This window comes from Streptococcus sp. 11273D007BT, from assembly GCF_053547195.1.
Window position 1 is genome coordinate 1,211,102 of the sequence record NZ_JBPWPE010000001.1, and the last position, 57,671, is coordinate 1,268,772.

The 57,671-nt window shown below is 37.3% G+C and carries 52 protein-coding genes, 3 tRNA genes and 1 other RNA gene (2 of these 56 running past the window's edge); 6 read left to right on the forward strand and 50 right to left on the reverse strand.

Features of this window, described 5'->3' with window-relative positions; all coding sequences use genetic code 11:
* The 6 genes in view from ACEE75_RS06190 to ACEE75_RS06215 are tightly spaced (at most 21 nt apart) and all read right to left on the reverse strand, a layout consistent with a single transcriptional unit that may run on beyond the window.
* Nucleotides 1-125, reverse strand: the beginning of a protein-coding gene (locus tag ACEE75_RS06190; RefSeq protein WP_449164759.1) for a hypothetical protein. 319 nt of this gene lie to the left of the window's left edge; the window shows 125 of its 444 coding nt (coding positions 1-125); its start codon is at nucleotides 123-125; the stop codon falls past the left edge of the window.
* Between the two features lie 21 nt (nucleotides 126-146).
* Entirely contained in the window at nucleotides 147-911 is a 765-nt protein-coding gene (locus ACEE75_RS06195) for an amino acid ABC transporter ATP-binding protein (RefSeq protein WP_354368519.1), read from the reverse strand.
* 12 nt (nucleotides 912-923) lie between these two features.
* A complete protein-coding gene (locus tag ACEE75_RS06200) occupies nucleotides 924-1,604 on the reverse strand; it encodes an amino acid ABC transporter permease (protein ID WP_447574544.1) in 681 nt (226 codons plus the stop codon).
* Between the two features lie 3 nt (nucleotides 1,605-1,607).
* Nucleotides 1,608-2,300 carry an amino acid ABC transporter permease gene (locus tag ACEE75_RS06205; RefSeq protein WP_447574545.1) on the reverse strand — a complete coding sequence of 231 codons (693 nt, stop codon included), beginning with the start codon at nucleotides 2,298-2,300 and terminating at the stop codon, nucleotides 1,608-1,610.
* A gap of 9 nt (nucleotides 2,301-2,309) precedes the next feature.
* Nucleotides 2,310-3,191: a transporter substrate-binding domain-containing protein gene (locus ACEE75_RS06210; protein WP_447574546.1), complete on the reverse strand. Its 882-nt coding sequence runs from the start codon at nucleotides 3,189-3,191 to the stop codon at nucleotides 2,310-2,312.
* 12 nt (nucleotides 3,192-3,203) lie between these two features.
* The gene (locus tag ACEE75_RS06215) at nucleotides 3,204-4,205 is read right to left on the reverse strand and encodes a uroporphyrinogen decarboxylase family protein (RefSeq protein ID WP_447574547.1); all 1,002 of its coding nucleotides are present in this window, start codon (nucleotides 4,203-4,205) and stop codon (nucleotides 3,204-3,206) included.
* Between the two features lie 189 nt (nucleotides 4,206-4,394).
* Between ACEE75_RS06215 and ACEE75_RS06220 the strand changes: the two genes are divergently transcribed.
* Entirely contained in the window at nucleotides 4,395-5,303 is a 909-nt protein-coding gene (locus ACEE75_RS06220) for a LysR family transcriptional regulator (RefSeq protein ID WP_427894600.1), read from the forward strand.
* An 83-nt stretch (nucleotides 5,304-5,386) separates the two neighbouring features.
* On the opposite strand, the gene ACEE75_RS06225 is transcribed toward ACEE75_RS06220, so the two are convergent.
* From ACEE75_RS06225 to ACEE75_RS06250, 6 genes are all read right to left on the reverse strand, one after another.
* Complete coding sequence (locus ACEE75_RS06225) at nucleotides 5,387-7,138, reverse strand: ABC transporter ATP-binding protein (RefSeq protein ID WP_447574548.1); 1,752 nt, start codon at nucleotides 7,136-7,138, stop codon at nucleotides 5,387-5,389.
* Nucleotides 7,131-8,894, reverse strand: a complete 1,764-nt coding sequence (locus tag ACEE75_RS06230; protein ID WP_447574549.1) for an ABC transporter ATP-binding protein — start codon at nucleotides 8,892-8,894, stop codon at nucleotides 7,131-7,133. The genes ACEE75_RS06225 and ACEE75_RS06230 overlap by 8 nt, the downstream gene beginning before the upstream one ends.
* A 2-nt stretch (nucleotides 8,895-8,896) precedes the next feature.
* Nucleotides 8,897-9,328, reverse strand: coding sequence for a MarR family winged helix-turn-helix transcriptional regulator (locus ACEE75_RS06235; RefSeq protein WP_447574550.1), 432 nt, complete (start codon nucleotides 9,326-9,328; stop codon nucleotides 8,897-8,899).
* Between the two features lie 128 nt (nucleotides 9,329-9,456).
* On the reverse strand, nucleotides 9,457-9,867 hold the full coding sequence (locus tag ACEE75_RS06240) for a peptide deformylase (protein ID WP_447574551.1): 411 nt from the start codon (nucleotides 9,865-9,867) through the stop codon (nucleotides 9,457-9,459).
* A gap of 109 nt (nucleotides 9,868-9,976) precedes the next feature.
* Entirely contained in the window at nucleotides 9,977-11,326 is a 1,350-nt protein-coding gene (gene gdhA, locus ACEE75_RS06245) for an NADP-specific glutamate dehydrogenase (RefSeq protein WP_447574552.1), read from the reverse strand.
* Nucleotides 11,327-11,506: 180 nt separating this feature from the next.
* Nucleotides 11,507-12,427, reverse strand: a complete 921-nt coding sequence (locus ACEE75_RS06250) for an AEC family transporter (RefSeq protein WP_447574553.1) — start codon at nucleotides 12,425-12,427, stop codon at nucleotides 11,507-11,509.
* Between the two features lie 121 nt (nucleotides 12,428-12,548).
* Here ACEE75_RS06250 and ACEE75_RS06255 point away from each other — a divergent pair, with 121 nt between their 5' ends.
* Nucleotides 12,549-13,052 carry an HdeD family acid-resistance protein gene (locus ACEE75_RS06255; RefSeq protein WP_447574554.1) on the forward strand — a complete coding sequence of 168 codons (504 nt, stop codon included), beginning with the start codon at nucleotides 12,549-12,551 and terminating at the stop codon, nucleotides 13,050-13,052.
* Between the two features lie 56 nt (nucleotides 13,053-13,108).
* Here the strand turns inward: ACEE75_RS06255 and ssrA are convergent.
* Nucleotides 13,109-13,459: a transfer-messenger RNA gene (ssrA, locus tag ACEE75_RS06260) on the reverse strand.
* Between the two features lie 78 nt (nucleotides 13,460-13,537).
* Between ssrA and ACEE75_RS06265 the strand changes: the two genes are divergently transcribed.
* A complete protein-coding gene (locus tag ACEE75_RS06265) occupies nucleotides 13,538-14,149 on the forward strand; it encodes a TVP38/TMEM64 family protein (RefSeq protein ID WP_354368492.1) in 612 nt (203 codons plus the stop codon).
* Nucleotides 14,150-14,716: 567 nt separating this feature from the next.
* Here the strand turns inward: ACEE75_RS06265 and ACEE75_RS06270 are convergent.
* The 3 genes from ACEE75_RS06270 to ACEE75_RS06280 are packed head-to-tail and all read right to left on the reverse strand — an operon-like array spanning nucleotide 14,717 to nucleotide 16,031.
* A complete protein-coding gene (locus ACEE75_RS06270; protein ID WP_447574555.1) occupies nucleotides 14,717-14,944 on the reverse strand; it encodes a hypothetical protein in 228 nt (75 codons plus the stop codon).
* On the reverse strand, nucleotides 14,944-15,663 hold the full coding sequence (locus tag ACEE75_RS06275) for an ABC transporter ATP-binding protein (protein WP_447574556.1): 720 nt from the start codon (nucleotides 15,661-15,663) through the stop codon (nucleotides 14,944-14,946). The genes ACEE75_RS06270 and ACEE75_RS06275 overlap by 1 nt, the downstream gene beginning before the upstream one ends.
* Entirely contained in the window at nucleotides 15,660-16,031 is a 372-nt protein-coding gene (locus ACEE75_RS06280) for a GntR family transcriptional regulator (protein WP_447574557.1), read from the reverse strand. Before ACEE75_RS06280 ends, ACEE75_RS06275 begins: the two co-directional genes overlap by 4 nt.
* Nucleotides 16,032-16,193: 162 nt before the next feature.
* Between ACEE75_RS06280 and ACEE75_RS06285 the strand changes: the two genes are divergently transcribed.
* Nucleotides 16,194-16,811, forward strand: coding sequence for a DUF3862 domain-containing protein (locus ACEE75_RS06285; RefSeq protein ID WP_447574558.1), 618 nt, complete (start codon nucleotides 16,194-16,196; stop codon nucleotides 16,809-16,811).
* Nucleotides 16,812-16,992: 181 nt separating this feature from the next.
* On the opposite strand, the gene ACEE75_RS06290 is transcribed toward ACEE75_RS06285, so the two are convergent.
* The 10 genes from ACEE75_RS06290 to parE form a co-directional block, all read right to left on the reverse strand.
* A tRNA-Arg gene (locus ACEE75_RS06290) sits at nucleotides 16,993-17,064 on the reverse strand.
* 34 nt (nucleotides 17,065-17,098) lie between these two features.
* A complete protein-coding gene (gene rpsA / locus ACEE75_RS06295) occupies nucleotides 17,099-18,298 on the reverse strand; it encodes a 30S ribosomal protein S1 (protein ID WP_354368482.1) in 1,200 nt (399 codons plus the stop codon).
* A 124-nt stretch (nucleotides 18,299-18,422) separates the two neighbouring features.
* Nucleotides 18,423-18,494, reverse strand: a tRNA-Gln gene (locus ACEE75_RS06300).
* A 6-nt stretch (nucleotides 18,495-18,500) separates the two neighbouring features.
* Nucleotides 18,501-18,581 (reverse strand) — tRNA-Tyr (locus tag ACEE75_RS06305).
* A 49-nt stretch (nucleotides 18,582-18,630) separates the two neighbouring features.
* Complete coding sequence (locus ACEE75_RS06310; RefSeq protein WP_447574559.1) at nucleotides 18,631-18,861, reverse strand: DUF2969 domain-containing protein; 231 nt, start codon at nucleotides 18,859-18,861, stop codon at nucleotides 18,631-18,633.
* Between the two features lie 68 nt (nucleotides 18,862-18,929).
* Nucleotides 18,930-19,973 carry a branched-chain amino acid aminotransferase gene (locus tag ACEE75_RS06315; protein WP_447574561.1) on the reverse strand — a complete coding sequence of 348 codons (1,044 nt, stop codon included), beginning with the start codon at nucleotides 19,971-19,973 and terminating at the stop codon, nucleotides 18,930-18,932.
* A gap of 132 nt (nucleotides 19,974-20,105) precedes the next feature.
* On the reverse strand, nucleotides 20,106-22,553 hold the full coding sequence (gene parC, locus ACEE75_RS06320; protein WP_447574563.1) for a DNA topoisomerase IV subunit A: 2,448 nt from the start codon (nucleotides 22,551-22,553) through the stop codon (nucleotides 20,106-20,108).
* A 245-nt stretch (nucleotides 22,554-22,798) separates the two neighbouring features.
* A complete protein-coding gene (locus tag ACEE75_RS06325) occupies nucleotides 22,799-23,743 on the reverse strand; it encodes a hypothetical protein (RefSeq protein ID WP_447574565.1) in 945 nt (314 codons plus the stop codon).
* 115 nt (nucleotides 23,744-23,858) lie between these two features.
* Complete coding sequence (locus tag ACEE75_RS06330; RefSeq protein WP_447574566.1) at nucleotides 23,859-25,022, reverse strand: AbiH family protein; 1,164 nt, start codon at nucleotides 25,020-25,022, stop codon at nucleotides 23,859-23,861.
* A gap of 15 nt (nucleotides 25,023-25,037) precedes the next feature.
* On the reverse strand, nucleotides 25,038-26,981 hold the full coding sequence (gene parE, locus ACEE75_RS06335; protein WP_447574568.1) for a DNA topoisomerase IV subunit B: 1,944 nt from the start codon (nucleotides 26,979-26,981) through the stop codon (nucleotides 25,038-25,040).
* Nucleotides 26,982-27,099: 118 nt separating this feature from the next.
* Between parE and plsY the strand changes: the two genes are divergently transcribed.
* The gene (plsY, locus tag ACEE75_RS06340) at nucleotides 27,100-27,744 is read left to right on the forward strand and encodes a glycerol-3-phosphate 1-O-acyltransferase PlsY (protein WP_447574570.1); all 645 of its coding nucleotides are present in this window, start codon (nucleotides 27,100-27,102) and stop codon (nucleotides 27,742-27,744) included.
* Nucleotides 27,745-27,754: 10 nt separating this feature from the next.
* Here the strand turns inward: plsY and ACEE75_RS06345 are convergent, their stop codons facing one another.
* From ACEE75_RS06345 to ACEE75_RS06395, 11 genes are all read right to left on the reverse strand, one after another.
* The gene (locus tag ACEE75_RS06345) at nucleotides 27,755-28,252 is read right to left on the reverse strand and encodes a YkgJ family cysteine cluster protein (protein WP_447574571.1); all 498 of its coding nucleotides are present in this window, start codon (nucleotides 28,250-28,252) and stop codon (nucleotides 27,755-27,757) included.
* An 80-nt stretch (nucleotides 28,253-28,332) separates the two neighbouring features.
* Nucleotides 28,333-30,633 carry a cell surface ecto-5'-nucleotidase Nt5e gene (gene nt5e, locus ACEE75_RS06350; protein ID WP_447574573.1) on the reverse strand — a complete coding sequence of 767 codons (2,301 nt, stop codon included), beginning with the start codon at nucleotides 30,631-30,633 and terminating at the stop codon, nucleotides 28,333-28,335.
* A gap of 11 nt (nucleotides 30,634-30,644) precedes the next feature.
* Entirely contained in the window at nucleotides 30,645-31,913 is a 1,269-nt protein-coding gene (locus ACEE75_RS06355) for a dihydroorotase (RefSeq protein WP_447574575.1), read from the reverse strand.
* Between the two features lie 39 nt (nucleotides 31,914-31,952).
* Nucleotides 31,953-32,606, reverse strand: a complete 654-nt coding sequence (locus tag ACEE75_RS06360) for a uracil-DNA glycosylase (protein ID WP_447574576.1) — start codon at nucleotides 32,604-32,606, stop codon at nucleotides 31,953-31,955.
* Nucleotides 32,607-32,731: 125 nt separating this feature from the next.
* The gene (locus tag ACEE75_RS06365) at nucleotides 32,732-33,391 is read right to left on the reverse strand and encodes an amino acid ABC transporter permease (protein ID WP_447574578.1); all 660 of its coding nucleotides are present in this window, start codon (nucleotides 33,389-33,391) and stop codon (nucleotides 32,732-32,734) included.
* Nucleotides 33,392-33,404: 13 nt separating this feature from the next.
* Nucleotides 33,405-34,259 (reverse strand): transporter substrate-binding domain-containing protein, encoded by an 855-nt coding sequence (locus tag ACEE75_RS06370; protein ID WP_447574580.1) that lies wholly within the window; start codon nucleotides 34,257-34,259, stop codon nucleotides 33,405-33,407.
* Between the two features lie 99 nt (nucleotides 34,260-34,358).
* A complete protein-coding gene (locus tag ACEE75_RS06375) occupies nucleotides 34,359-35,819 on the reverse strand; it encodes an amidase (protein WP_447574582.1) in 1,461 nt (486 codons plus the stop codon).
* A gap of 110 nt (nucleotides 35,820-35,929) precedes the next feature.
* Complete coding sequence (gene pyrE / locus ACEE75_RS06380) at nucleotides 35,930-36,559, reverse strand: orotate phosphoribosyltransferase (RefSeq protein WP_447574583.1); 630 nt, start codon at nucleotides 36,557-36,559, stop codon at nucleotides 35,930-35,932.
* Nucleotides 36,560-36,589: 30 nt separating this feature from the next.
* A complete protein-coding gene (gene pyrF / locus ACEE75_RS06385; RefSeq protein ID WP_447574585.1) occupies nucleotides 36,590-37,285 on the reverse strand; it encodes an orotidine-5'-phosphate decarboxylase in 696 nt (231 codons plus the stop codon).
* The gene (locus tag ACEE75_RS06390; RefSeq protein WP_447574587.1) at nucleotides 37,272-38,207 is read right to left on the reverse strand and encodes a dihydroorotate dehydrogenase; all 936 of its coding nucleotides are present in this window, start codon (nucleotides 38,205-38,207) and stop codon (nucleotides 37,272-37,274) included. Before ACEE75_RS06390 ends, pyrF begins: the two co-directional genes overlap by 14 nt.
* Nucleotides 38,208-38,215: 8 nt before the next feature.
* On the reverse strand, nucleotides 38,216-38,992 hold the full coding sequence (locus ACEE75_RS06395; RefSeq protein ID WP_447574589.1) for a dihydroorotate dehydrogenase electron transfer subunit: 777 nt from the start codon (nucleotides 38,990-38,992) through the stop codon (nucleotides 38,216-38,218).
* A 319-nt stretch (nucleotides 38,993-39,311) separates the two neighbouring features.
* On the opposite strand from ACEE75_RS06395, the gene ACEE75_RS06400 reads away from it, so the two are divergent.
* Nucleotides 39,312-39,842 carry a dihydrofolate reductase family protein gene (locus tag ACEE75_RS06400; protein WP_447574591.1) on the forward strand — a complete coding sequence of 177 codons (531 nt, stop codon included), beginning with the start codon at nucleotides 39,312-39,314 and terminating at the stop codon, nucleotides 39,840-39,842.
* 410 nt (nucleotides 39,843-40,252) lie between these two features.
* On the opposite strand, the gene ACEE75_RS06405 is transcribed toward ACEE75_RS06400, so the two are convergent.
* From ACEE75_RS06405 to ACEE75_RS06465, 13 genes are all read right to left on the reverse strand, one after another.
* Nucleotides 40,253-42,112, reverse strand: a complete 1,860-nt coding sequence (locus ACEE75_RS06405; protein ID WP_447574593.1) for a bifunctional homocysteine S-methyltransferase/methylenetetrahydrofolate reductase — start codon at nucleotides 42,110-42,112, stop codon at nucleotides 40,253-40,255.
* Between the two features lie 15 nt (nucleotides 42,113-42,127).
* Nucleotides 42,128-44,365, reverse strand: coding sequence for a 5-methyltetrahydropteroyltriglutamate--homocysteine S-methyltransferase (gene metE, locus ACEE75_RS06410; protein ID WP_447574595.1), 2,238 nt, complete (start codon nucleotides 44,363-44,365; stop codon nucleotides 42,128-42,130).
* Between the two features lie 231 nt (nucleotides 44,366-44,596).
* On the reverse strand, nucleotides 44,597-46,552 hold the full coding sequence (locus tag ACEE75_RS06415) for a PTS fructose transporter subunit IIABC (RefSeq protein WP_449164760.1): 1,956 nt from the start codon (nucleotides 46,550-46,552) through the stop codon (nucleotides 44,597-44,599).
* A complete protein-coding gene (pfkB, locus tag ACEE75_RS06420; RefSeq protein WP_447574597.1) occupies nucleotides 46,549-47,460 on the reverse strand; it encodes a 1-phosphofructokinase in 912 nt (303 codons plus the stop codon). Before pfkB ends, ACEE75_RS06415 begins: the two co-directional genes overlap by 4 nt.
* Complete coding sequence (locus tag ACEE75_RS06425; RefSeq protein WP_447574599.1) at nucleotides 47,457-48,203, reverse strand: DeoR/GlpR family DNA-binding transcription regulator; 747 nt, start codon at nucleotides 48,201-48,203, stop codon at nucleotides 47,457-47,459. Before ACEE75_RS06425 ends, pfkB begins: the two co-directional genes overlap by 4 nt.
* Nucleotides 48,204-48,436: 233 nt before the next feature.
* Nucleotides 48,437-48,601, reverse strand: coding sequence for a hypothetical protein (locus ACEE75_RS06430; protein WP_354368048.1), 165 nt, complete (start codon nucleotides 48,599-48,601; stop codon nucleotides 48,437-48,439).
* 65 nt (nucleotides 48,602-48,666) lie between these two features.
* Nucleotides 48,667-51,033, reverse strand: coding sequence for an accessory Sec system translocase SecA2 (gene secA2, locus ACEE75_RS06435; protein ID WP_447574600.1), 2,367 nt, complete (start codon nucleotides 51,031-51,033; stop codon nucleotides 48,667-48,669).
* A 14-nt stretch (nucleotides 51,034-51,047) separates the two neighbouring features.
* Nucleotides 51,048-51,587 carry an accessory Sec system protein Asp3 gene (gene asp3 / locus ACEE75_RS06440; protein WP_447574602.1) on the reverse strand — a complete coding sequence of 180 codons (540 nt, stop codon included), beginning with the start codon at nucleotides 51,585-51,587 and terminating at the stop codon, nucleotides 51,048-51,050.
* Entirely contained in the window at nucleotides 51,587-53,158 is a 1,572-nt protein-coding gene (gene asp2, locus ACEE75_RS06445) for an accessory Sec system protein Asp2 (protein WP_447574604.1), read from the reverse strand. The genes asp3 and asp2 overlap by 1 nt, the downstream gene beginning before the upstream one ends.
* A 3-nt stretch (nucleotides 53,159-53,161) precedes the next feature.
* Nucleotides 53,162-54,721: an accessory Sec system protein Asp1 gene (gene asp1 / locus ACEE75_RS06450; RefSeq protein WP_447574606.1), complete on the reverse strand. Its 1,560-nt coding sequence runs from the start codon at nucleotides 54,719-54,721 to the stop codon at nucleotides 53,162-53,164.
* Nucleotides 54,722-54,729: 8 nt separating this feature from the next.
* Nucleotides 54,730-55,947 (reverse strand): accessory Sec system protein translocase subunit SecY2, encoded by a 1,218-nt coding sequence (secY2, locus tag ACEE75_RS06455; protein ID WP_449173586.1) that lies wholly within the window; start codon nucleotides 55,945-55,947, stop codon nucleotides 54,730-54,732.
* A gap of 245 nt (nucleotides 55,948-56,192) precedes the next feature.
* Nucleotides 56,193-57,074 carry a glycosyltransferase family 2 protein gene (locus ACEE75_RS06460; protein ID WP_447574607.1) on the reverse strand — a complete coding sequence of 294 codons (882 nt, stop codon included), beginning with the start codon at nucleotides 57,072-57,074 and terminating at the stop codon, nucleotides 56,193-56,195.
* A protein-coding gene (locus ACEE75_RS06465; protein ID WP_447574609.1) for an SP_1767 family glycosyltransferase crosses the window boundary here: on the reverse strand, nucleotides 57,071-57,671 show its 3' end. 1,142 nt of this gene lie beyond the right edge of the window; 601 of the gene's 1,743 nt are visible here — the last part of the coding sequence; its start codon lies beyond the right edge, outside the window; its stop codon occupies nucleotides 57,071-57,073. The genes ACEE75_RS06460 and ACEE75_RS06465 overlap by 4 nt, the downstream gene beginning before the upstream one ends.

Below are 57,671 nucleotides of genomic sequence, written 5' to 3' on the forward strand. Positions count from 1 at the left end.
CTATAAGTACCTTGAAATCGTAACCGTTGATGGAGCATTTTTTCAAAATAAGCTGACATGGTATCACTTCCTTTTCTTGAAATCGCTTCCAGTTTTATCATATCCCAAGTAAACTCTTTTTTCAAGCAAATATAACCATCAGAATATCAAATTTGGTATTCCACACTATAATGTGGATCTTTTAAGATGCGAGATAAGAATTTTTTGGTCCGCTCTTGTTTTGGATAACCAAAAAACTCTTTTGGTGTTCCTTCTTCAATAATGTGACCGCCATCCATAAAAACAATATGATTGGCCACATCACGCGCAAAGCTCATTTCATGCGTAACAACTACCATGGTCACCCCTTCTTCTGCTAGCTGTTTCATAACCGCTAAAACATCATCAATAAGCTCTGGATCAAGTGCAGATGTCGGTTCATCAAATAAAATCACATCTGGTCTAACCGCTATTGCTCGGGCAATTCCAATGCGTTGTTGTTGCCCTCCTGATAGCTGTTTTGGATAATGGTTTTTATAGTCTAAGAGTCCCACTTTTTTTAGAGCCTCTTCTGCTATTGTTAAAGCCTCTTGTTTGGGAATTTTACGTGCTACCACTAATCCTTCTAAAATATTTTCTAATGCTGTTTTATTAGCAAAAAGGTTATAATTTTGAAAAACAAAAGCTGTTTTTTGTCGAATAGACAAGATGTCTTTATGGTGTAAATTAGGCAAATGATACTCCTTATTCTCCAATACAAGATACCCCTCATCAGCTTTTTCTAAATGATTGATAGTTCTTAAAAATGTCGTTTTCCCAGAACCAGACGGGCCTAAAATGACCACAACATCTCCTTGATTAACCTTGAGACTCACACCGTCTAGAACCGTCTTATTGCCAAATCTCTTTTTAACATGCTTTATTTCTAACATCAAAATCTCCTCTCACACTCTCTTCAAATAACGGTCAAACCCAGAAAAGCCAAACTGAACTCCTCCACATAAAAGCAGATAGATCACAAAAATTACAAAATAAGCCTCAAAATAATGGTAACCATAAGCTGCCTCTACTTTTGCAATGGCTGTAATATCCTTTATGGTCATCACAAAGACAAGGGAGGTTCCTTTTATTATAGTTATCACTAAGTTACATAAATTAGGTAAAGCCACTTTTAAAGCTTGTGGAAATACAATTCGTCTGTAAGCTTGTATTGGCGTTAAACCAATGGATAAAGCCGCCTCTATTTGTCCCTTATCTACTGTTAAAATCGCCGAACGGATGATCTCTGATAAACTAGCTGTTGTCATTAAACTAAAAATAATATAGGCATAATAAATTGGGTTTAAGTCAAAAATATTGATATGACTCATTTTCAGCGTGGCATTTAATAGACTCGGCAATAGGCTATAAAAAAAGAGAATCAATAAAATAGATGGTGTTGAGCGAATGACAGCTAAATAAATAAGAGAAAAACGTGTCACTCCTTTCTTTCCCTTAATTCGAGCTAGAGCGATATAAAGAGCTGGAGGAAAACTGAGTAGTAAAGAAACCAGTAAGATAGATAAGGTGACAGGAATCCCTCTTAGGCTGAGAAAAAAAGTTTTTATAATAAAGTCCCAGTTCATCACTTATCCCCCTTTTACTACTAAGTTTTTTTCTATTATGTGGCTGAGAAATGTCACAAGTAAGGCTAATCCCCAATAAATAATGGCAACCGCAGTATAAGCCTCCAGTGAGTAATTGCCCATATTTCTAGAAATCAGTAGGTTGGTTTGTCCCATGATATCGACCAGGCCAATCGTATAAGCCAAAGCCATATCTTTCATCAGATTTAAAATAGCTGTTGTCAGATTAGGAAGGGCAACTCGAAAAGCTTGTGGAAAAATAATTCTAAAAAAGGTTTGCCAAGAATTAAGTCCGATACTCAAACCAGCCTCTGTTTGCCCGTAGGGAATGGCAAGGTAAGCTGATTTAAAAATCTCAGCTGCTGTTGCTGCAAACAGTAAAACCATACTAATCAACGTGAAGCTCGCTCTAGACCAAGACTCAACGTTTATTCCTAACCACCATTTTAAAAATTCAGGTAAACCATAAAATACCAGAAACAGTAAAACAACAGGTGGTGTGCAACGAATAACAAAAATATAAGAATTTGCTAGTTTTTTGATCGTATCATCTAGACTAAGTTGTCCACGGGTGATAATCCCCCCTAATAAACTACCAAATAGAATGGATAAAACTAATATTAATAATGTTAAGGGAAGAGCTGTCAAAATCTCTGGAAGAAATCTAAAAATATACGATGGTTGGTAAGAAACCATAATCCCTCCTTAGTCTGTGACATATGAGAAAACATCCTCACCGAAGTATTTTTCTGATAGTTTTTTAATCGTTCCATCTGCCTGCAATTCTTTGATTGCCTGATCATAAGCCTTGGCAAATTTTTCATTTGTGGCATTACGGTTCAACAAGGGATAGGTCTTGATGCCTTTATAAGGGAAATAGCTTAGTTGATCAGCATATTGATGGTAAGCTCCATCAGTTGCTTGAACAGCTTTCTCATAGGATAATTTTATATCAAAATAAGCATCATATCGTCCCTCAAGAACCCAAGCATAAGCATCAGCTACAGAAAAACTTTCAGCTGCCGTTAGGGTAATAGGATTTTCTTTATGAGCGTCATTGTATTCTTCAATCACATTCCATTGTGCATTTTGTGGAGAAATAGGAACTAATTTTCCTTTTGATTTTGCAAAGTCGTCAATAGTTTTAATGGTATCTGCTTGATCTTTTCGGATGGTAAATCCAATCACACTTGCTCCAATCGCTTGCTCTGGAATAATAAATTTCTCCGCACGTTCATCTGTGTACCAAGCACCTTTTATCCCGACATCATATTTCCCAGATTCCAACCCAATAAGGAGATCCTCATCACTTGTGCCTGTATAATCAAATTCATAGTCTGTTAGTTTTTCATCAACAGCTTTTAAGACTTGAACCTCAAAACCATCACTTTCTCCTTTATCATTCACAAAATCATAAGGAACGTAATTCTGTGTATGGGCTACTTTTAATCGTGTCACCTTTTGACTGCTTGAACCGGTGCTCTGCGCCGATGTTGATTGACTTTGATTTAAATAGCGACTAGCAAAGGTCACACCTGCAACCGCCAATAAAACTCCACCTGTTATGATCCACTTTTTCTTTGTCATCTCTTTTCTCCTTTATTTTACTAAAACTTCTCTTACCCACTGTAAGTGCTCAAGATTAATATCACCTGGAATGGTACAATCTGCACCGATAATCACCTTATCTCCCGCTGTTTCATCCAAAATCTCTCTCACCCTAGATTGAATAGCATCCTGACTTCCTTGATAGAGAAGACCTGCTTTTGTATTATCAAAACCCCCTAAAACAACCTTATCTTCAAAATAGGATTTTCCATCAGCTAATGAGAGTTTTTCAATACCTGTTGCCCAATTTACCACTTGACTTGGATAATCAACAAACAAACTAAGATCATTTGTGGCACCTTCATAACCACAAATGTGTAGGATATTCAACCCTCCCAATCTATTAGCTACCTCTAATAGATTAACCTCACTTGGTCTAACCACTTCAAGATAGTCTAATTTAGTCACGCGCTGATCTTGTATGGTTTGAACACTGAGATAAATCCCATCGACATCAGCTTCCTTAATCAAACGCTCAACTAAAATAGCGATATCTTGACCAATAACATCTAAAACGTGTTGTGTCAACTTAGGATTACTCTTGATAAAATCTGCTAAAATGTCGTCTCCGCTGGAGACTTGACCAGCCAACTTCCATTTAAGATAGGTAGCAGGAGCAAAAATATTATAAACCGTAAAAATATCCTCTGGGAAGTTTTCTTTAATGGATTGAACAAGTGATACTTGCTGATCAAACCAAGGATGATTTCCCCCTATGGATTGGATGGCGGCTAAGTCCTCAATTGACTTTATTTCCGAATGAATGATGGGATTAGGATAATCAAAAAAGCCATCACTCATCAATTTTACAAAGTCTGGATGAACGGTCTCCACAAAATGTTTATGACCTTGAATATTTTTAACTGCAATGCTAGGATCGTTTAACCCTTCCGTCCAGTCCTCTTCTGATGTAAAATGATACCAAAAACCAATTGGTACCTGATTAACTTTTTTACCTTGGAAAACTTCTTTAATCCATTGACGCTTACTCATATACCTATCTCCTTTTCAAAAACATGTTATTATCTTACCACTGACCGATTGATCTGTATAATCTATATTTTTTATTCCCAGCCATAAATTTTATTTATACCGAACATTTTTTATCATTTTCTAGAATTTTATTGCTTTTTTTGAAACACTTAAGTACAATAAGAACACTAACTGAGATGGAGGTAGGCGATGAATATTCAACAGTGTCGTTATGTTGAAGCGATTGCAGAAACAGGATCCTTTAGCGAAGCTGCTAAAAAACTTTATGTTACCCAACCCAATCTTTCAAGCTCTATTAAAGAGCTTGAAAACGAATTAGGGGTACAGCTGTTCTTTCGATCAAATACAGGGGCTCGTTTAACAGATGATGGCAATGACTTTCTGAAATATGCTAAACGTATTCTTGGTGAAATCGACTTACTAGAACAAAGGTATCAACAAAATTATCGAAAAAGTTTTACGATTACTTCGCATCATTATGACTTTCTCTCCATTCCTCTGTTGGAAATTGCTGAACAGTTCAAAGATCATTACCAACATTTTCATATGTTTGAAACCACTACTAAAAAAATACTGGAGAGTGTCTTAAACTTTGAGAGTGATTTGGGGATTATCTATCTTAATGATGATAATAAGCATATCCTTGAACGTTATATGAGACAACATAACCTTTCTTTTACTCCCTTAGGCGAATTTCCAACCCGTATCTTTTTACGCAAAGGACACCCACTAGCTAATCAAACACTTATCTCTGAGGAGGATTTAAAGCCCTACACTCAAGTTCGATTTCGTCAAGAAAGTACGGGTTTAAATTTTGATGAAGATACCTTAACAGTCTCTGAACATCAAAATATTCTCTACAGCAATGATAGAGGAACGGTCATGAATCTACTGTGTGGATCAGATGCCTATGCCTCTGGTTTAGGTATTGTCAATAGTTTTATTAAAGATCAGATTGTTCTCATTCCTTTAAAAAATAGCCAAATTCATACTTTAGGATTTGTCACCAATGACCATAAAACTCAATCTGACATCACAACCTCTTTTATCAAGTCTATCAGACAAAGCTTAGCAGACTATACCAACAATACTCGCTAACGATTAGTCACACTAAATTTTTTATGCAATCACCACAAAAAAGGACTTGGTCTATACTTAGACCGAGTCCTTTTTTAGATGTTTTAAGATGCTTGCTCAAACTGAGAGTTGTAAAGATCTGCATAAAAACCTTGTTCCATCATCAAGGTCTCATGATTTCCTTGCTCAATAATATTCCCATCTTTCATGACCAAAATCAAATCTGCATTACGAATGGTAGATAGTCGGTGAGCAATAACAAATGAGGTCCGTCCTTCCATCAATCTATCCATCGCTTTTTGAATCAATTCTTCTGTTCTGGTATCTACTGATGAGGTTGCCTCATCTAGAATTAACAATGGCGCATCTTTAAGCAAAGCACGCGCAATGGTTAAGAGTTGCTTTTGTCCAACTGATAAAGTGACTGAATCATCTAATACCGTATCATATCCCTTGGGCAAGGTCATGATAAAATGATGAATACCAACAGCTTTAGCGGCGTCAATCACTTCATCATCCGTGATATTTGATTGATTATAAATCAAGTTATCCTTAATAGTCCCTTCAAATAACCAAGTATCTTGTAAAACCATTGAAAATGCTTCATGCACCGCCTCACGTGTCACTGATTGTGTATCAGTCCCATCAATACTGATGTGTCCTTTATCAATATCATAAAAACGCATGAGCAGATTAACAATGGTTGTTTTACCTGCACCAGTAGGGCCGACAATGGCCACTTTTTGACCAGGTTTTGCCTCAGCAGTAAAATCATGGATAATCGTTTTGTCTTTACTGTATCCAAAAGAAACTCCTTCAAAATGGACATGACCACGCACATTACCTAAAGATTTTACTTTATCAGCCTCTTCAATCATTTCATCTTCTGCTAAAAATTCAAACACACGTCCCATCGCTGCACCTGCTGATTGAAGTTGTGTGATAGCTTGTGCAATTTGTGATAAGGGTTGCGAAAAGATACGAACATAAGTCATAAAGGCCACAATTGTCCCAATACTGATATCTCCATCTAAAGCCATAACAGATCCTACAACACAGACCATGACATAACCAAAGTTCCCAATAAAAATCATCATTGGCATCATAATACCTGAAAAGAACTGTGATTTCCACATACTGCTATAGAGTCGATCATTCAACTGACTAAAATTTTTCTTTGATTCTGTTATAGCATTGTAGCTAGTAATGACATGGTGACCTGAATAAGTTTCTTCTACAAAACCATTTAAATTAGCTAAATTTGATTGTTGCTGCTTAAAAAATGGTTGAGATTTCGCCATGATAACCATAGTAAGAACAAAACCTGCAGCCACGGATAAAATTGCTGTTAGAGCCAGGCTTGTATTGGTTTTGAACATCATAAAGATACTACCAACTAAAAGTACAGAAGAAGTTACCAAGTTCCCCAAGCTTTGATTAAGGGATTGACTAGCTGTATCAACATCATTTGTGACACGTGATAACGTATCGCCTTGAGAATGACTATCAAAGTAGTTTAATGGTAATCGGTTAATTTTTTGGGAAATACCCTGACGTAACCGTTTTGAAAACTTTTGGATTAAAGTAGAGACAATGAAACTCTGTATATAAGCAACAGCAGCACCTATAGCGTATAGACCCGCTAGTGAAAAAGTGATACGATTCACTTCATCAAGATCAATGCCTGTCATCAACCCTTTAGTGATTAAATCTGTAATTTCCTTTAAACGGTCAGGCCCAATGACTGTAATAGTACTTGAAATCACCGCCCCTACTAAGGCGATGAAAAAAGGGAGTTTAAAACCTTTAATATAAGGATTTAATTGTTTGATAAAGGATGGCTTTGTTTTATTCATTTTCTAATTCCTCCTTAGATAATTGAGAATAGGCAATTTCTTGATAGACCTTGTTATGGCTCAATAATTCTTTATGAGTACCTTGTCCCACTACTTTACCTTGATCTAATACCAAAATTTGGTCCGCATCCATAATCGTCGAAATGCGTTGCGCAACAATCAATTTTGTCATATGACTTGTTCGCTTAGACAGTTCTGAACGAAGAATACGATCTGTTTTATAGTCCAAGGCAGAAAATGAATCATCAAAAATAAGAATTTCAGGTTTTCTAGCCAAGGCTCTTGCAATCGCAAGTCGCTGTTTTTGTCCACCTGAAAAATTAGTTCCCCCTTGTGCTACTTCCTCATCAAGTCCTTTAGCCTTGCCTTCAACAAACTCCTTGGCCTGTGCCAAATCTAAAGCTTCCCAAATTGCACTATCTGTTAATGGGCTCGCTGAACTTTCTCCCAAGGTCATATTTGATCGAATGGTCCCACTAAAGAGAACAGCTTTTTGAGGGATATAGCCAACCTTATTATTCAAACTCTCACGAGAATAATCTCGAATATCTCGTCCATCAATTCTTATAGATCCTTCAGTGACATCATAAAAACGTGGAATTAGATTGACCAAAGTACTTTTACCACTCCCTGTTGAACCTATAAAGGCAATCGTTTGACCTGCTTTAGCTTCAAATGAAACATGCTCAATAACAGCCTCTGATGTTTTAGCATAACGAAATGAAACATTTTCAAAAACAATATTACCTACTTCGTTAGATGGCGTCTCATGATATTGGTGATAGTGGATAGAAGAATCCAATTCCAATACCTCATTGATACGACCTGCCGATACTAACGAGCGAGGTAAAATAATGAATATCGCTACCATCAGCATAAAACCAATAACAACTTGCATCGCATAAGATGAAAAAACAACCATATCACTAAATATTGGTAACTTATCCGTCATTGCTGCATCATTAATCAAACTAGCACCAATCCAATAAATAGCTAGGGTTAAACCACTTGAGATCAAGGTCATGACAGGATTCATCAAAGCCATTAATCGGTTAACAAATAAGTTTAAATTAGTCACATCGTCATTAGCTTTTGAAAACTTCTCACCTTGATAGCTTTCAGCATTATAGGCACGGACTACACGAATACCTGATAAAATCTCTCTTGTGATACTATTGAGTTTATCCGTTAGAGTTTGAATATGACGTTGCTTTGGAAAAGCTAACAAAAGTAAGACTAAAAGCATCAGCAACAAAACAAAGACTGCAACAATAACAGCCAACATCCACTCCCCACTCTTATCTGCAATTTTTGTCATTGCCCAAACAGCCATAATAGGACCTTTTGTGACAACTTGCAAGCCCATCGTAATCAACAATTGCAACTGTATCAGGTCATTGGTTGTTCTCGTTAACAAACTTGGAATAGAGAAACCTTTAATCTCTGATTGAGAATAATCCATCACCTGATTAAAAATATCTGCACGCAAACGCGTTGTAAACCTAGCTGCCAAACGAGCTGCTAAAAAGCCAACAACGGCTGAAGCCCCAAAACTTAAAAATGACAAACCAATCATGGTCCAGCCTGGTTTCATAATATCTGATACCTCTGTTCCTTTTTCTTGCAACAAGGTCGTAATTTCAGACATATATGATGGGACTTCCAAATCCAACCAAACTCCTGCACAAACAAAAGCGACACTGAAAAATGCCATTAACAGCTCTGTCTTATTCATACGTTTAAATAATTTAAACATTCTTATTCCTCACTTAGATTTTTCTTGATTTTCCTAAAAACATTACGGACCGTTTCCATATCTTCCATACTAACATCTTTCAATAAGCGACTATATTTAGCTTTAAAAAACTCATCCATCTTGTGAGCTTTTTCGATACCGAATTCAGTCAGGACAATTTGCTTACACCTTTTATCGACAGCAGATGGAACAATAGAGATAAAGCCATTTTTTTCCATTCGCTTGATCAAATTACTGGTCACAGACTTTGAGATATCTAATTCTCGCTCTATGTCTTTAATAAAAATTTCTTTATCTTGATGACGGAATAAATACATTGTGGTAAAACCTTGAGGACCACTCAAGTGCTCCACATCATATTCCTTTGATAAAGCTTGTAAATGATTTTCTACCTGATTAATCAAGTTACGCATCTCATTTAACGGTTCTTTCATAAACAACTCCTTCCATATAGTTATCACGATAACTATTTTAGTTCCCATGATAACTATTGTCAAATAAAAAGGTCTTATCGTAACTTTTTAGCATCAAAAAAACCTAGATGTATTCTAGGTCGCATCCTTTAAATCAAAATCCCATCAAGGTGATCTAATTCATGTTGACAAATCTGTGCCTGAAGTCCTGACAGGGTGAGCTTCTGCTTATTCCAGTTGACATCTAAAAAGGTCATCTCAATCTTTTGGTAGCGTACTGTAGGACGACTTCCACTCAAAGATAGACAAGACTCTTCTGTCTCAAACGGCAATGATTTAGCAGTCATAACAGGATTAAACATCACCAGATTTCCCAAACCCATATTGATAATAATGGCCCGTTTTTTGATGCCAATCATATTCGCGGCCATCCCAACACAAGCTCCTTGATTAGCTTGCAAGGTGTCTTCCAAATCTTGAGCTAAATATAAATCTTCTTTAGTACAATCTACTGACGTCTGCGCAAGAAAGAAGGTATCTTTACAAATCGGTTTTATCATAACTATCTCCTGTCATCTAATCATCTATCTTTATTATATCAAAAAGCAGCCACGAAAGTGACTGCTTAAATCTTGTTTTATTGGAAGATTTGAATTAAGAAATCATTTCTTAAACCACACCTTGTGCTGACATTGCTTCAGCAACTTTAAGGAATCCTGCAACGTTTGCACCAAAAACAAGGTTACCTTCTTGACCAAATTCTTTAGCTGCTGCTGCTGAGTTTTCATAGATACCTTTCATGATATCGTAAAGCTTAGCATCAACTTCTTCAAATGACCATGGTGTGCGTTGGCTGTTTTGTGCCATTTCAAGAGCTGAAACAGCTACACCACCAGCGTTTGCTGCTTTGGCAGGACCAAATGATACACCAGCATTCAAGAAGACATCAATCGCTTCAAGTGTTGATGGCATGTTAGCCCCTTCTGATACGGCAATAACACCGTTAGCCACCAATGTTTTCGCTTGCTCTTCATTGATTTCATTTTGTGTCGCACATGGGAATGCAAGGTCTGCTTTGTTATCCCAGATTGAACCTTCTCCAACAGGAATGAATTTTGCATTTGGACGAGCATTTGCATATTCAACGATACGTGCACGTTTCACTTCTTTAATGTCTTTAAGAAGCTCTACATCGATACCATCTTCATCATAAACATAACCTGAAGAATCAGATACTGCAACAACTTTAGCACCAAGCGCGTGAAGTTTTTCAGTCGCATAAATCGCAACGTTACCTGAACCAGATACAAGCGCAATTTTACCTTCAAAGTTTTCACCACGCGCCTTAAGCATTTGCTCAGCAAAGTACACCGCACCATAACCTGTTGCTTCAGTACGCGCCAATGAACCACCGTAAGTCAATCCTTTACCTGTAAGAACACCTGTGTACTCATTACGAAGACGTTTGTATTGACCATAAAGGTAACCAATTTCACGGCCACCAACACCGATATCACCAGCTGGAACGTCAGTATCAGCACCAATGTGCTTGCTTAGCTCTGTCATAAAGCTTTGGCAGAAACGCATAATTTCGTTGTCTGACTTCCCTTTTGGATCAAAGTTTGATCCACCTTTACCACCACCGATTGGTTGACCAGTTAGAGAGTTTTTAAAGATTTGCTCAAATCCAAGGAATTTGATGATTGATTGGTTTACAGATGGATGGAAACGAAGACCACCTTTGTATGGACCAATTGCTGATGAGAATTGTACACGGAATCCACGGTTTACTTGTACATTCCCCTTGTCATCAACCCATGGTACACGGAATGAGATGATACGTTCTGGTTCAACCATACGCTCTAAAATATTTTCTTCAATGTATTTTGGATATTTATCGAAGACTGGAATAAGTGAGTTAAAGACTTCTTCAACTGCTTGAAGAAACTCTGCCTCGTGACCGTTTTGAGCCTTTACTTTCTCAAACACACTATCTACATACTGTTTACCTGTAGTCATATATAAGTCCTCCATATATTCATAATAAATAGTTACTCTTAATATTATAAATATTCTGAAAATTTTGTCAAGCATTTTTATTTAAAAAATAATATTTTTTTGAAAATACTTCGATAATTTTCTGAAAATAAGCATAATTAAACTATTTCTACACAAAAAATCTCAGACTTCTCTGAGATACTAAAGGTATAAATATCCAGCAACCGTCATCCATACTGGAATAGTCAGCATAGAAAACATGGTTGTCAAAAGAACCAAGCGTGAAGAATACTCATAATCTCCACCATAGACCTGACTCAATAGCGCAGCATTTAAAGCTGTAGGGGAAATAGAGGCAATTGTGAGAGCTAATTTGACACTTCTTTCATCTATCGGTAATAACCAAATTAATATAACCGAAAAACCAGCTGTTAGAACTAATCGTAAAAAAGCAGTATAATAGGCAGGTTTATAGAAAAAGACTTCTTTCAGATCAACTTTATAAAAGTAAGTCCCTAACACCAAGGTAGCTAAAGGGGTATTAAGCTCTGAGAAGGTGTTGACGGTATCAATTAAAACTGTAGGCAGATGCAATGGCAAACAAAACAAGGTTACCCCAATAACTGTACCTATGGCGGCAGGATTCAAGATAGCACTTCTAAAGGAAATGCTACTTCTCTTTTTAGTAATTAAAAAAAGGCCATAGGTCCATTGTGTCATCTGGTTTACTAATATAAATCCTGAAATAAAAAATACGGCATCCATTCCTCCAGCGGCTGTGGCTAAAGGAACCCCCATAAAACCTGCATTAGAAAACATCGCAGCGTACTTATCCATTGGGCGTGATACTGGCACTATGAAGTGTAATAACAAGGCTCGTGTCAACAAAATCAAGCCTGCAGATAAAATAGTCACTATCAAAAGTTTTAATCGCGACAGAGAAAAATCTGAACTAATGAAGGCAGAAACAAACAGAGTCGGGACCACATAAACTGTTAATAATTTTGATAACTGTTTTGTTAAATATCTCGTAAAGATATCCTTTTGCATCAGATGGACCCCCACCCCCATCAGCAAACACAAAACAATTAACTTTTGCAGAACAACATAGGCGATTCCCATTTTAACCTCCCAACGCACAGTAATGCTTGTCATTATAACAAAATTCTCAGATTTTGTAAATTTCATTGACAAAGCATGGAAACTGGCTTAAAATAACTGTATTACTCAAAAGGAGCTTTAAATGAAATATTTTTCACTATCTGCTGGTATCATCACACTGATCATTGGGTTGTACCTATTCTTCAATCCACTAGCCTCTCTAGCAACTATTGGATGGGTTTTGGCACTGGCTGTGTTCATTAGTGGGATTTCTGGGCTAAACCGATATTTCTCCACTGATAAGCAACATCGTAATATGTGGTCACTACTCCAACATACCATCTCTCTAATATTTGGTTTCTTATTATTAACCAGTTCTACTTTTTCACTTAGTAACGCAGTGACATTATTATTAAGTTACTGGCTGTTCATCGTTGGAGCATTACGCTTAATCGCTGGAATCAAACTGAATCAATTTGAATCAGGTCTCGGTAGAAATGACATTATTTCAGCAATTATTACTTTGATTTTAGCACTAATCTTATTTGCCCACCCGATTTTATCTGCTGCTATTATCGGCCGTCTCATTTCTATCATATTTATTAGTATAGGTGTCTCATCACTTTACTTATACTTTAAATTATAAATATCTTAAAACAAAAAAACGCTTCAAAAGGCGTTTTTTTGTTTTAAGATAACTTTTAATGGAGCCGGTGGGAGTCGAACCCACGTCCAAACACCTGCCAACTTATTCGTCTACAACTATAGGTTATGTCTTAATTTAACTTGACAGCAATACATAACTCAAACCTCAGCCAAGCGATTCAGTAAATCTCTTTTAGAACAACCTGACAATGTTCTAACGTAGCTTGCTATTTTTAAGACCAGTCAAACAAACACAAGCAATCTGCGACTAGTCACACATAACAGGTTATTAAGCTGCTAATGCGTAAGAATTTGTATTTTTTGCAGTTATATTTAACTGACGTTTTACATCCGCACGATGAGTTGCAGAACAAGCCTCATAATGCCTGTCGAATCCGTAACGACCCCAAAATCATTACTTGATAATAAGTATAACAGATTTATTTGAATTAAGCAAAATTTTTATAGATATGATATGATAGTGTTATGGAAATGAAACAAAGTAAACGTTATAAAATGATTCAGCGGATCGTTCAAATTCTAGGTATCATTGCTATTATTGCTTCTTTTATTTTGGTCATTTGGCTCTATCAATTAGGCATCTTAAATGACAGTAACCAAATGAAGGATTTGGTCAAGCGCCATGACATTCTTGGCCCCCTTATCTTTATTGGAATTCAAATTCTACAAGTTGTTTTTCCAGTTATTCCAGGTGGTGTGACAACTATTGTTGGATTTCTAGTTTTTGGACCATGGCTTGGATTTATATTAAATTATGCAGGGATAGTAATCGGCTCCATCATACTTTTTGCTTTAGTGCAACGTTATGGGCGGAAATTTATTCTATTATTTGTTAAAGAAGATGAGTTTTTCAAATATGAAAAAAGATTGGAAAGTGAAGGATATGAAAGATTTTTCATTCTTTGTATGCTATCTCCAATCTCACCTGCTGACATCCTTGTCATGATTACAGGCCTAACAAATATGTCAATCAAACGCTTTACAACCATTATGATTCTGACCAAACCACTCTCCATTTTGAGCTATTCTTACTTATGGATTTATGGTGGAAAATGGATTCAACAATTTTTAAAATAATACAAAAGAGGCATAACAGCCTCTTTAATATTGTTATCAAAAATAGGTTACTGCAAATTCAAATGTTCTTTCATTAAATAAACCATGATAAAATAAAAGATTGTAGAGATCACCAACTGATAGATACTACCAAATATAAGGTATGAAATATCAAATTGGTTCCATGATATAAAAAGATCTGAAATAAAGTTCCACACTATCCCCATCAAGATATTGATCAAAAAATAACTGACAAAGGAGGCAAGTATCCTCCTATCATGAAATGTCTGACCAACAACAATGGACAAATAAATCACAAGGATGGAGGCCAAAATCGACAAGAAAAGATATACTATACCCATATAAAGCTCCCAATGACGAAATATTGTAGATATTTCTGGAAAGGTAGCTAAAATTTGAGCACTATTCTTTACTAGACTTGGTAAAGCTACGAGAAAAAAACTCAAGCCTAGCACAAACCCATTCATAAGCACCCAAATAAATGAACTCAATAGTTTGGATAAAAGAATCTGATGCTCTGTCACAGGAAGGGTCATCGTTAAATAACCTTCACGTCCAAAAATATTTTTATAAAAGCGACTGATAACTAAAAATATTGTCCCAATGGAAAGACCGACCAATAAATAAAACTAACAAAGCTGAAAGTGTACTTTGGCCGATTTCATAATTATTTTGGCTGTCTACTGTTGTTACCATCATCCCTAAAACAATAGAAACCAATAGTGTCAATAAATAAAGAATAAAGTACCATTTACCTATAGATTTTAATTCATACTTGACTAACTTTCCAAACATCATTCTCCTCCTTGCGCTCTAAACTGTTCACGAAATAAGCTATCTATTGATTGCTTATATTTTGTGCGTAAATCATCAGCATCACCTTGAAGAAGGACTTCACCATCTTTTATGAAAATAACATCATCTAAAACAGACTCCACTTCTGAAATCAGATGAGTAGAAATCAAAACAGATGCATCCTCTGAATAATTCGTAATAATTGTCTTTAAAATATAATCTCGTGCTGCAGGATCTACCCCACCAATAGGTTCATCTAAGACATATAGTTTAGCTTTACGGCTCATTACTAAAACCAGCTGCACTTTTTCCTTGTTACCCTTCGATAAATGTTTCAACCTGTCGCTATCATTCAGACCAAGATCACGCAACAATCGCTCTGCTTTATCCCGATCAAAATCCTGATAAAAATCTTGAAATAAAGACAAGACATCTACGATACGCATCGTATCATTTAGATAGCTCACATCTGGTAAATAAGAGACAATCGCTTTAGTCTCTTTAGAAGGTGATTTCTCATCAATTAAAATCACACCTTTATCAAGTTGAAGTAGTCCATTGATAGCTTTAATGATAGTTGTTTTTCCACTTCCGTTTGGACCTAATAAACCTACAATCTTTCCTGCTTCGATTGTAAAATTAACATTTTTTAAGACTAACTTACTACCGTAACTTTTTTCCAAGCCATTTAATTGTAGTATATCCTTTCCTCTAGTCATTCTCTTTCTCCTTTTAGGTAACTTTCCAATTCGGTAATTATTTCATGTTTCGAAAATCCAATTTTACCCATTTTAGATACAAATGCATCAAGCTCTGCTTCTGCAACACGATGACGTTCTCTAGCAATTAGATCTTGATTTTCAGTAACATATCGTCCAGCCGTTCTATTAGAAAAAACCATTCCATCCTGCTCCAAATGAGCAAAAGCTCTTTGCATAGTATTAGGATTGACACCGGCAAGTTCAGCTAGTTCTCGAACTGTAGGGAGTTGATAACCTGCTACTAACTCCTGACTAATGATTTGTAATTTTATCCTATCTGCAATTTGGAGATAAATAGGAGATTTTTCATCAAATTTCCAGACCATAACCGTCTCCTTTCTTTTGCTTATTTGTACTATTTTTATAATACATTAACAATCTTATGATGTCAAATAAACTATCCGATGTATAGGAGGAATTATTTTCACAGGATTATTATCTCCCTCAATTTCTTAGAATATGTTAAAATAGTAACGAAGGAGAATAATATGTTTAGAAAAAAAATTACGATAACTGTCAGTTTATTGTCACTACTTCTATTTTTAAATGCTTGTAGCATGATGACATCAAATAAAACATCATCAAATGACACTACAACCACTGCTTCTCAAATTAAACCTAAAAATGAGGAACTCAGATTGAATTTTAATAAAGTTCAATTAGGTGTTATTGATAACGATGCGAAAGGTGGAACTAGCTTAAAAGAGTTAGAAACGCTATTTGGTCAACCAGATGAACATACCACACAACAAGGGGGAGATGTGACTCTAGATGTCTATACTTGGCGTAAAGACGAAACAATCATCGTCACTCAACTCTATGCCGATAGCACGATTGCTAAATCAATTTCTAACTTTCGCTTCATCCGTGAAAACAAGGTGGGATTAACCGAGTATAATGACATTCAAAACGGAATGAGTTTCCAAGAAGCTATTGAAAAACTGGGGGAACCAGATGTTATGTCACAAGCTGTCTCTTCTGATGGTGAAGAAATCTCTGCTATTTGGTCAAGTGGCATCAAATCAAATAACACTAATGCTAATATTCAGCTGGATTTTAAAAATAATAGTTTAACCAACAAAAGTCAACTAGGTTTAGTAAAATAAGACGCTCCAATAACCAATTTAAAGACCCTTGTTATTCAAGGGTTTTTACTCTACTCTATATCCCACCTTTTCGAAGAAAAACAAGTCCAAAATTTTGATAAAATCAGAAACCTTTTCGAAAAATTTGGGGCAGACATACTAAAAACCCTTGTAAACCAAGGGTTTTTAGTATATATTTTAGTCCACCTTGAGGGAATCGAACCCCCATCCTAAGAACCGGAATCTTATGTGATATCCATTACACTAAAGGTGGATAATAAAAGCTTGCGAAAGCAAGCTTTTTGATATTATAACTCAATATCACCAAACAAATCAGCCATTGAGAATCCAGTTTGAGTTTCTGGAAGTTCATAATCACGTTTTTCTTGACGTTTTGGACGACGTGGACGAGACTGACGTTTTTCTTCTTTATTTTCTTCTTGTGCTGGACGTTCTTCAAGTGCTTTGATAGAAAGTGATACACGTTCATCAGCTGCGTTAACTTCAAGAACTTTAACGTTAACATCTTGACCAACTGAAAGAACATCTTTTGGATTATCAACACGTTTGTGTGAAATTTGTGAAATGTGAACAAGGCCATCAATTCCAGGTAAAACTTCAACAAATGCACCAAAATCAGTTAAACGTTTCACTTTACCTTCAATAACATCACCTGCTGCAAGTTTTTGTTCAACACCATCCCATGGTCCAGGTGTAGTTGCTTTAAGTGAAAGTGATACACGTCCTTCTTCTTCATCGATAGCAAGAACTTTAACTTCAACTTCTTCACCAACAGTAACAACTGACTTTGGTGAAGCGTTACGCTCATGTGATAACTCAGTAACGTGAACAAGTCCATCAACACCACCAAGATCAATGAATGCACCAAAGCTAGTCAAACGAGCAACAGTACCAGTGACAACTTCACCTACTGCAAGTTTAGAGAAGACTTCTTGACGAGCTTCTGCAGCTGCAGCTTCAACAACTTCACGACGTGAAAGGATGAAACGGTTTTCTGCTGCATCAACCTCTTTGATTTTAGCATCAAACTCTTGACCAACAAATTTTTCAGTGTTACGTACAAAACGTGTATCGATCATTGAAGCTGGAATGAATCCACGAAGTCCTTCAAATTCAACTGCAAGACCACCTTTAACGGCACGAGTCCCTTTAACAGTAACAACTTCACCTTCACGACCAACAAGTTTATCCCATGCTTTACGAGCTTCCAAGCGTTTTTTAGATACAAGGAAAGTTACTGTATCAGTATCTTTACCTACTACTTGACGAAGAACAAGCACTTCAAGTGTTTCGCCAGCTTTAACAAAATCGTTGATATCAGCGTTACGGTCATTTGTCAACTCACGAAGAGTAAGAACACCCTCAACACCAGTACCTTCGATGATAACGTTAGCTTGGTCGTTATCAACAGTCAAAACTTCCGCAGTGACAACGTCACCTGGGTTTACTTCGCTAACACTATTTAGCAAATCTTCAAATTCATTCATTCTAAAAAATCCTCCAATAAAAACTAACCAAATGGTTAGTTTTTACAACAATATATTTTCTCAAGGTAACCCGCAAGGACAAGATTATCATTGACGGTGTTAGTAAAAACTAATACCTCTTTGACTGGGGTAGCTGGATTCGAACCAACGCATGAGGGAGTCAAAGTCCCTTGCCTTACCGCTTGGCTATACCCCAATATAATGGAAAGAGAGGGATTCGAACCCCCGAACCCGAAGGAGCGGATTTACAGTCCGCCGCGTTTAGCCTCTTCGCTATCTTTCCGTAACAACAAAAACTATTATATCAGCTAATAGTTTCTTTGTCAACACTTTTAATGATTTAAATTGAAGTTTTCAATAATTTTCTCAACGGCTTGATCGAATTTTTTATACAAAACTTCAACAGCACCATTTTTTAAAATAGCAAATTGACCATCAACTTCTGCAATTTGACCGATTTCTCTTTTACCAGCTGTCAAAACATAGCCTTCCAATGTTTGTCCGTTCACTTTTACTTGGCCATCTGCAATTTGAATTTCAATTTTTTTATCTTTTTTACGCATAATTCACCTCTCTTTTAAGATTTTACAAAAAAAAACTTGCAAGAGCAAGCTTTTTTATGATGATTTCCTTAATCTACTTTCACTATCCAACCTTCAGGTGCTTCGATATCTCCAAATTGAATCCCTGTTAATTCATCATATAAGCGACGAGTAACTGGTCCAACCTCAGTTTCACTATAAAACACATGAAGTTGATCTCGATATTGGATACCACCAATTGGCGAGATCACCGCAGCAGTTCCACAAGCTCCTGCTTCAATAAAGCGATCCAATTCGTCAATTTTAACATCACCTTCTACTGCTGTTAACCCTAAACGCTCCTCTGCTAACTGCAATAAGGAATATTTCGTGATAGAAGGTAAGATAGATGGGCTGAGTGGAGTGACAAATTGATTATCTTTAGTAATACCAAAGAAATTAGCAGAGCCTACTTCTTCAATTTTTGTATGTGTTGCAGGATCTAAATAAATAACATCTGAGAAACCTGAGGTCTTTGCTTTTTTACCTGGTAATAAACTTGCGGCATAGTTTCCACCAACTTTTGCTGCACCTGTACCATGTGGAGCAGCGCGATCAAACTCTTCTGAGACAATAAAGTTAGTAGGAGCAAGGCCTCCTTTGAAGTAGTTTCCTACTGGCATCGCAAAAATCGTAAAAATATATTCCTCAGCAGGTTTAACCCCTATAATATCTCCAACCCCAATAAGAAGAGGACGAAGGTATAGGGTACCACCTGTTCCATATGGAGGAACGTAGTCAGCATTCGCTTTTACGACAGCTTTGGCAGCTTCAACAAATTTATCTGTTGGAACTTGTGGCATTAACAAGCGGTCAGCCGTTTTTTGTAAACGCTCTGCATTTTTATCAGGACGGAAAAGTTGAATGCTTCCATCTTTTGTACGATAAGCTTTCAATCCCTCAAAAGCTTGCTGACCATAGTGTAGCGCAGGTGAACTTTCTGATAAATGGAGGGTGGCATCTTCTGTCAGTTTCCCATCATCCCATTGACCATCTTTATAATAAGAAATATAGCGAAATGGTAATTTTTTGTACTCAAAACCTAGGTTTTCCCAATCTAATTCAACTGTCATATTTTTTCTCCTTGCTCTCAATTCTTCTTGTTCTATTTTACACCTTTTTCAATATTTTTCAAGAACTATTCATAAAATTCTGAAAATTTTGCACAAAATAAAAATCAGATCAGTTACCCTGTCTGATTTTTATTTGCCAATGCCGAAATGCTATCAGATAAGTTTTGCTGTATAAACTTCTTGATCACTAATATCATCAGATACAAAAGAGCCGTTACTCGTTCTTTCGGATAAGCTTAAATCTGCTAAATTAACATCAATCACTCGACCAGTTTTTGAGGTGATTTGTAAACACTCATTCGTGTCTTGCTGGTCCAAGGTAAAAAGATTTAAGTCATCACGATGATTTTTAACAGCCCCAGCTGAAAAGACACGATGTGGTTTCGTCTTCAACTCGCGTAACACAAGAAGCCCACGTTTGGCACGGCTCCCCAGTGGAATCTGTTCAACTGCCATTTTCTTCAAACTTCCCCGCTGGGTTAAAACATACATTGTTTCGGTATTTGCAATAAAGGCGCTGGCGACAGAATCACCGTCTTTGAGATTCACTGCCTTAACTCCTGCAGCCTTTGGTCCTACAACTGGTACTTCTTCAATCGGAAAATGTAGAGCATAGCCATTTTCAGTAACCAAGATGACATTTTCTAACATAATTGGAGCCACCATTAATACAAAATCAGATGTATCTTTTAATTTGGCAAATTTCACAGATTTTGATTTGTAGGTTCTCCAAGGGCTCAATTCCTTACGCTCAAAACGTTTAATTTGCCCCTGTTTTGTAACAGCAAAATAGGTTGTCTCATCAAATTGATCCAACACTTCTGCATACAACACTTCCTCATCAGTAGCAAAATTGGTGATACTTTGTGAGAGGTGCTCTCCGATATCTTTCCATTTAATATCCGCTAGCTCATGAACAGGGCGATAAATGAGATTTCCTAAATTTGTAAAAATAAGCAGGTGTTGAGTCGTCTTGGCACTCGTTACAAAAATTAGATCATCATCATCACGTTTGCCAACCTCCTCCATATTTGAAGCAGAGTAAGAGCGTGGGCTAGTTCGTTTGATATAACCAGCTTTTGTCACACTAACATAGGTTTCTTCTTCTGATATAAGGCTAGCTGTATCAATCTGAATCTGTTGAGCTTCTTTTTGTAGCTCTGTCCGACGAGGGTTTCCAAATTTCTTTTTCACCTCTCGTAATTCTTTTTTCATGACATTAAACAGCGTCTTTTCGTCTGCGATAATAGCTGAGAGTGTCATGATTTGTTGGCGAAGTTTTTCTTCTTCTTCCTCTAAAGTAACAATATCTGTATTGGTCAAACGATAAAGTTGAAGAGTGACAATGGCTTCTGCTTGCTCCTCTGTAAAAGCATAGCTAACTTTTAAGTTTTCTTTTGCATCAGCCTTATTTTCAGAAGCCCTAATCAATGCAATAACGTCATCCAAAATAGATAAGACACGAATAAGCCCTTCTACGATGTGGAGGCGTTTCTCTGCTTTTTCCTTGTCAAACTTAGAACGCGCAATGATAATCTCACGGCGGTGAGCGATATAGCTAGATAAAATCTTCTGCAAGCCAACCTGACGCGGTGTGAAATTGTCAATCGCCACCATGTTAAAGTTGTAATTGATTTGCAGATCAGTGTATTTATAGAGGTAGTTGAGAATGATTTGCTCATCACTTTCTTTTTTCAGTTCAATGGCAATGCGCAACCCTGTACGGTCTGACTCATCACGCACTTCTGCAATTCCTGGGACCTTGTTATTCAGACGAATATCATCGATTTTCTTAACAAGATTAGCTTTGTTAACCTCGTAAGGAATCTCGGTAATGACGATCTGTTTTTTCCCTGCTTTTAAAGGTTCAATGTCACAACGACTACGAACAACAACACGACCCTTGCCTGTTTCATAGGCTTTTTTGATTTCGTCAGTCCCTTGGACAATAGCTCCTGTCGGAAAATCTGGTCCAGGTAAAAATTCCATCAATTTTTCTAATTTAGCTGATGGGTGGTCAATCATATAAATAACAGCATCGATGACCTCTGCCAGATTATGTGGCGGGATGTCCGTCGCATACCCTGCTGAAATCCCTGTCGCTCCATTGACCAAGAGATTAGGGAAGGCAGCTGGAAGCACAGTGGGTTCTTTTTCCGTATCATCAAAGTTCCATGCAAATGGCACCGTCTTTTTCTCGATGTCAGCCAACAGATAGCTCGCCATTTCCGAGAGACGAGCCTCGGTGTAACGCATAGCCGCAGGCGGATCGCCGTCCATGGAACCGTTGTTTCCATGCATCTCCACCAAAATCTCGCGGTTTTTCCAGTCCTGACTCATGCGGACCATGGCATCATAAATAGAGGAATCACCGTGCGGGTGAAAATTCCCCATAATATTCCCGACTGACTTGGCAGACTTGCGATAGCCCTTGTCAAAAGTATTACCGTCTTTATTCATAGAATAAAGAATCCGACGTTGCACGGGCTTTAAACCGTCACGAATGTCCGGCAGAGCCCGCTCCTGAATAATATATTTGGAGTAGCGACCAAAACGCTCTCCCATGATGTCCTCAAGGGACATGTTTTGAATGTTAGACATAAATTAAGATACAAAGGGACGATTCGGCGTGCCAAAAAATTCCGTAGGAAAATAGGAAATCGACCGACGATGAGAGACATTTAGGGAGATTTATCTTTTTCACTAGGAATTTAGTCCCGTGTTCAGTTAGACAGACTAACTGAGCATTCCTTTCTTTTATTCTTCCGATAACCACAGTTCCTGTATTTGCTATTTTGAAAGCTCCTTTTAAATTGTAAAAATGGAATAGTTACTCTATAAATATTTTAATAATTAGGGACCAACGGATCTCTAGCAGGAACTACCTTATTTGATAAATATTGACCTAATCCGTTGAAATTCATATCATTTTGGAGAGATTTCTGAAAATCTTCAAAATTTTGGTACTTATCCATTTTTACAATAAAATCATTTTTTTCGCTTTTGCTTATTTCATCAATATTCCATTTAATGCCCATCAAAGTGTAAAGTTTCTCTTTATCAGTTTTTGATTTACTATCATTTGACAATAGCCTATCAAATTCACTGGTGAGATATTTAAAAGCTGTATCGTAAATGATTTCATCACCACTAATTTTTATCTCATTTTCATCGAAATGAGCCATATTTCTAGTATAATTTTCCAAATCCGCAAACCTGTTATCAGTTAGTTTCTCTTTATTCCAAGGAGTAGTAATAAACTTCTCTATAAGTAGCTTGTTAGGATTATCTTTATAAGAATATTCGATATGAGTAGCAATTGCTAAAAATGGATAAACTCTTAACTCAAATGCTAAATCATCTTGTCTAGGTTTTCCATAGATCTTGCTTCTAAGATCCCTATTACCCAATTTTCCGTAAAAATTTTTATTGAGGATTGAAGTACTAATTTCATCAATTGTCTTACCGGTCCCATACTGACTGATTACATTTTCATATGAAACTGGCAATAAAATTAAGTTCGACATCCTGTGACCATCTTTAAAAATATAATAAAATTTCGCCGGTATATACATGTAATAAGAAGGTTTTGGTGGGGAGGTCAGTGGCTTTTGCGACTCATTATACAAAGTATAACTAGGTTCTTTTTGCCATAAATTTTGTACAATATTAAAATTTGTAGTATCCATATATTTAGTTCTTGTGTAATTTTTATAAAAACTAATTGCAGATACTATTAATGCAAATAAAGAGATAAAAATTGGTAAAATTTTAGTCCAATCAATTTTCATATATCCTCCTAAAACATCGTATTCTTCTCCAAGGTAAACTTCACATTATCCTCAATCCACTTACGGCGGGCTCGACCTTGTCTGTCAAACGCATGTAAGTGAATGACCTATGATGTTATTTATTATCAAGCTTAAAGGCTTTTAAGCTTGTTTCTTTGTCATACTGAACTACTGCTATCTTACCGTGTAATTTTTTTCTTTCTTCGTCGTTAATAGTTGGATCGGAAGCGACTTCGATAAATCTATTGATTGTTTCTTCATCCGTTTCCTCATTGTTATTATAATTATATATAATCAATTCTGCATTTGTCTGTAACAAAGAACAAAGAATATTATTCCACCACCAAAAGTCCGTTCTACCAAGTGACAATCCATAGATAATAAATAAGCGGGTATCATTAAAATAATGTTTATACTTTTTATCATTCTGTGCCCAGTAAGGTTTTAAAAACTTTTTAGCTATTTCTTGATCATAGTCTGAAGAAGTAATTTGTTTGGGATTATCAAAGCCAAACAACATTGATTTAGGGACATTTTGATAACCGTGAGGGTGAGTGATGTTGGTCATTAAATAAGCCGAAAAAGATGTCGAACTATTCCAGGTGTGGTTACTACTTTTGTAATTATTAGGATTTACTCTAAAAAATATTTGTCTATCTGCATTTTTCCAAGGATGTGGATCGTACTGCTCCTTGTCAAGAATCAAAACATTATCAAGCATTGATGTATAATTAAAATTAAGAATCTCCCAATTGAAAAGGTTATAGTGTCCAAGAACAGAGGGGAATTCTAACTTATTGAAATTTATTTCATCTAAATCTCCTAGAAATTGAGTATAAGAATTTATAGCAAGTCCCTTACTTGTACTACAATCTCCTAGCTCAGCCAACATAATAGGCGTTATGATTTCATTTAAAAAATTGGAAAATTCAATTTGAAATTGGTTGAAATCATTAATCAGTCGCTCCCCTTTAGTCAATGGACCTTTATTAAAGATTTCAATCAGACTGTTTTCGAAATCACTCCAATTTGCCTTGCAACCACCGCTTTTATCATTTTCTTGTTTATCTTCTGTCATTTTCTTAAAAATGATATTATCTTCGTTGAAATTTTTATAACAAAGATAATTATAGAAATTCACATATGAAGTTCTATAGGGCGATCCAAGATATTCCATCAACTGAATATCTATGCCATTGCCAAAAAGAGCCATGATATTTATTTGACCATCTTCTTCTAACTTTTCAAACTCGTTACTGGTGTACTTTATATATCCCATATCACTCTCTCCTTTCTAAAACACTGTATTTTCCTCCAAAGTAAACTTAACATTATCCTCAATCCACTTACGGCGTGGCTCAACCTTATCACCCATGAGTACAGACACACGACGTTCAGCACGCGCCAAATCTTCAATGGTTACTCGGATAAGGGTACGTGTTTCAGGATTCATAGTTGTTTCCCAAAGCTGATCGGCGTTCATTTCACCAAGACCTTTATAACGTTGGAGAATAGCCCCTTGTCCAAATGATTTTCGTAAATCTTCCAATTCACCATCTGACCAGGCATAAGCCACTTTTTCTGACTTTCCTTTTCCTTTAGACATCTTGTAGAGAGGCGGAAGGGCGATGTAAACTCGACCAGCTTCTACCAATGGTCGCATGTAGCGATAGAAGAAGGTCAGCAAGAGGGTCTGAATGTGGGCACCATCCGTATCAGCATCGGTCATGATAATAATCTTATCATAGTTGACGTCTTCAATCGTAAAATCAGTCCCCACTCCTGCACCGATGGTATAAATCATAGTATTGATTTCTTCATTTTTAAGGATATCTGCCATCTTTGATTTTTCAGTATTGATGACTTTACCTCGTAAGGGGAGGATAGCTTGGAATTTACGGTCACGACCTTGTTTGGCAGAACCACCCGCGGAATCTCCCTCAACAAGATACAGTTCATTTTTCTTAGGATTTTTAGATTGTGCTGGGGTCAATTTCCCAGATAAAAGCCCTTTATCTTTTTTATTTTTCTTGCCTGATCGCGACTCATCGCGTGCTTTTCGTGCAGCTTCTCTAGCATCACGCGCTTTAATGGCTTTACGAATAAGGTTAGAAGCTAACTCGCCATTTTCCAAAAGAAAGTAAGTCAGCTGTTCTGATACCAAACTATCTACAATTTGACGTGCAATGGGAGTTCCTAGTTTATCCTTGGTTTGACCTTCAAATTGCAAAAAAGCCTCTGGAACCAAAATAGAAAGAACAGCTGATAGTCCCTCACGATAATCTGATCCCTCTAAATTCTTGTCCTTTTCCTTGAGCAGACCTGTTTTTCGAGCATAATCATTCATAGCCTTTGTAATAGCTGTTTTTAAACCCGTTTCGTGTGTTCCCCCACCTTTTGTTCGGACATTATTGACAAAGGAAAGGATATTGTCAGAAAAGCCATCGTTGTATTGAAGGGCTACCTCAATTTGAAACTCTTGGTCAGTCCCCTCAAAGTAGATAACAGGGGTCAAGGTATCCTTATCTTCATTAAGGTAGGCTACAAAATCTTGGACACCATTTTCATAATGGAAGGAAACATGCTCGTCATTTCGATCATCTGTTAAGGTTAGCGTCACATTTTTCAGAAGAAAAGCCGATTCATTTAGACGTTCTGAAATGGTATTAAATTTAAAATCTGTCGTTGAAAAAATGCGAGCATCAGGCATAAAGCTCACCTTAGTACCACTTTTGGACTTAGGAGCAGTTCCAATTTTTTCTAGTCCTGTGACAGCCTTACCCCCATCTTCAAATCGTTGACGATATACCGCTCCATCACGTGTAATTTCAACTTCTAGCCAAGTGGATAAGGCATTCACAACAGAAGAGCCAACTCCATGTAGGCCTCCAGATGTCTTATAACCACCTTGACCAAATTTTCCCCCAGCATGAAGAACAGTAAAAATCACTTCTACAGTCGGCTTTCCTGTAGCATGCATCCCAACAGGCATACCACGACCTTGGTCTGAGACAGATAAACTCCCATCCTTGTTAATTGTCACATCAATCTGAGATCCAAATCCTGACAAAGCTTCATCTACCGCATTATCAACAATTTCCCATACTAAATGATGCAATCCTGCTCCATCAGTTGAACCAATGTACATTCCTGGACGTTTTCTGACGGCATCCAAACCTTCTAAAACCTGAATAGCATCATCATTATAGTTATTTATCGTAATTTCTGTTTTAGTCAAATTCTGACCTCCGAATAAAATTCATCCTATTTATCTTACAAGTTTTTCTTTAAATTTGCAAAAGAAATTTTGAAAATGAGTATTTTTCTTGTTCTAGGAAATATGATATAATGGCACTATGAAAATTGTTTTGTTTATTATCATTGCCTATTTGCTAGGCTCTATTCCAACTGGCTTATGGATTGGACACTATATTTATGGCAAAAATTTAAGAGAACATGGGAGTGGAAACACTGGCACAACCAATACCTTTCGTATTTTAGGACCAAAAGCTGGAACCATTACTCTTTTAGTCGATATCTTAAAAGGGACATTGGCAACAACGTTACCGATGATGTTTCATGTTGATGCGGTTTCACCTATTTTAATTGGTTTTTTTGCTGTCATTGGGCATATTTTTCCTTTATTTGCTCACTTTAAAGGTGGGAAAGCTGTTGCGACAAGTGCTGGTGTCTTACTAGGCTTTGCACCATTGTTTCTGCTCTATCTTTTGGTGATTTTTGTGCTCACACTCTATCTTTTTAGTATGATCTCCCTGTCCAGTCTAGTTGTGGCTATTTTGGCTTTGATTGGTGTTTGGTTATTTCCTTTGATTGGCTTTATTCTCCCTCAGTATGATATGATTTTTACCATTATTGTGACACTCTTAGCCAGTCTTATTCTTATTCGTCATAAAGATAACGTTGGGCGTATTAAGCGTCATGAGGAAAACTTAGTTCCTTTCGGGCTAAACCTTTTGAAACAACAGAAAAAATCAGCTTAAAAGCTGATTTTTATATTCTCTCACGTAACTTTTCAACAAATAAGTAGGCAGCGGGGCAGGTTAAGGTATTTTTTATCGTTAGGTGATTGATTTGATAAATCTTCTTACGATCGGTATGAGGAAATTCTCGGCAGGCTTTTGGTCTAACATCATAGATACTACACAAGTTATCATCTCCTAAAAATGGACAAGGCATAGATTGAAAAACTTTATCGCCATCTTCATCCACCTGTAAATACATCTCTTCAAAAACAGGAAGCTTCATTCTAAAATGTTTAGCAATTCTGGTGATATCTGCTTCAGTAAAGAGAGGACCCAGAGTCTTACAACAGTTAGCACAGGCCGTACAATCAATTTCTTGGAATACTTCTTGATGAACTGCTTGTACCAGTTTATCTAAATTTTTGGGCGATTTTTTCTTTAGACTAGCCAAAAATTTTCGATGTTCCCCCTGTTTTTGTTGAGCAAGTTGTTGATATTTTTCTAAGTCAATAGTTGTTTGTGCCATCTCAATTTCTTTCTAAAGGTTCATTTTCATTCTATTATACTATATCAAAAAGAAAAGGCAAATAGGCCTTTTCTTTTTGATTATACTGATTTTTTACGTATAGCATAAAGTCCGTAAGTTGTGAGACTAACACCTAATAAAATAGCTAGGGCTGACTCTTTGGAGTTAGTCAACGGTAACTGGTTTTCTTTAGGAGAGGTAACGTAAGTCACAGGAACAGCAAGCGTCTTGACAGAAGTTTGAGTTGCATTTGTTGAGTAATTCAACGTTTGTTGAACATAAGGACGAGCTGTTCCATGAGATGAAGATTTTGTATAAGTTACCCCACTAGAAGTGGAATCTTTCTGAGTCACAGTTTGAATAGGGTCTGTTTGTGAATTATTGGTTGTGTCTGTGACTTTACCAGGGTAGTCATTTTGATCAGTATGGTTTGTTCCTGCTATCACTTCGAGATAATCCACAAAACCATCTTGATCTGTATCCAATTGACTATCTACTGAAATCGTACGAGAGTTCGGATTCACCACTTGATACTGACTAAGATCAGCTGCGGCTAGGTAGTCTGCAAAAATGGTATCCATAGAAGGACCTTCTTCGCGAGGACCACCAAGCATAGTATAACCATCCCCACCTGCTGCAAGGAAGTCATTCGTTGCTAAATAGTAGGTCTTATCTAAATCAAGATCCAAATAAGATGCCGTATCGTGGTCATATATCTGAATCGCTAAAATTCGAGATTCTGGATCTAGGGCTGTATCGTAGTAAACCTTTGCACCTGAAACTTGTAGGAAGCCTCCACTTGCTTCTAGTAGGGGGCGTCCATTTTCATCAAGTACAGATCCACCATCAGCATTTACCTGTAAAATAGAGCCTAGTGATTTCACGAACATCTCTTTAATTTGTTGTCCGGTAACTGTAATTTGTGAAATACTATTACCAAATGGTAATACCGCTACGATATCACCTCTTGTAATAGGGGCGTCTTTTTTTATTGTCTCACGCAGACCACCACCATTAGTAACAGCTAGATTAGTCTTATGAGCAAATCCTGTTTGACCATAAGTCCATAAAGCATCGGCAACAGCATTACCAAGGTTGGTTTCACGGACACGCACATTCGTACGTTCGCCATTTAATTCAACTGAATTATTTTCAACAATCACTACTGCATTTTCAGCTTCTAGGCGAGCCTTAGCATCGGCAACTAGAGCAGCAACTTTTTCATTAGCAGTCACATCTGCTGTTTCTGAAGCAGAAATCACACCCGCAAGGACTCTATCTGAGTTCAGGGTTATTTTACCAAGGTTGTTAAGATAACTGCCAGTTTGGTTATAAGTGACATTACCATAAGTAGCTGACTCCAAGGTATGGGAGTGACCATCAATGACCACTACTTGTTTATCCGATAAAAGACTATTTTTAGACAATGCTTCAGCTAACGTTTTGCCTTGCCATTCAACAGGAGTTGTCGTATCAATGCCGAGATGCGCTAAAATGATATAACGTTTATAGTTTGCACCTGTAGCTTTAGCACGCGCTTCAATCTCAGCAATGACAGTTTCCACTTCAGAAATAGGGTCTGTAAATGTTACCCCTTCAACATTTTTGGGATGTGTTTTAGTCGCTGTTTCAGGTGTTGTCACACCAATCACGACAACTTCATCACCAACTATCTCTTTGTTTTTATCAATTACAGTTGAAGCCTCAAATAAACGCGCACCGTTAACATAAACATTTGAACTAATCAGAGGGAATGTTAGTAGCTCATCTAACTTTTTCAACTGATCCAATCCAAAGTCAAACTCGTGATTTCCCAATGTCATGGCATCATAGCCGATTTCATTCATAATCTTAGCGACATCTTCACCTTTTGAACTATTGGTGATTGGCAAACCTTGAAAGGCGTCCCCAGCATCAACAACAATTGTTGTTTGATCTTTAGCACATTCTTCTGCGACAATTGTTGCTTCTTTAGCTACTCCAATAACACCTTTAGCTTCTTCAATACGTCCATGCATGTCATTCGTATGAAGGATAACCATCTCATCTGATGAGCTGTCAGATGCAATGGTTTCAGATGTTTCTGAAACAGCTGTGAGACTACTTGCTGTTGCTTGAGTCAACTCACTTGTTGCCACTTCAGTACTTTCAGATGTTGCTGTTGAGGCTGGATTTACTTCTGAAGAAGCTGACTCTGACACTGAGACAATATCTACTGACAATGGACTAGCTTCTGAAGAAGCCGTCTCTACTGCTAAAGTTACGTCTGTTGAGGCTACATCTGTCGCAACTATTTCGTCTGCTTGAGCATTGACTGAAAATAAAGCTGTTGCTAATGCAATAGTTGATAAACTTGGTACCAATAATTTTTTCTTTTTCACTTTTCCTATCCTTAACTTCTATAAACAATATTTCCTTGACAGATGGTATATTTCACCTGTCCTTTCAAGCTTTCTCCAATAAATGGAGAGTTACTTGCTTTTGATGCAAAATCAGATCCGACTACACGGCTAGCATCTGGATCAAAAATCACGATGTCTGCTGGACCACCTTCAGCAAGATAACCAGCATCAAATCCATATAATTGCGCTGGATTGTAAGCCATCTTCTCCAAAAGTTCAGAAAGACTAAGATGACCGTCGCTCACTAGATGAGTCAAACCTAATGAAAGCGATGTTTCAAGACCTGTCATTCCTGATGGTGCTTGAGTCACGTCTGCTACATTTTTTTCATCTTGATGGTGAGGGGCATGGTCTGTTGCAATAACAGATATAACACCAGACTTCAAGCCTTCTATGACCGCTTTCCTATCAGATTCTAACCGCAATGGTGGGTTCATCTTAGCATTGGCTCCTTTTTCAAGTAAGAGTTGTTCTGTTTTTGAAAAATGTTGTGGTGCCACCTCTGCTGTCACTTGAGCACCTAATTTTTGAGCAAATGCTACAACTTCAACACTCTCTGCCTTAGATAGATGTTGAATATGCACTTTTGCTTGTCGATCATAAGCAATCATCACATCTCGAGCAATCATGCTATATTCTGCGACACCTGTTGCTCCACAAACTTGAAAATGCTTCTCAGCAATATTTTCATTTAAGCCCAAAACACCATTTAACTCAGGATCTTCCTCGTGTAAACTGATAAAAGTTCCATTTTTCTTAGCTAGATCCATGGCTTCTTTAAGCACTTTACTACTAGTAAGTGGAATGCCATCATCCGAAAACCCAACAGCTCCTGCCGCTAGCAAGCCTTCAAAATCCGTTAAATTTTCTCCATCAAAAGCTGTAGTGATTGTCGCAACAGACTTGACATGAATAGCTTCTTTACTAGCACTCTCCAAAACCTCAGTCAAGGTTTCAACATCAGAAATAGTTGGATTGGTATTAGCCATCATCACTACCGTAGTAAAGCCTCCTGCTGCCGCTGCTAAGGCTCCAGTATGGATATCTTCCTTATGCGTCTGACCTGGCTCTCTGAAATGAACATGAATGTCAACCAAACCAGGAGCTACTACACAACCACTTGCATCAATAACCTCAGCTTGATCCTCTTTTAAGTCTTTTCCAATAGCTATAATCTTTCCGTCATTCACCAAAAGATCATAAATGCCATCAGTTTGACTTTTGGGATCAATGATACGACCGTTTTTTATCAATAACATTCTTTATCCTCTTTCAATAGTTCTACACTTTTATCAGACTTATTCTAACCAATTAATAGGGGGTTGATTGGTTTTTATTAAAAATTCATTACTTCTAGAAAAAGGTTTCGAACCAAAAAAACCACGATAAGCTGACAAGGGACTCGGATGGGCACTCTCAACAATTAAATGAGTAGGATTCGTGATTAATTTTTTCTTTTTACGCGCAAATCCACCCCACAAGATAAATACAACAGGATCTTCCTTTTGGTTCACTAAGCGAATAATAGCATCCGTAAATGGTTCCCAAATCCCATTAGCATGAGCGTTCGGTTGATTTTGAGGAACGGTTAAACTAGCATTTAACAGTAAAACGCCTTGTTTAGCCCACGATGTCAGGTCATGACTTTGACGAACCCCAATATCATCAGATAGCTCTTTTAATATATTTTGAAGCGAAGGAGGTGCGGGGATGTCATCTGGAACGGAAAAAGATAGCCCTTGTGCTTGAGCTGGATTATGGTAGGGATCTTGCCCTAAAATCACAACCTTGACATCAGATAGAGCCGTCATCTCCAAAGCTTTGAAGACAGCCTCTCTAGGAGGATAAATAATCCCAGTTGTATAAACAGCCTCTAAAAATTGGTTTATCTTAGAAAAATAGCCAACCTCTAAATTAGCTTTAATCTTATCATGCCAATCGCTATGTTTCATCACAACCTCCTTCTCCCTAATATTATATCAGAAATACAGCAGTAATTAGCGCATTTTATAGCTTTTTTAAAATTTTGTTAAATTAGAAATATTGATGAAAAAAAGGCTCGGAAAAACCGAACCTTTTATCGATAAACTGCCAAACGTTTTTCTAGATAGACTTGGAAATGCTCGAAAATAAAACATAAAAACCAATAAATAAAGGCGACTAGAACATACATCGACATGTAATCCCACTCTCTCCCACCTACAATTTTTGCATTTTGAAAAATATCAGGTACTGTAATCATAGCGGTTAGAGAGGTAGATTTAATCATATCTAACATGACATTACTAAGCGGTGGTACTGCTAGGCGAAAAGCTTGAGGTAAAATAATTCGACGAATAATCGTTGCTTTTGGAAGTCCTAAAGCCCTAGCTGCTTCCCACTGCCCCTTATCAACTGAAGCGATTGCTGAGCGAAAAATCTCTGAAATATAGGCACTGCTCACAATCGAAAAACCAATTAGAGCACAAAGTAGAGCAGGTAATTGAAGACCAAAATAAGGCATTCCAAAATATAAAACAAACAAAACAACAATCATCGGAACACCACGCATAATAGAAACATAGATCCGCGCCAACCGACTAAGAATAGTATTTGGAGATAAGCGTGCAAGAGATATAAAAAATCCCAAAACTAAACCACAGGAGAAACTAAATAAGGTAATCCCTAAAGTGTATTTTATACCAGAAAGAACAAACCAAAAACTGTTGATGATCAGTTCAATATCAATAAATTTCATCGTAATGTCCTAATTATTCAACATCAGAAACATCAATTTTCTCAAAGTCGTAATCTTTTTCAACAGATACATCTTGACCTGCAAAGAATTTTTCAGAAAGCTTTTTCAACGTGCCATCTTTACGCATCGCTTCAAGTTGTTCATTGATTTTTTCTTGAAGAACAGTATTTCCTTTTTTAATCGCAAAATTTGATTCAGATGGATTATAGTAAACATTTTCCAAGACTTTTACAGGGATTTCTGGAAGAGCTTTAGTGGCCATTGTTTGTAAGTAAAAGTCATTTAAAATAACATCCGTACGACCATTGGCAACATCTTGAAGGTAAACATCATTAGTGACATTGTCATAAATCACAAGTTCTGCACCAAATTTTTTGGCAACTTTCATATAAGAAGTTGTCGCAGCTCCTGCTGCCTTTTTGCCTTTAAGATCTTCTAGTTTTGAAATTCCAGAATCATCCGATTGACGAACTATCATGGATCCAAATGAATATTTGTGAGAAGTGGTAAATAAGAATTTTTCTGCATTTTTACTATCTTTTTCAATAGAGTAACCTGCAACATCGACTTGACCACTATTAAGAGAGGACAGCATGCCATCAACACCCATCTCAACAAATTCTACTTCAAGCTTTAAACGCTTAGCAACTTCTTTCATGATTTCAACATCATAACCTGTTAATTTATTGTTGTCATCATGATAACTTTGTGGATAAAGCGTCCCAGAAGTTGCAACTGTAAGTTTACCAGCTTTTTCAATCTTATCCCAATTTGACTGAGCTTCTGACTTGCTTGACGATGTACTATTTGAGCAAGCAACTAGAACTAGACTAACTAGTAGGGCAACTAGCGACAAAAGTTTTTTCATAATTAAAACTTCCTTTTTCATATTTTTTCGCAAACTGAAAGTGTTTACAAGAAAAATTTACCATAAGAAAGTTTGACTTTCAAAGAATTTGCTTGTTAGTCATTGCACAAAGCCATATTCTAATTGTTGCTCATTTTCAAAAAGCTGCGCTAACTGCAACAAGATGTCCTCTCTCCCTTTTGCAGCTGTTATCTGAACACCTATCGGTAAGCCATCTTTCGTTTTATAAACAGGTAAACTCATTGATGGTTGCCCTGTCAAATTAGCTTGTTGCGTAAAAGGCGTCCAAGCTAAACTTTTCTCAAACATGGTCCAGATAAGATCTTGTTGTTCCAACATCGTATATTCGGAGAGATGTGACAACTTTTCTTTCAGCTCACCCGACAAATTAAAAGTATCTAACGGCGGGGCTATATCTGTGGTTGTTGGGGTGAGATAAAGGTCATATGTTTGATGAAACTCTGACATGATTCGACTATATTGGTCCCATTGCGACAATGTTTTAGAAAAATCTTTGGCAGGAATGCTCTGACCGCTTTGATATATGGCCCAGGTCATGACCTCCATATCTTCTACCGTAACTTGTCTTCCGATAGCTTCCTCAATATCATCAAACATAGCAGCTGTCTCTACGCTGTTCATGATATAATACGACTTCATCGCCTCAATACCATCCACTCCTGTTTGATCAACTTCTATCAGCTCATGCCCTTGCTTTTCCAGAAAACGTAAGGTTTTGTCCATAGCTTTCTTTGCAGCTTTTGAAATCGAATTTCCGATAGGTGAGCGATAAGAATAGGCAATTTTCAATGACTGAGTGAGCTGATTTTCTAGCTCTGCTTTTTTTAAAATAGGCAACGGGAAAGGACTTTCCATCTGACAAGTTTGCAAATAAAATAGCAGTGTCTTTGTATCTCTAACAGACTTGGTCAAAGCAAAGTTACTAGATGCTCCTTGCCATCCTCTAAAAGAGGTTGGACCTACAGGTATGCGTCCTCTAGTCGGCTTTAAGCCCAGCAAACCATTAAAACTCGCTGGAATACGAATAGAGCCACCACCATCACTAGCAGCAACAAGCGGAACCATACCACTAGATAAAGCCGCCGCTGCCCCACCGCTTGAGCCACCTGCATGCCTATTTAAGTCTAGTGGTAATCTAACGGTTCCATGAAGGCTACTATCACTAACATTTTTAAAACCAAACTCAGGGGTGTTGGTTCGTCCCAACACAATAAAGCCCAAATCTTCCAATTTTTTGACAAAATTATCCGTTTGAACAGCTTTATAAGAAGCAAATAAACGTGAGCCACTGGTTGAAGGTTGTCCCTTTTGTTGCTGACCTAAGTCCTTTAATAATATAGGCACCCCACCAAATACCTTATCTGTAAGACTCTTCGTTTTAGCCACCACCAAGGCCTCATCGTATTGTTTGGAAACGACGGCATTAATTTTTGGATTCAACTTTTCGATTTGCTCAATACAAAAACGAACAGCTTCCTCTGCTGACACCTTCTTTTGTCGAATCTGTTGCGCAAACTCTATCGCATCCCAATTATTCATGACCTTCTCCTATAATAAAAAGAGACTAAAGTTCTATTGAACTCAGTCTCACTTTCATTTTACTTTTTTGTCATTTTATCACTCAAGACTCAAGAATGCAAAGCATTTGATTAATCTTGCCACGTTTCTTGATTTTCTTTGAATTTTTTGAGTAATTGTAAGCCGTCTGCATTGATATAACCTTGGACCTTAGCCACTTTGATAAGCTCGGTATAGTTTGATAAGGTCACAAGCTCAACACCTGCATCTTTGAAATTTTGCTCTGCTTTTGGTAACTCATAAGTAAAGATTGCAGCCACTCCTAACACATCTGCCCCCTCACGTTTGGCTGCGGCAACAGCATCAAGGACTGAGCCTCCTGTTGAAATCAAGTCTTCAATAATGACCATTTTCTGTCCTTTGACAACACGCCCTTCAATCTGATTCCCTGCTCCGTGATCTTTTGGTTTGCTACGGATATAAGCAAATGGCAGGTCCATCTTATCTGCAATAATAGCACCGTGAGGAATACCTGCTGTTGCCGTTCCTGCAATAACCTCGACCTCTGGGAAAGCCTCCTTGATCTTTTCAACAAAGCCATTTTCAATTAAGGTACGCGTTTCAGGGTAAGATAGTGTAATACGGTTATCGGTATAAATAGGCGACTTAATCCCTGATGCCCAAGTGAACGGATCTTCAGGTTTTAGGTAAACTGCTTTAATGTCTAATAAATCTGATGCGATTTGTGTTGCTAATGTCATAATATTTTTCCTTTCTTTTACACTTTATGATTAGGCTTGTTCCCACTCTGATTTGATACTATGATAGGCGGCAACTGGATCTTTTGCTTGGGTGATGGGTCTGCCGACGACGATGTAATCAGAACCAATTTGAGCAGCATCTGCTGGCGTCATCACCCGTTTTTGGTCACCAGTGCTAGCACCTGATGGGCGAATGCCTGGTGTCAAGCAGACAAAATCTTCTCCTGTCGCCTTTTTAATCTTAGCCACTTCATGAGCTGAACAGACGACACCATCCAAACCTGCTTCTGCTGTTTTCTTGGCATAGTGAACGACAGATTCTTCCAAACTGGTTTGAATATTTTGAAAATCACGCATTTGCTCTTCTGAAGTGGATGTCAGCTGTGTCACTGCGATTAGGACTGGCCCTTCACCCAAACCTTCACGCGCAGCGATCATCATCTCAACTCCACCTGCCGCATGAACATTGGTCATATCAACACCTAGTTGAGATAAAACCCGCATGGCTGATTTTACTGTATTTGGGATATCGTGTAGTTTCAAATCAAGAAAAACACTGTGACCTAAACCTTTGACATAACGGACAATCTCAGGTCCTACAGCATAATAAAGCTCCATCCCAATCTTGACATACAAGCGTTCATCTTCTGGAAATTTTGCTAAAAATTCCTTAACATCCTCAAATGTGGGAAAATCAAGGGCAATAACAGGCCTATTTTCTTTCATCTCTTACTTCCTTTCTCAATGCTTCTAAGCTAGTAATACCGTATTTATCCATAACAGCAGGCAAGTCATCAATAATGCTCGGACAAGCATAGGGATCTACAAAGTTGGCTGTCCCTACTCCGATAGCAGAAGCACCAGCTATCATCATCTCTAAAGCTTTTTCAGCGGAATCAACGCCACCCATCCCTATAATAGGTAGTTTAGAACTCTGTGCGACTTGGTGAATCAGCTTGAGCGCAACTGGAAAGACTGCTGGGCCACTCATACCACCTGTGCCGTTAGCGATGATTGGTCGTCTCGTTTTTAAATCAAATCGCATACCAACCAGAGTATTAATCATGGTAAAGCCAGTCGCTCCCGCATCTTCAACTGCTTTAGCAACTTGAGTGATATCTGCCACACTAGGTGTTAGCTTAACATAAACAGGGACATCCGAATGTTGCACACTTGCCTTAACCGCCTCATAAGCCAGTTCTGGCACTTGCCCAATCAATAAGCCTGCATTCCCGTGATCCACATTGGGACAAGAAATATTTAACTCAATCGCTGCCACATTTTTAGCTCTTGATATTTTTTTAGAAACATAAGCATACTCTTCATTAGAAAAACCCGCGACATTGGCAATAATCGGTAACTGGGGATAGTTCTTTTCTAACCAAGGTAATTTCTCAGCTAAAACAGCATCCACACCAGGGTTTTGAAGTCCAATCGCATTCAACATCCCTGATGGCGTTTCTGCTACACGAGGCGTCGGATTACCGAAGCGAGGATTTTTTGTGGTCGCTTTAATCATGATAGATCCGAGGCGATCCAGGTCGTAATATTTAGCAAACTCTTGCCCAAAGCCAAAGCAACCTGAGGCAGGAATAATAGGATTTTTTAGATTTAACCCTGGTAAGTTTACAGCTAATCTGCTTGACATAACCCCTCCTAATCTAAGATAATATGACCTGTTTCAAAGACAGGACCGTCTTCACAAACTCGTTTATTCACCGCATCTGATTGGTCTTTGACATGAACAACGCAAGCATAGCAAGCCCCCATACCACAGGCCATTCGTGATTCCATCGAGATATAGGCGTGTGGATGATCCGAAAACAGCTCATCCACATAACGTAACATCCCAGGTGCTCCACAGGCATAAACAGCATCTGCACTTAGCTCAAGTTGATCAATAATGGTTGAGACATACCCTTTTGTACCGTAAGAACCATCGTCTGTTGTCACATAAACCTGACCGTACTTAGCTAAATCTTCTTCTAAAATCACAGCGTCCTTTGTCGCAAATCCAATAACAGAGATCACCTCAACCCCTTTGTTTGACAGCTGTTTTGCCAATTCGACAAGCGGAGGAACCCCAATCCCACCACCGATAATCAAGGCCTTATCACCAGCTTTCAAAAATGATATCTCAAAGCCATTTCCTTGTGGTCCCATGCAGTCTAGCTGGCTAGCAATGGGTAAACGAGAAAAAATAGCTGTCCCCCCACCTTCGACACGATAAATCAACGTGGCCTGCTGAGATTTCTTGTCAACTTGAGAAATCGAAATAGGGCGTCTGAGTAACATACTAGAGTCCGGAACTTTAATGTGTAAAAACTGTCCAATCGCCATCTCATCAACCATCTGTCCCTCAAGCACCATTTCAAAAATCTGTGGTGCAATCTCGCTTTGAGAAACCAAGGTCATCTTTTCTTTTAAAATCATACTGCCCTTTCTAAATGCTAAAAGATCAGCCTCTGATTCCAGTTTTCATATTTTTACGCTATTTTTGTAAAAAAAGAACCTTGCTAAAGCAAGGTTACACGAAAACAGGGTACTATGCACCCATTTGTTACTTGGAACCTTTGCAGCCTCTCTGGACTAAATTAAAGGTTATTTAATTTTCACCATTATAACGCTATGACAGCAGATTGTCAAGAATAAAATTAATATTACGATATTAAAATTATGTAAAATAGATGTCAGCTTCAATTAAAACTTTTATGCTATAATAAGATAAATACAATAAGAAAAAGGAGATCTTATGCGACGCTTAGTTTTAAATATCGCGATTAGTCTAGATGGCTATATTTGTCGAAAAGATGGTCAGTATGATTGGATTAGAGGGCAAGGCGACAATAGCTTAAATACGGAACTGCAATTTGACAATGAGCAGTTTTTTAAGTCTTGCGATACGGTCATTATCGGTCACGAAGCTCTGAAGGATTGCCCTATCGAAGATATTCCTAACCACAATCTAAAGACATTTGTCGTAGCAAGTCGAACACCAAAGGAAAATAAAGGAAATCTTCAGTTTACAACGGACATTCTATCGGTTACTAAAAAATTAAAACAAGAAGACGGTAGTGATATCTGGCTCTATGGCGGAGCTAAATTGGCAGATAACTTAATCAAAGAGGATCTTATTGACGAATACATCATTGGTATTATTCCAACCATTTTAGGAGAGGGACGTCGATTATTTGCACAACCTTTACCTGAATTACCTCTCAAGCTGGTTGAAAGCACGGTCGTCGATGGTATTATTATGTTGCGTTATCAAAGGCGCCTATGATTAAAAAATCTAATCATTGAACCTCTCTTATCTTATAGCGTTTGGCTACTCTTATTGCTGTGGGGATCAGATTTTCCACCACCAAAAGGATTTTGGGGTTTAGTGTTGCTTCTTTTCCTACTCATCTCTTGTCAGTATTACTTTTTTCTTTGAATTTGGTCGAATATAGCTCGCAAATCGAGTTTACTTTAAGCACTGTTATTTTTTGCTCTTGGAGGAAGTTTGACTAGTTTGATATTAATGTTTCCTGGTTTAAGCGCTTTACCCTTGCCTACCTTTTTTAGGACTTACCTTTTTAAGTTTGATAGCTAGTCTATATGGTCTAGTTATTTGGCTGATCAACCGCTGTTTCTACTATTTATTACATAAAAGACGTCCCTAAGTCATCAGTCACTTAGGGACGTTTTTGCTTAAGCTCCAATCTGTATGCCAAGGAGTTTCTTCTTTTCTTCGATGTAATCAATCAACTCAAGTGTCAAATCATAACGCATAAAAGGGGTAATCAAATAAATGCCTTTATAATGCTCTAATGCCTTATCAATTAACCGTTTACTTTCTTCTAAAGCAACCTTTTGACAGAGTGCTTTATCATCCTTGACCTGCTCTAACTTCTCCAGAAAATGTTGGGATAATTGAATACCTGGCACTTCATTATGAAGAAAAACAGCATTATTGTAGCTCGTAATTGGCATAATCCCCACAAAGAATGGTGCATCATAATTTTTTGTTACCATAGCCATCTCATCGATAAGCTCAGGATTGAAAATCGGTTGCGTAATGAAATAGTCTGCCCCTGCTGCTAGTTTCTTTTCAATCATCTTGCCTGATCGAGAAAGGTTACGAACATTAGGGTTAAAGGCAGCGGCAGCCGTAAAGCGCGTTGCTTTTTTTAGAGAAGCACCACTGTAACCTTTACCTTGGTTTAACTGTTGAATTAAACTTAAAAGTTTAAAGCTCGTTACATCATAAACACTGGTTGCACCTGGGAAATCTCCCATTTTTGAAGGATCTCCTGTAATAGCTAAAACATTGTCAAAACCTAGTATATCCATTCCCATCAAACGAGACTGTAAACCAATCAGATTGTGATCACGACAAGCTAGATGTAGTAAAAATGGGGTTTCCAGTTCATCTTTTAACAAAGAAGCCAAACTCACATTACAAATCCGTGTCTTTGCTAAGGAGTTGTCTGCCAAGGTAATGGCTGCAATGTCTTTTTGATCTAATGCTTTAGCTGCTTCGATAAATTTGTCTATATCCAAGCTTTTTGGAGGATCAAGCTCAGTAATCACTGTGATGTCTTTTTTAACTCTATCAACGATTGTCTCTCCTTGCGACACCACCTTAATCAGTTCTTCCTCACTAATCAGAGGGGTCACAATTTTTCGCTCAAGTGGTTTTAAACCTTTAATGCCTCGTTTGATGGCTCTGACATGGTCTGGTGTTGTCCCACAACAGCCACCAATTAAGCGCACGCCTTCTTCTACAAAGAGTTTACTACTGTACTCAAAATAATCCGCATTTTTACTAAAGTGGTAGTGACTTTTATCGCCATCTCCTTCCAAAGATAGGAGACTAGCATTTGGATAAACCGACAGATATGACTGGGCAAAAAAAGGGACTTGCTTTAACGACTTAATCATATGATAAGGTCCTAGATGGCAGTTAAGACCAACAACATCAGCACCTGCCATGACCAGCTGACTAAAAGCTTCAACAAGAGGTTTCCCATTTTCTAAAACCCCTGCCTCAATCAAGGACAAATTAGTAATCAATGGAAGATCCGTCAACGGGCGCAGCTTATCCAAAACAGCTAGTAACTCTTCTAGATCATAGTAGGTCTCAAGTAGTAAACCATCCAGTTGTCCTGTTTCCAACAAATATGAGGCTTGCTCAAGCGTTTCCGCTACTATCTCATCTAAGGTTAAGTCACACTGCCTCTGCCCTCTGGAAGCACCTATGGTACCTAATACAAAGGTTTCAGACTTTGCAGCTTGTTTAGCTAATGTGACCGCTTGATGATTAATCTCTCTTGTCTTATCCTCATAACCATAAGCTTTCAACCGATGACGCTTTGCCCCATAGGTATTAGTCTGAATGATGTCAGCACCTGCTTCAATATAGGCTCGGTGAATAGCGACAATTTCATCAGGGTGAGTCAAATTATAAGCTTCGTGACAGGTTTCTAGACCATGCGCATAAAGAAGAGTTCCCATGGCACCGTCAGCCACTAAAATAGTTGTTTTTAATGCTTCCAATAAACGCGCCATGTCTTTGTCTCCTTTTTAAAGTGATAGTGATTTACGAACGTCTTTGGTAGCTTCAACCATGACCTTCAAAGCCGCCACTGTTTCAGGTTCACGACGTGTTTTCAAGCCACAGTCAGGATTTACCCAGAACTGCTCAAGAGCAAGATTTTGTAATGGACGCTCAATATTTTCAATAATTTCTGGTTTACTTGGCACACGTGGTGAGTGAATATCATAAACTCCCAAACCAATGCCAAGTGGATAAACTGCCGTTTCAAATGCCGCAATCAATTCCCCGTGGCTACGACTGGTCTCGATGGAAATAACATCTGCATCTAGTTCACGAATCGAATCAATAATTTCATCGAAGTTTGAGTAACACATATGCGTATGAATCTGTGTACGGTCCTCAACTGATGATGTCGCGATGCGGAAAGCATGGACTGAGTCATCCAAATACGCTTTTTGCTTAGCTTTTCGAAGAGGAAGCCCTTCACGAAGTGCTGCTTCATCGACTTGAATAATAGCAATCCCTGCTTCTTCCAAAAGTGCGATTTCGTCTTTAATGGCGAGACCAATTTGGTTAAACAAGTCCGCACGAGAAATATCTGTTCGCTCAAATGACCAGTTTGTAATCGTAATCGGACCGGTTAGCATTCCTTTGACAGGACGATCTGTTAAACTTTGCGCATAAACAGTTTCTTTTACCGTAAGCGGTTGAATATGCTGCACATCTCCATAAATAATTGGGGGTTTAACCGCGCGTGATCCGTAAGATTGAACCCAACCAAGTTTGGTCGTTGTAAAACCTGCAAGTTTTTGACCGAAGAATTCTACCATATCCACACGTTCAAACTCACCGTGAACTAAAACATCAAGATCAAGATCCTCTTGGATACGAATCCAACGCTCAATTTCAGCATTGATGAAGTTTTCATAAGCTGCATCTGTGATGTCACCACGTTTCCATTTTAAACGTGTTGAACGAACTTCCGGCGATTGAGGGAAAGAACCGATTGTCGTTGTTGGAAGAGCAGGAAGCTTGAGCCTTTCTTGCTGAATACGGCGACGCTCTGCAAAATCCGTTTGACGTTTAATAGGAACATTTTTCAAGTCTTCCAAGTCAACATTGCGGAAGTCCGCAGCTTGTAAGGCTTCAAAATCTGCAACATGCTCTGCAAATTTTGGATTAGCAATGCCATCTAAGTTCTCAGCTAAGAGCTTGATTTCAGATAACTTTTCATCTGCAAATGATAAGCCCTTAAGCAAAACAGGATCAAGATCGGTTTCATTCTTTGTAGTGACAGGAACATGGAGTAGTGAGCAAGATGGCTGAACAAGTAAGTTTGCAACATTCTTCTGGATTTCCTTTAATAGATCTGTCGTTGCCACAAAATCAGCTGCCCAGACATTACGCCCATCAACCACACCAGCAAAAACTTCCTTGTCTTTAAAGAGACCAGATTGAACTGCAGCTAGGTTTTCGTCTAAGCCATGCACAAAATCTAAACCGAAGGCTGCCACTGGAAGCTCCGCCAGTTTTTCAGCATCAATCAAGGCTTCAAAATAGGTTTGGAAAATAATTTTTGCCTCTGGCACTGCTGTTGTCAATTGCGTATAGACCGTTTTTGCCAAGTCAAGATAAGCTGCGCCCTCATCTGTCACAAAGATTGGCTCATCCACTTGAATATAAGTTGCCCCAGCTTCTGTCAGCTGTTTAAAAATCGTTGCATAAAGTGGGACCAAACTATCTACTGCTGCAGCAACATCAGTAACCCCATTTGAGAGAGCTACATAAGTAATCGGCCCTGTGATCACAGGTTTTGCCTTGTCACCAACTAAATCTTTAGCTTCAATATAAAGATCTAGTAATCGTGTATTGGTTAAACGTGGGGTGACATTTTCCCATTCTGGTACAATGTAATGGTAATTGGTATTAAACCATTTTTTCAAGGCAGAAGCTACATTCTCTTTATCACCTCTAGCAATAGTGAAATAAAGATCAATATCATTGGAGCGATCTGCTAATCGCTCTGGAATAATATTAAACTGTAGAGACAAATCCAAGATATGATCGTAAAAAGAAAAATCTCCAACTGGGATTAAATCCAGACCAGCTGCTTCTTGCTTCTTCAAGAAATCAATACGAAGCGCTTTACCTTGATCAAACAACTCCTCTTGAGTAATATTTCCAGCCCAATAGCTTTCAATCAGTTTTTTCCATTCACGATTTTCACCTAAACGCGGGTAGCCCAAACTTGTCACTTGTGTCATATAAATCCTCCACACCATCTTAAAACTATAACAAACCCAAAGATATAGTTTTAAGTTATATTATTTTTCTTTTCGTAATTTATAATAACTCATAAAACATTCAATTTCAATAGGTTTTGTTCTTGTAGTTTTCTATCTTATTATATAGTTTTAAACTATACCTTTATCGCCTTGTATAGTTTAAAACTATAACAAAAAACATCTCACTTTATAGGAGATGTTTTTTATCAATTATTTTGCTTTACGAAGGGCTCCATACAAGACACCACTAATTACTGCACCAATAGCAACATATAGAAGGTAAAGTAAAGCGTTACTTGTAAGAGCGATAACGAAGATTCCTCCGTGTGGTGCCATTAATTTGATACCTGAAAGACCAACTAAAGCACCTGTCACAGCTGAACCAACAACAAAACTAGGAATTGCGCGAGCAGGGTCCGCAGCACCAAATGGGATAGCCCCTTCTGTAATGAACGATAGTCCCATAACAATATTTGTTAATCCTGAATTACGTTCTTCTTCTGTAAATTTATCTTTAAATAGAACCGTTGCAACAAATACTGCTAGTGGGGGTACCATTCCTCCTGCCATTACAGCAGCCATTGCGACAGATCCACCTGTAGAGACAGTTGCTGCTAAAGTTCCTGTACCAAAGACATAAGCTGCTTTATTAACAGGTCCACCCATATCTACAGCCATCATTCCACCAAGGACAAGACCAAGAAGGACAGCTGATCCGCCACCTAGTCCACCTAGGAAGTTATTCATAGCAGTGTTGATTGCTGCCATTGGAATGTTCACAAAGAGCATTAAGAAACCTGTAAAGACTGTACCAAGTAATGGTAGTAGAAGAATAGATTTAGCCCCTTCAAGTGAACGTGGCACTTTAACATATTTTTTAATTGCGAGAACAACAGCACCTGCTAAGAAACCACCTACAAGAGCACCTAGGAAACCTGATGACACACCTGCTAAAGCTGATGTTTTTTCTCCACCTGCAGCATAGGCAATTTTTCCAATAGCATATCCCTCTTTAGCGATTGCACCTGCAACAAAACCTGCTACTAAACCTGGTTTTTCAGCAATAGAATAAGCTACATAACCTGCAAATACAGGAAGCATCAAGCCAAAAGCAGCGCTACCGATTTTCATAAACATCGATGCTATTTCGTGGTAAGATCCAAGATTTCCAAGTTGATCCTTAGGAACTCCCAAGGCGCCATCAAGAAGGAAAGCGATAGCAATCATGATACCGCCACCAATAACAAATGGTAGCATTTGAGAAACACCGCTCATCAAATGTTTGTAGAATGCACCACCTAGACTAGTTGCCTCTTCCTTCGATTCTGTGTTAGCACCGTTTGCCGCAACGTAAGTATCTGCTTGATTGTTCACAATAATATTGATCAATTCTTCAGTTTTCTTGATACCATCAGCAACCGGACGTGACACCAATGGTTTACCGTCAAAACGATCCATTTCAACTGCTTTATCAGCTGCAATAATAACACCTTTGGCACGTTTGATATCTTCAGCAGTCAAACGATTTCCTACTCCAGAAGCACCATTTGTTTCTACTTTGATCGCTACACCCATCTCTTCGGCTACTTTCTTGAGTGACTCTTCTGCCATATAAGTGTGAGCAATACCAGTTGTACATGCTGTTACAGCCACAATAAAATCTTTATCATCTGATACAGGAGTGACTGTTTTTTCTGATGCTGCTTTATCATCCGCTTCTGCTTCGTCAAAGACTGCAATCACTTCTTCAGCTGATGTTACTTGGCGTAACTTATCTGCAAAACCAAGCTTCATCAAGTATTTTGATAGCTCAGCAAGCGCAGCTAAGTGTGTATCATTAGCACCGTCTGGAGCAGCAATCATGAAGAAAAGATCTGTAGGCTGACCATCAAGACTCTCATAATCAACTCCCTTACTTGATTTTGCAAAAAGAACAGTTGCTTCTTTGACAGCTGCATTTTTGCTATGTGGCATAGCAATTCCATCACCAAGACCTGTAGTGGTTTGTGCTTCGCGGTTCATGATACCAGTTTTAAATGTATCAAAATCCGTCACAACACCTTTATCGACAAGACTCGTAATCATCTCATCAATTACTGCTTCCTTGCTTGTTGCTTGTAAGTCAAGAAGCATCACTTCTTTTCTTAAGACGTCTTGAATCTTCATAATTTTTCTACCTCTACTTTTTCATAAGTTTCTTTAATAAATTCAATACTAGCTAAATCATCGGAAAAGGCTGTTGAAGTCCCACATGCAACTCCCCATTTAAGAGCTTCAACAGGATCGTGACTCGTCACAAATTCACCTGTGAACCCTGCAACCATCGAATCTCCTGCTCCGACTGAGTTTTTCACGGTACCCTTAATAGGTTTCGCAAAATAAGCCGCTTCTGGTGTCACTAATAATGCTCCGTCACCAGCCATAGAGATGATAACATTTTTTGCACCCTTAGCCAAGATTTCACGGGCATACTTCTCAACATCAGCCAAGCCATTAAGTTTCACACCAAAAATTGCTTCCAACTCATGATTATTAGGTTTTACTAACAAAGGTTGATAGGCCAATGAATCAAGCAAGGTTTGTCCTTCAAAATCACAAACGACTTCCGCTCCTGCTTTTTTGGCTACAGGAATCAATTCATTATAAATTTGATTCCCAAGATTAGCTGGAGCTGATCCTGCAAATACAACAGTATCTTCATTAGTTAGCGAGGATAAAATAGACTTTAATGCTTCTACCTGCGCTTCTGTTACTACTGGACCTGCACCATTGATTTCTGTTTCTTGATCAGCCTTGATTTTAACATTGATGCGCGTATCCTGATCAACTTCAATAAATTGGCTAGCAATACCTTCAATTTGCAAGCCATCTTTAATAAATTGACCTGTAAAGCCACCAATAAAACCAGTTGCTGTATTATCATGCCCCAGTCGTTTTAAAATACGACTAACATTAATCCCTTTTCCACCAACATACTTATCATCACTATCCATGCGGTTGACACTACCAATTTCAACCGAATCAATACGGACAATAAAGTCGATAGAAGGATTAAGAGTTACTGTATAAATCATACCTCTACTACCTTCGTTTTTTCTTTTATTTTTTCCAATACCCCATCTGAATGGTTATTGGTAATGATAACAACTTTTTCAACAGGTGCCACTTTTACAAATGAGGCCTGTCCTATTTTTGAAGAATCTACCAAAACATAAGCTTGTTTAGCATTTTCAATAATTAACCTTTTAACAACCGCTTCATCCATATCAGGCGTTGTTAAAAAATCTTCATCAATTCCATTCATACCTAAGAAAGCCTTATCAAAGTTCAATTGTCTTATTTGCTCAACTGCTAGATTACCAACACTAGCATCCGTAGAATGTTTCACAAATCCACCGACAATAATGGTCTTGATACCTTTCTCCACTAGTCTCGAAGCGTGATGAATAGAGTTTGTCACAACTGTAATATCTTCATTACCACTAAAAGCTTCAACCAGTAAGGCATTAGTTGTCCCTGCATCAATAAAGATCACCTCTTGTGAATGGACTAAACTTAAAGCCTTAGAAATAACCGATAACTTTTTTTGAACGTTTTTGATAGATTTTTGGCTATTACTTAATTCTTCTTGTAAATTAACTTTCAGTTCTGCTCCACCATGTACACGACAAAGCTTCCCTTCTAGTTCTAACTCGTCCAAATCCCTCCGTACAGTGGATTCAGATGAGTCCAGCAAGGGGACTAAATCTTCTAAGCTGACAAAGCCATACTGTGACAATTTATCCATGATAATTTGTTTACGTTCAGACTTTAGCATACCTCCTCCTTCTGAAATCGTTTACAAATATTATTATACCTCTTTTTTACATTTTGTCAATAAAAATCTTCCAAAAACTTCCAAAAATCATCAAAAAAAGAACTCGCCCTTCATCTTAGCGCTATCAATCGACTAAATAAAGTTTAAACCATATAAACTTTACTGTTAATCTCATACCCGCTAATATGTCAAACAAGTTCTTAATAATAAAGTTGGTCTTTCAAGTTAATCTCTTATAAGTATCTTAATAAGGATAATAAGACTGAGAGAGTAACCAAAAAGACAACAATGAGATAAAATAAGGGTTTTCTATCTTTTTTCTTTTTAGAAGGTTTGTACCTTGCTTCGTCAATGTTTTTTAAGATATCTTCATCTAATAATTCATTACGCTTTGCCATATGCCCTCCCTTCATTAATATGGTGGATGGATGTTATTAAAAATCACTCCAAATTAGATATTATACTAGACAAAATAAATAGAGTGCTTACCATCTGGAGTTTTATCAACACTACTCAACATCACATTTCGAATAATCTTTTTCTTAACTTCCTCACCCAAACGGTCATAAGACAATAGGGATTCCTCATAGTATTCAAACATCCCATTACGTTGAGCAATTTGACGGGTAGAAACCACACTTTTTAATTGTTGGAGGTGATCAACTTGTTCAATCCAACATTCATCAATCGCTTTTAGGATAGAGACACGATAAAACTCTGAAATTTTCTCCGGATTATCAATGATTTCTTCTTTTCGAATTGTCTCATTGCGATACAAATGCCAAAGCAATCTATAGACTGACTGATCAGATCTTATATCGAAATCTTGAGAGTAGTACTGAAATTTATAACTATAATTATCTAAAATATAACGACGCAGACTTTGTAAGGTACGCTTAGGATGATGAGCAATATAATACTTGATCATTTCTTTAAAAATAGCATCAATTTCATCTTTAACAGATTCTTCATCAAAGATAAGACTATCTCTCAAAGCATATATTTTTTTACGCTGAACTCTCAGACTTTCATCATATTGGATAGTAAAATTACGCGCACTAACCGCAGCATCCTCACTTTTTTCTTGCGCTTGTGCTACAGCTCGCCTAAAACGTTTTTGCGTGAGTAACTTCCCTTGACTTTTATCTTTATGATTTTTGAAGTAACGTCTCACCCACTTAGGACCATGATTGATTAAAATCTCATCTTCCAAAGATACAAAGAATAGACTCATCCCTGGATCACCTTGTCGCCCAGCACGGCCTCTCAATTGCCAATCTACACGACTATTTGGCATGCGTTCTGTCCCAATAACAGCTAGACCACCTAATTCTTTAACACCTTTCCCTAATTTGATATCCGTTCCACGTCCTGCCAAGGGAGTCGCTACCGTCACTGCTCCCAATTGACCTGCTTCTTTGATAATCAAAGCTTCCTTAGCAACATTTTTCGCAGTCAATACACTATGAGCAATTCCTTCTTGCAGAAGTAGTTTCGAATAAATTTCTGAAATATCGACTGTACCCGATACCAATAAAATTGGTTGACCTGTTTTATGAATTTCTTTCACAGTATCAATGGTAGCCTGTAATTTTTCAGGAAGGGTTGTATAAACCTTGTCAGGAAAATCAATTCTTTGGACTGGTGTATTTGTCGGAATCACAATGACAGGTAATTTATAAGTTGAAATTAGCTCATCTTCTGCAATTTTAGCAGTTCCAGACATTCCTGCGATTTTAGGAAACATGTTAAAAAGCGACTGATAAGTCACAGAGCCCATTGCTCTAGATTCCTTTGTTTTTTTAACTTTTTCTTTGGTCTCGATAGCTTGATGGATGCCAGATTGCAAACGTGTTCCTTCCAAAATTCTACCCGTTCGAATATCTAAGAGCTTAACTTCATCATCCTCAACCACATAATCTTTATTTTTTTTATAAAGATTATGAGCTCTCAAGGCTAAATTAATATGCCGATTTAATTCAAAATTTTTATTAGAGTACAAATCATCAATATCAAAATACTCATCAGCATAACGACTACCTTTGGATGTTAGGTAAACGACCTTGTCTTCTTCATCGTAATAATATTCTTCCTCGCTTAGTGTTTGAACAAATTGGTCAGAAATATCATATAAGTTAGATTGTACTCGTGGTGAACCTGAAATGATCAGTGGCGTTTGAGCACTGTCTAAAAGAACTTCATCTGCTTCATCAACAATAACGTAATTAAAATCACGCATAAACTTCTCGTTTTTTGAAGCAACCAAATTATCTGTTAGATAATCAAATCCTAACGCAGTACTGGTTGTATAGGTAACATCAGCATCATAAACAGCCTTACGTGTCTCCGTATCAACATCTTCATCATCCTCGAAAACACCAACACCTACTGTCAAACCTAACCATTTAAAAACCTGCCCCATTTCCTCAGCATCACGTTTAGCAAGATAGTCATTGGTTGTCACTAAAATGGCACCTTTGGAAGATAAACCATTTAAATATAAAGGAAAAGTGGCCGTTAGAGTCTTTCCTTCACCTGTCTTCATTTCAGCAATATTGCCTTGGTGGAGGGCTATCCCCCCTAAGATTTGGACATCGTAGGCAAACATCCCCAAAACTCGTTTATTAGCCTCTCTAATTGTAGCGAAAGCTTCAGGAAGAAGGTCATCTAATGTTTCACCATCATCTAAACGTTGGCGAAATAAGATGGTTTGATTTTGGAGCTCCTGGTCAGATAATTTTTCCATGGTAGCTTTTAGCTGATTAATTTTTAAAAGTATTTTTTCAAATCGTTGTAATCTTATTCTATCTAATAAAGATCTCTGCTCCACTCTTATCTCCCTTTCTAAATAGTTGTAATCAAAGTTTTAACAAAATTCAAATCTTGAGGAATATCACTTTCTGTATAGCGTTTAGAAAGTGGTCTTTCAAATTTTATCGCTACTTTCTCATCTTCATGGAAAATGGATAAAGAGTGGAACACAACAGCACTACAACCACCACTCATCAACGTAATGGTATAAGAGAAGGCATCCTTTGGATAAGTAAATTCTTGTTCAGCGCTTCTTAGTACTGTAAACCCAATATTTTCATTTAATCGATTCACAAAATCTAAACGAATGAAGACTCTGTTCATAGGAGTTGACTCCAAATCTGCTTTTAATAAATATGTCTTTCCTGGTTTTAAGACAGGAAGAGCAGGACTCCTACGATTCCCTTGATAATTTGTTCGTGATTGCCAACGGCTAATAGGTTTCCCTGATGCCATTAAAAGATTTTCAAAAGAGACACTATCTTCTAAGAATTTAATCGTTGAGCCATAAAGATAAGAATTACCCGATGTTACTCTATCCCATTTAATCGTAGCTAGTAAGGTTTTAGTCATTAATAACTCCTTCCGAATCGCTCTGATAAAATGGTAATATATTGTCTCATAAACCACTTGTTGATGGCAGGACTATTATCATTGTGACGGCCTTCATATCCCTTTGTATAGATATGGGCATTTTTATCAGATAGATTTTCTACTAATTCTTTGGTAGCTGTTCCATCATAATCATCATTTTCCATAAAAGCAATTGCAAAATCTGTATTGGGAAAGTCTGATTGATTAAATTTATTCCAAAATTTATGATTTAACTGCTTAATATTTTCCTTTGTTGTGCCACCAGTTAAATTTCTCAACATGTCTCCCATGGTTTCAAATTCATCTGGACGTTTTAATTTCATCCCAACAGCAGTATTTCCTAAACTAGCAAAGGGTTTTCCAACAACAATACCACTTGGATTAAAGTGAGATGCGTAATATAAAGCCCCAAAAGTTCCCATAGACAAACCTGATAAGATGAGTTGAGAAGAATCAAAACCAAGATAATCTAAAGACTCTTGGATACTATCTTCAATAGCAGCTTCTAATTCTGGTGTTCCACCATAGAAACTGCCACCTTCCAATCTAGGATCTCCAATCAGCATAAACGGAGCCTTCATTGATTTCATCATAAAGAATCCCTCAAATCCTTCAGCTCCCCTAAAACCTGAAAAATAAACATTTAGTGGCGGTTTCATATCGCCAGGATTGAAATACGAAATAAACTCTTGTCGTTTAGAGTCGCTAAAGCGGCGTCCTCCTAAGACAAACTGTCCTAACCCTTTTCGAGAATATCGCCAATGCATTGGACCAAATCTTAAACTTCCACTACCTTTTGCATAAATTGTAACACCATAGTATCCCTCACCATCTTCTGGCTCAAGAATAAATGGAGTTTCGAGTGCTTTTCCTGAAATAAATAGTGTTCGATGGATATCATGCAAAGAACCTGCATAAAAACTAGTAACTTCAATTGCTACCTCACAGTTATCTGATGCGATGTATTCTTGCCACAATTCCAAAGCCATTGAAAACTTACTTAGATTATATCTGTAAGTATAAAGTGGTTGAAAATCTTCTCCAAAATCTCCTTCAAAATGAACAGCAACATGGCCTTCATAGGTCACTTTTCCATTGAAATCTGGTGTCACATCAATTTCTGGGATTTTTAACTTAGCACCATATTGCCCAGAAAAAAGATTCTGCTGTAAAAATTTAACAATCTCTTCTTTACTTCCAGCAAAGGGTAACGTTTTAGCTACTTTCTTTCTGAAAAAACCATCGAAAGATTTAGAAGAAAAAGGAATGCCTTGTTTAAAAAAGACAGCATGTGCTTCAACTGCACCATTCAACAAATCAAGTTGTTCCTCTTCTACCACAGAAGTGATAAAGAGGGCATTGAATCGTAAATTGATTTTAGGAACTTCTTCTCCAACTTTAACTTTGATTTTTGATAGTTCTTCAAGCTTAAGCTCTTCTAAGTAGTCGGGTAAGTGATCAATATCAGTGTAATACCAGCTGATATCCTCGGGCATCTCAATATCTTGAGCCCAATCACTTTGCCCAATTTGTAATATTTTTATGGCCATACCTTACCTTTCTAAAAGCGCTTTCCATTGCTCTAATATACGTCCACTTGTGTAGTCAGCCATTTTTTGAACTGAAAAAACTAATGAATGGTTCCAATTTTTTAACCCATCAAAATAATAATGGATAGCTTTAGATAGCTCCTTATCATCTGCCAATATCCAACCATTTTCCTTGTGTGAGACATATTCTGTCTTCACGGCATTAATTTGTGGGACGCCTGCACTAATACTTGCAATTTGAGTATAAAGATTGGGATGACGACCAAGATCAATTACAAGGCGAGCAGAGTCTAGAGCTTTTATCACTTGATTTTCATTAGTAAATAAATTTAGAGTGACTCTATCTAATTCCTCTGCTGCTCCATCCACTTTATTTTCACCTGAATCTTCTCCATCAGTCACAAATTTCTCCATATGGAATTTAGTAGCAATCATTTCTGTGATGTCATCTTTAACCTGTTTAATAGGGTAATTTCTATCATAGGTCACCAAATCTAAATAGATCAATCGATTATTTTCCATCAATCCTAGGATGGTCTCAACATTGTCAAAAAGTTCGGTCTTTGAAATACTGTCAATGAAAAAGTGAATTCGCAATTCTTTAACATTTTGACTGTGTCCCAATCTCAAACGTGTATCAAAAGGTGAAATTCTCATCACAGTTTTATCTGATAGCTGATTTTGATGAAAGGCGTCTCTAAGGGTTAACTCCATACTCCCAGTATCAACAACAAAAAATTTAGCAATCTCATGTAATTTTTTAAGATCAGATAATTGAGACGTTACATCACGTTCGTGATAAAATGAAAAAATCTTATCTTGACTAGGAAAATTATCCATTATTAGCTGATTGTGTTGAGGATTAGAAGCGATCACTAAGTGGTCGGAATCTTCTAACACCTCTTTTGAAAATAATGTTAGACGTTCCTCTAATAACTGCTCCCAATTAGTATAATAACGTTGACCAAAGGAGAAATCCGCAAATAGATTAATCTCAATTTGCTTATCACCTGTTAAATGCTCTCTAACTTGCCAAACCCCATTTTCATTTAGATAATCTCGATGTGATTCTACTCCATTTTGATAATAAAGAATACTAGATAAAAAACCACGATCATCAAATTGATAAGTTCGATCTTTCTGATTTTCCACCCTAAAATCAACATCTAATAAGTTTCCATTTTCAGCAAAATTAATATAGGCTAAAATTTTTCCTTCATGCTTTGCAATGACTACAAAGGGAGTATAGACAAAAGTTGTTTTAGGTGGCCAATTCAATGATTTAAAATCAATAGCTTGAACTTCAGTCCTATGAATATTTTGAATATCATCAAAAAAAGACCAATAAGGTAAACCAATTAAATCTTGCTTATGCAGAAAATACCGTAGTTGTGGCTGATAATTTAAAATAATAGCACAACTTGGCTCATCGACATTGTAAAACATTTTCAACTGATTAACCGTGTCATCAAATGTCATTTGCTCAAATACACGAAACCAAAGCGGTGTATTGTCCCCCCACTTTGAAGTTGTGTTATACCATGATGGTACAAAATAAAACATAGTTTCTCCTACAATAACTTACCGTATTTTCTCCATGTCAATAGCACATTGACTTGCTCTACTATTCCTAACATTAAACTAGTGACAACAAAGATATTACTAACTAACATGGCAATACTAGTTTTATCACCTTGACCAATAATAAAAAGTAATGGGACAACGCCAATAACACAAACAAAAATGGCACCGATTTGAGATAGAATCGATAAATATCGACGTAAATATAGCTCAGTTTCTTTGCCTGGTCTAACAAATTCAATATAATCTCCACCTTGACGCATGGTTTTTGCGATATTAACAGGGTCATAATTGTAATAAGTAAATCCAATTGTCAAAGTGTAAAGAATAATAGCATAAATTAAAGCCCCTGTCCAAGTAGATAACCCAATATTTTGAGATATCAATACTAATGTTTCATTATCAGGAAATAATCCCATTAATCCTTGAATAATGACGGGTGGTAACATCATCAAAGTCATTCCATACATGAATGGCATCCCTCCTGCAGGATTGACACGAATAGGGATATAATTTTTATCGGTGTAACTATTACTAACACTAATTCGACGAATGGGAATACGATATTCTCCTCGATATGAAAAAATAGTCACTAAAATCAATGCATTAACAGCTATAATAAAAATTAAAATTTGTCCCCAAACAACTGGTGACTGAAGTGATTTCCCTTCAAAAAATGATGAAATATTACTAAAGAAGGTTAAAATCATATTAACAATAATAATAACCGTAGGGCCACCTAACCCTTTTTCTGCATTTCTATTCCCTAACCACATCAAAGCAAAGGCACCTGAGATGATCATCGTCATTGTCATGACACGCAATACTATTGGTGATTGAAAAAGACTTCCTTCCACTGGTAAAAATGTACTAGAAGCTGTAATTCCAAAGGCTTGGATAAGTGCGACAACAAACGTTAAAGTTAAACGCGCGCGATCAGATTGAGCTTTAGTTGAACTTTTAAAAAGCTCAAATACCGTTACAAAACGCCATAAGATCATAGAAGTCATCCAAGGACTCAACCCTAGCGAAAATAAAGTAATACTACTTAATTGACCACCTGTAATCGAAGCTAAACTATTTAAAGCATTGGCAGTGGCTGCGTCTCTGGCTACTCCTGTATTAATTGGAACAGTCACCACAGGCAAGCTACGCCCTAACATATAGATAAAAATAATTCCCGTTGAAAATAGAATTTTTTTTAGCAATAATGAACTTCTCAGTTTAATTTGTAATTTTCTAAACATATATTTCCTATACTTACAATACTAGCAGTATGCCCAATTGCTTTAACAGAAGATTAAATGTTCTCTGTATGATGATTGAGCTTTCTAAGATGACATAATCATTTTAAAACCAAAATAACATGTTTTAATTTTAATCTTAAAATAATAAAATCCATTCTATTATAAATCCCCTATCATTGTCAAGTATTCTATCAAAAATGGCCTCATTACGAATTCCACTTTGATAGAATTTCTAATTTTTGAAGGATTTGTTTATAATGATAGTAGTCACCTGAAGCGAGATATGAATCACGATGTTTATCTAAACGCCATCTATAAGCTCTTAACTCCGATGAAATATCAAATCCAATTAAACTTAATAAGGTGATCCTTTCTTCGATACTCTTAATCGGAAAAACATCTACAAAATTCACTGTTTTCGTCACACTAGATGAACGTTTTCTATGATAATAAATCCCAATATGATTGTAGACAATTTTATTAGCCAATAGATAAATTTTCCAAGTAGTATAGTCATCCTCCACTTTCTCAGATACTGGATAGAGAATATTTTCAAACAGACTAGCTTTATACAATTTTGACCATGGAACTGTGAAACATTGACTAAAGGCATTTTGTCCCACATATTGTTTGTCAAACCATTCTTTTGGAGTAAAAACTTGTTGGTAATAATCCTCACTTCTTAAATGAAAGTGATACACTGATTTATCCTCTATAAATTCAGTGAAATTAGCAACGGCAATATCACTATCTGTTTCTTTTAAAGCACGGTATAGAAGCTCAATATGATTAAGTTCTAGCCAATCATCATTATCAACAAATAATATATAATCGCCCGTCACTAGGGACAGAGCCGTATTACGTGTCGCTCCAACACCACTTCCACCAAGTGGCTTATGATGCACACGAACACGAGAATCTTTTTCTCTGTATTGCTCACAAATGAGGGCAGAACCATCTTCAGAGCCATCATTAATCAATAATACTTCAAGATTCGTATAAGTTTGATTTAAAATACTATCAATACATTGGTGTAAATACGGTTCTGCATTATAAACGGGTACAATAACCGTTACTTTTTCCTTCATTGCCCCTCCTGATTTTGATAATGGTTGATTAGATCGAGTTTTGCAGATAATTCTTGATATAATTCAATCTGTCCTGCTTGAAGGCTATCTGTTTGACATTTTTTCAATCTGGCAATATACGATGCTACATGTTCTGTAACATCAAACCCCATACTAGCTAATAAGGCAATTCTTTCTTCTGCATTAGAAATCATAGAAGCGATATCATCCAACATACGTGTCCGTGACAAGCCGTCCTGTCGCTGAGAATAATAATACAGACCAGCATTCACAAATGTAATCTGATCAGCTTTTAAGTAGAGTTTATAGATTGTTGCATCATCCTCACGCAACCTTCCTAAAGGAAAACGTATCCCTTCAAATAATTCCTTCTTAAAAAGTTTAAGAGGTGAGAAAGTAAAAGCCATATACAAATTATGTCTAGCCATATTTTCTTGATCTAGCCATTCTTGACGCTTATAATTTTTTTCAAAATAATTTTCTGAAGTAATAAAGAATAAGAAGCTTTGGCGTTCTTCATTAAAAGATGAAAAATTAACAGCAGAAATATCCGAGCCATTATCCTTCAGAGCTTTATAAAGTTTTTCTAGATAAATA

What these genes read in the sequence shown, in the direction of transcription:
- ACEE75_RS06430 (WP_354368048.1), bottom strand. Translation starts at nt 48,601, where the DNA reads ATGGCAAAGCGTAATGAATTATTAGATGAAGATATCTTAAAAAACATT.
- ACEE75_RS06360 (WP_447574576.1), bottom strand. Translation starts at nt 32,606, where the DNA reads ATGAAACATAGCGATTGGCATGATAAGATTAAAGCTAATTTAGAGGTT.
- rpsA (WP_354368482.1), bottom strand. Translation starts at nt 18,298, where the DNA reads ATGAATGAATTTGAAGATTTGCTAAATAGTGTTAGCGAAGTAAACCCA.
- ACEE75_RS06415 (WP_449164760.1), bottom strand. Translation starts at nt 46,552, where the DNA reads ATGAAGATTCAAGACGTCTTAAGAAAAGAAGTGATGCTTCTTGACTTA.
- pyrF (WP_447574585.1), bottom strand. Translation starts at nt 37,285, where the DNA reads ATGAAAGAAAATAGGCCTGTTATTGCCCTTGATTTTCCCACATTTGAG.
- ACEE75_RS06205 (WP_447574545.1), bottom strand. Translation starts at nt 2,300, where the DNA reads ATGGTTTCTTACCAACCATCGTATATTTTTAGATTTCTTCCAGAGATT.
- ACEE75_RS06395 (WP_447574589.1), bottom strand. Translation starts at nt 38,992, where the DNA reads ATGATTTTAAAAGAAAAGATGACCTTGGTTTCTCAAAGCGAGATTGCA.
- ACEE75_RS06400 (WP_447574591.1), top strand. Translation starts at nt 39,312, where the DNA reads ATGCGACGCTTAGTTTTAAATATCGCGATTAGTCTAGATGGCTATATT.
- ACEE75_RS06265 (WP_354368492.1), top strand. Translation starts at nt 13,538, where the DNA reads ATGGAAATGAAACAAAGTAAACGTTATAAAATGATTCAGCGGATCGTT.
- ACEE75_RS06255 (WP_447574554.1), top strand. Translation starts at nt 12,549, where the DNA reads ATGAAATATTTTTCACTATCTGCTGGTATCATCACACTGATCATTGGG.
- ACEE75_RS06375 (WP_447574582.1), bottom strand. Translation starts at nt 35,819, where the DNA reads ATGAATAATTGGGATGCGATAGAGTTTGCGCAACAGATTCGACAAAAG.
- asp2 (WP_447574604.1), bottom strand. Translation starts at nt 53,158, where the DNA reads ATGGCCATAAAAATATTACAAATTGGGCAAAGTGATTGGGCTCAAGAT.
- ACEE75_RS06210 (WP_447574546.1), bottom strand. Translation starts at nt 3,191, where the DNA reads ATGACAAAGAAAAAGTGGATCATAACAGGTGGAGTTTTATTGGCGGTT.
- ACEE75_RS06275 (WP_447574556.1), bottom strand. Translation starts at nt 15,663, where the DNA reads ATGACTAGAGGAAAGGATATACTACAATTAAATGGCTTGGAAAAAAGT.
- ACEE75_RS06235 (WP_447574550.1), bottom strand. Translation starts at nt 9,328, where the DNA reads ATGAAAGAACCGTTAAATGAGATGCGTAACTTGATTAATCAGGTAGAA.
- gdhA (WP_447574552.1), bottom strand. Translation starts at nt 11,326, where the DNA reads ATGACTACAGGTAAACAGTATGTAGATAGTGTGTTTGAGAAAGTAAAG.
- ACEE75_RS06220 (WP_427894600.1), top strand. Translation starts at nt 4,395, where the DNA reads ATGAATATTCAACAGTGTCGTTATGTTGAAGCGATTGCAGAAACAGGA.
- pyrE (WP_447574583.1), bottom strand. Translation starts at nt 36,559, where the DNA reads ATGACATTAGCAACACAAATCGCATCAGATTTATTAGACATTAAAGCA.
- asp1 (WP_447574606.1), bottom strand. Translation starts at nt 54,721, where the DNA reads ATGTTTTATTTTGTACCATCATGGTATAACACAACTTCAAAGTGGGGG.
- ACEE75_RS06200 (WP_447574544.1), bottom strand. Translation starts at nt 1,604, where the DNA reads ATGAACTGGGACTTTATTATAAAAACTTTTTTTCTCAGCCTAAGAGGG.
- ACEE75_RS06310 (WP_447574559.1), bottom strand. Translation starts at nt 18,861, where the DNA reads ATGCGTAAAAAAGATAAAAAAATTGAAATTCAAATTGCAGATGGCCAA.
- asp3 (WP_447574602.1), bottom strand. Translation starts at nt 51,587, where the DNA reads ATGACTAAAACCTTACTAGCTACGATTAAATGGGATAGAGTAACATCG.
- ACEE75_RS06280 (WP_447574557.1), bottom strand. Translation starts at nt 16,031, where the DNA reads ATGGTCTGGAAATTTGATGAAAAATCTCCTATTTATCTCCAAATTGCA.
- ACEE75_RS06405 (WP_447574593.1), bottom strand. Translation starts at nt 42,112, where the DNA reads ATGGCGCGTTTATTGGAAGCATTAAAAACAACTATTTTAGTGGCTGAC.
- ACEE75_RS06355 (WP_447574575.1), bottom strand. Translation starts at nt 31,913, where the DNA reads ATGTTATTGATAAAAAACGGTCGTATCATTGATCCCAAAAGTCAAACT.
- ACEE75_RS06370 (WP_447574580.1), bottom strand. Translation starts at nt 34,259, where the DNA reads ATGAAAAAACTTTTGTCGCTAGTTGCCCTACTAGTTAGTCTAGTTCTA.
- ACEE75_RS06270 (WP_447574555.1), bottom strand. Translation starts at nt 14,944, where the DNA reads ATGTTTGGAAAGTTAGTCAAGTATGAATTAAAATCTATAGGTAAATGG.
- ACEE75_RS06195 (WP_354368519.1), bottom strand. Translation starts at nt 911, where the DNA reads ATGTTAGAAATAAAGCATGTTAAAAAGAGATTTGGCAATAAGACGGTT.
- ACEE75_RS06250 (WP_447574553.1), bottom strand. Translation starts at nt 12,427, where the DNA reads ATGGGAATCGCCTATGTTGTTCTGCAAAAGTTAATTGTTTTGTGTTTG.
- ACEE75_RS06215 (WP_447574547.1), bottom strand. Translation starts at nt 4,205, where the DNA reads ATGAGTAAGCGTCAATGGATTAAAGAAGTTTTCCAAGGTAAAAAAGTT.
- ACEE75_RS06240 (WP_447574551.1), bottom strand. Translation starts at nt 9,867, where the DNA reads ATGATAAAACCGATTTGTAAAGATACCTTCTTTCTTGCGCAGACGTCA.
- ACEE75_RS06345 (WP_447574571.1), bottom strand. Translation starts at nt 28,252, where the DNA reads ATGGCACAAACAACTATTGACTTAGAAAAATATCAACAACTTGCTCAA.
- pfkB (WP_447574597.1), bottom strand. Translation starts at nt 47,460, where the DNA reads ATGATTTATACAGTAACTCTTAATCCTTCTATCGACTTTATTGTCCGT.
- ACEE75_RS06425 (WP_447574599.1), bottom strand. Translation starts at nt 48,203, where the DNA reads ATGCTAAAGTCTGAACGTAAACAAATTATCATGGATAAATTGTCACAG.
- ACEE75_RS06225 (WP_447574548.1), bottom strand. Translation starts at nt 7,138, where the DNA reads ATGAATAAAACAAAGCCATCCTTTATCAAACAATTAAATCCTTATATT.
- metE (WP_447574595.1), bottom strand. Translation starts at nt 44,365, where the DNA reads ATGACACAAGTGACAAGTTTGGGCTACCCGCGTTTAGGTGAAAATCGT.
- ACEE75_RS06325 (WP_447574565.1), bottom strand. Translation starts at nt 23,743, where the DNA reads ATGAAAATTGATTGGACTAAAATTTTACCAATTTTTATCTCTTTATTT.
- ACEE75_RS06460 (WP_447574607.1), bottom strand. Translation starts at nt 57,074, where the DNA reads ATGAAGGAAAAAGTAACGGTTATTGTACCCGTTTATAATGCAGAACCG.
- parC (WP_447574563.1), bottom strand. Translation starts at nt 22,553, where the DNA reads ATGTCTAACATTCAAAACATGTCCCTTGAGGACATCATGGGAGAGCGT.
- ACEE75_RS06365 (WP_447574578.1), bottom strand. Translation starts at nt 33,391, where the DNA reads ATGAAATTTATTGATATTGAACTGATCATCAACAGTTTTTGGTTTGTT.
- plsY (WP_447574570.1), top strand. Translation starts at nt 27,100, where the DNA reads ATGAAAATTGTTTTGTTTATTATCATTGCCTATTTGCTAGGCTCTATT.
- ACEE75_RS06330 (WP_447574566.1), bottom strand. Translation starts at nt 25,022, where the DNA reads ATGGGATATATAAAGTACACCAGTAACGAGTTTGAAAAGTTAGAAGAA.
- ACEE75_RS06285 (WP_447574558.1), top strand. Translation starts at nt 16,194, where the DNA reads ATGTTTAGAAAAAAAATTACGATAACTGTCAGTTTATTGTCACTACTT.
- ACEE75_RS06390 (WP_447574587.1), bottom strand. Translation starts at nt 38,207, where the DNA reads ATGTCAAGCAGATTAGCTGTAAACTTACCAGGGTTAAATCTAAAAAAT.
- ACEE75_RS06230 (WP_447574549.1), bottom strand. Translation starts at nt 8,894, where the DNA reads ATGTTTAAATTATTTAAACGTATGAATAAGACAGAGCTGTTAATGGCA.